Source organism: Endobacterium cereale (assembly GCF_009617585.1).
Taxonomy (GTDB): domain Bacteria; phylum Pseudomonadota; class Alphaproteobacteria; order Rhizobiales; family Rhizobiaceae; genus Neorhizobium; species Neorhizobium cereale.
On the sequence record NZ_WIXI01000022.1, the window covers coordinates 511,432 to 555,000 of the forward strand.

The following is a 43,569-nucleotide window of genomic DNA, read 5'->3' on the forward strand; positions in this document are numbered from 1 at the left end:
AGTCCACGCTTTTGCGTGTGATCGCGGGTCTCGAGGATGCGACCAGCGGCAGCGTGCAGATCGATGGCGACGAGGTTGCATCGGTACCGCCGGCCAAGCGCGGCATCGCCATGGTCTTCCAGTCCTACGCGCTTTATCCGCACCTGACGGTGAAGGACAATATGGGGCTGGGCCTCAAACAGGCCGGTGCGCCAAAGCAAGAGATCGAGACGCGGGTGACCGAGGCTTCGCGCATGCTGTCGCTCGCGCCGTATCTGACGCGGCGTCCGGCTGAACTTTCCGGTGGCCAGCGGCAGCGTGTCGCCATCGGCCGCGCGATTGTGCGCGAACCAAAACTGTTCCTGTTCGACGAGCCCCTCTCCAACCTCGACGCAGCTTTGCGTGTGCAGACACGGCTGGAGATCGCCCGCCTGCACCGGCAGCTGAAAGCGACGATGATCTATGTGACGCACGACCAGGTGGAGGCCATGACGCTGGCCGACAAGATCGTGGTGCTGAATGCCGGCGCGATAGAGCAGATCGGTTCACCGATGGAGCTTTACAACAGGCCAGCCAACACGTTTGTGGCCGGCTTCATCGGTTCACCGCAGATGAATTTTATCGAGGCTGAACGTCTGGGTGACACACAGGCAAAAACCATCGGCATCCGGCCTGAGCATATCGCACTGTCTCGTGAAAGCGGCGATTGGGAGGGCAAGGTCGTACATGCCGAACATCTCGGCGCCGATACTATTCTTTATCTCGAAACGGAGGCTACAGGACTTCTGACCGTGCGCCTGTTCGGAGAACATCGCTATGGTGCCGACGACATCGTGTTCGCCACACCGGATAAAAGCCGTCTGCACCGCTTCGATGCCGACGACAAGGCGATTGCCGCTTCCTGAACCTTACTCTGAGGCTTGCCGACATTTGCGAACAAGCCGATATCTTCACCGATGAAACGGTGAGACATGATGGATCTGCAGAAGTTTTTCGACCGGTCTTCGGTCGAGGTGGCGCGTGCGTTGATCGGTTCCGAACTAACCTTTGCCGGCGCGGGCGGGATAATTGTCGAGACGGAAGCCTACGAGCCGGATGACCCGGCCTCGCACAGTTTTCGCGGCGTGACTCCGCGTACACGAACCATGTTCGGTGCGCCGGCCCATGCCTATGTCTACCGCTCCTACGGCATTCACTGGTGCCTGAATTTCGTCTGCCGGCCAGGCAGCGCTGTGCTGATCCGGGCGCTGCAACCGACCGTAGGCCTGCAACAGATGGAGATACGGCGCGGCAAGACCGACCCTCTGCTTCTCTGTTCTGGGCCCGGGCGGCTGTGCCAGGCATTGGCGATCAGCATCGAGCACGACGGTCTGTTTTTATCGCAGCCGCCGTTCACTCTTACACCGCCGCCGATTTCACCGATCATCGACACCGGCATCCGGATCGGCATAACGAAGGCGGTGGAACTGCCGTGGCGTTTCGGACTGCATGGTTCCGCTCATGTCAGTCGTAAGTTTGCGTGACAACTTTCCCTGCGTCGCACCTCAACACCGATGTATTGCCATTCATTTGGCGGAGATATTGCCTATATAGGGTAATTTTTCGTGTTCATTACCGAATAAAGTAGAGTATTTAAATCAAACAACTACTGTATTTTCGCAAAACTTGATGCAATATACCACGCAAGACGCGTGGAGAATCCCTATGAACGACATGTCCGGAGCCAAGGGAGCGGCCCAAGATCCTTTGGCAGATCTCACCCTCTCCGAAGATGCACTGACCGCATTCGAGTGGTCATTATGGCGTATCTCCGCCGCCTTTCTGCGTTGGCAATCGGAATGCAGCACGGACCTCGCCGGCACCAGTATCAGCGGGCTTGAGACCGCCGTCCTGCATACAATCAGATATCGCCAGAAACCCAAGGGATTGAGCGAAATCTGCCGCCTGCTCGGCCGCGACGATACCGCCAATGTGCAATACGCCATCAAGAAACTGCAGGGCCTGAAGATGATCGAGCGCGTCAAGGGTCGCTCGCGCAAGGACACACTCTATATCCCGACCTCGACCGGCGAGCAGCTGACGAAGGATTATCGCGCGGTGCGCGAAAACCTGCTGGTGTCGATGATCCAGCGCATCGACCGCTCCGACAACAGTTTGCAATCGACCACGGAAATGCTGGAGTTGCTGACGAGCTTTTATGAAGCCGCGACGCGGCGCGTGGCAAGCAGTACACCGCCAATCAGCCATTCCGGCCAGGCCTGACCTTTTCCAACCGGTGATGCATGGCTACGATGATGGAAAACAAGCCATCACGACAGGTGCATTCAATGATTTTCCATGCGGTTTCGGACTGGGACGATGCTTATGCCAACGGGCCTAACATTCCCGACGGCGGCAAGTGGCCGCAGGCATGGGTAGAGCCGGCCAGAACCTACCGGGAAAAGCTGACGGCGCTCGGACGCGCCGAACTCGACATCGCTTATGGGCCGAAACCAAGGCACTTGCTGGATCTTTTCCTGCCGGAAGGTAAGCCAAAAGGCCTGGTTATCTACGTCCATGGCGGCTTCTGGCAAAATCTCGACAAATCCTACTGGTCGCATTTGGCCAATGGCGCGGCCCTGCATGGTTATGCCGTGGCGATGCCGCAATATACGCTCTGCCCCGATGCCAGCATTTCCGACATCACACACGAAATTTCCGCAGCCATCACAATGGTGGCGAACCGCCTTGATGGGCCATTACAGTTGACTGGACATTCCGCGGGAGGACATCTGGTTGCGCGCATGGTGTCGGCTACATCGCCGCTTGAACCACACATCCGCAAGCGCATCCGCAACACTGTTTCGATTTCCGGCGTGCATGATCTGCGCCCACTGCTGGCAACGCGACTGAACGACAAGCTGCAATTGACCCCAGGCGAAGCAGACAGGGAGAGCCCGGCGCTTCTGTCGCCGGGACCAGACACCCGGCTGTTCTGCTGGGTGGGCGCAAACGAGCGTACCGAATTCGTTCGCCAGAACGACCTTCTCGCCAATGTCTGGACCGGGCTTGGCGCCGCGACCGGCGTTTATCATGAGGCGGACCGCCACCATTTCAATGTGGTCGATGGATTAGCTGATCCAGAGCATCCGCTGACGAAAACCCTTTTATCTTGATATTCATCAAGACTTACATGCATCCACCGTTCATTCTCGCCTGATAAGCCCCCGGGGCAAAGGCCTGTCACGGAAAAGTTGCGATCATGACCATACAGAGACGACGCCGGATCGTAAGAACCAGACGAGCCAGTCTGGGGATTACGCTCGTGGCGGCGATTTCCTTTCTGGCAGGGCTGACCGACGCGATCGGATTGCAGCTCTCCGGTGATTTCGTCTCGTTTATGACCGGCAATACGACACGCGCTGCGATCTCCTTCGAGCAGGGAAATTATGGCCACGCGCTCGTGCTGGCCGGCGCGATCGTTACATTCGTGGCCGGCAATGCGCTCGGCATCATCGTGGCGCACCTGTTCGCAAGGCGCATCTTTGCGGTTTTGGTCACGGTTGGGATGCTTCTTACAGTCGCATCCGCACTGGCCGCCCCAGAACAGGCTGTCTGGCGTTTTAACGCCGTGGTACTGGCCATGGGGTTGGTGAATGCCGCCGTGGAACATATCGAAGGCCTGCCGATCGGTCTGACCTATGTCACCGGTGCACTGTCGCGGCTAGGTCGTGGCATCGGCCGCACCATCCTCGGTGAGCGCAATTTTGGCTGGACGGTGCAGATCGTGCCATGGCTCGGTATGGCGGCGGGCGCACTTTGCGGCGCGGCGCTGGCCATCGGACTTCCCGACCATGCGCTGCAGATGGCGGCATGGCTGACGCTGGGTTTTGCCGGCGTGACGCTATTTATTCCGCGTTCGCTCCAGCATCGCTACAATCAGCGACCCGCACGGTCACCGACCCAGAACGACGCGCGCCCTTGAACTTTCCGGACAGGATTTCGGGCTATAGTCATCTTTAGCGAAGCAAACCCGAAGGCACCCATCCCGGATGATATTCTATCTTTCCAAAATAGTCTGGCTACTGCTGCAACCATTGTCTCTGGCCTTTTTCCTGTGTTTTGCCGGTGTCCTTCTGGCCTTGTTCCGCTTCAGAAGAGTGGGAGGCGCGCTTTCGCTTTGTGCAGCACTCTTGCTGTTCGTGACGCTCTACACCACGGCGGGCAGCGTCGCGTTGCAGGTACTGGAAGACCATGTGCGAAAACCGCAGGTAGACCCGACCAGCCTGTCGTGCATCATCGTTCTCGGAGGCGCATTCGAAACTCCGGTAACGACCAGCCGCGGCGGCATCGAACTCAATCAGGCGGCCGACCGCTTTGTCGAAACGGCAAGGCTGGCGCTGAAGTATCCGCAATCGAAAATTCTGGTGTCGGGCGGCGACGGATCTATCAGCGGCGCCTATGAGGGCGAGGCTGGGGCTTCGGAACGGTTCTTCTCCGCATTCGGCATCCATGCTGACCGATTGATAAAGGAAAACACATCTCGCAACACGTTCGAAAACATGCTGAATACTGCGGCGCTGCTGAAAGACAACAAGCTTTCGGACTGCCTGCTGGTCACTTCGGCCTTTCACATGCCGCGCTCGCTCGGGCTGTTTCGCCATGCAGGGCTGACAGTGATGGCGTGGCCGGTGGACTATCGCACCACCGGCATCGAAACGCTCGGCCTTGATTTCACACAGCCTTCCGTCAACGCGCAACAGACCGCAACGGCCGCACGCGAATGGCTGGGTCTTGTCGGATATTATCTGGCCGGACGCACCGGGTCGCTGATGCCGAACTGATTATTTCTTCGAGATGGTGACGAACTTGGCGCCACGAACGCGCACCGTCATCTGGCAGGGATCACCGCCCGTGCGATCGCAATATTTCGGCGCCATCTTGAAGACGAAGACCATATTGCCGAAACGCTTGATGAAATCGTAGGAAAAGATGCGGGCGGTGGCGATCATAAAATAACCGCCCTCCTTCACCTGCAGGTAAAAGTTATAGGGGCAGCCTTCTTCCGAGCTGCAGGCCGGCCCCTTGGTGCCGTCACAGGTGTAAGCGCCGTGATTGGCGATCGCATCGATCAAGCCATCATTGTTGATATCCAGCCGGGTGATGTAGTCTGCCCCGAACTCGGCCGTTTTGCATTGTTTGCGGAAATGATCTTTTTCATAAATTTCCGGATCGCTCAGCAGCTTCTGCTGGGCGGAAACCGGCAATGCCGCCACTAAAAAAAGCAGCGCAAATGCAAAGGACAATAGCTTCATCGAAATAACCCCGGGAAACAGCAGGCATGAAAAAGTCATGCTCGCCGATCTGTCGACCGGCGGCTTTGGCCCATAATCCCAGATGGTGCTTGCGTGGCGCTTGCGGGAAGCGCGCTCCATTTGCGCGCGCTGACTGCGATCAGCTTTTCTTTTCGCGAAGACGGATGATCACGTCGACATGCGCGATTTCCATGCCCTCCGGCGGTGCCGGCAGGTTGTCGATCGCCAGATTGTTGATCGGGATATCCAGCACTTCATTCCTTCCTTCAACGAAGAAGTGATGATGATCCGACGTGTTCGTGTCGAAATAGGTCTTTGCGCTCTCGACCGCGAGAACACGGATCATGCCCGCTTCGGTGAACTGGTGCAGAGTGTTATAGACGGTGGCGAGCGAAACCGGCACGCCAGCGGACGTCGCCTCCTCGTGCAGTTCCTCCACCGTCAGATGGCGGTCACCCTTGGCAAAAAGGAGATCGGCCAGTGCGATACGTTGCCGCGTCGGACGCAGCCCGCATACCCGCAATCTCGTTTCCACGTCCATGCTGGCTTCAGCCATCATGCAGGCAAACTCCCGTCATCTTTGATAAAGTTCAACACTCGATATAACTTTAGCGACGACTGGTTTCAATAGCGCACGTGTTCGCGCCATCACTGCCACCCTATGCGTCATGGAAAAAACGCAGATTCGACGTTTACGCCTCTGGTTTGGCGGCTTCGCTTCCTATATGCCCTCGTGATCGTATGGGGCATTCCCGGTTGATCGCGCAAGCGAATTGGGCCGCTCTCTTAATTTTGTGCCGATCCTGCTCTATAGCTTCGGATGGCCGCGACAGACGGAGTAATGGATAATCCTGATGGCAACGAGACAGTCCAGCTACAGCTACGAAGAAATCATCTCCTGCGCACATGGTGACCTCTTCGGACCCGGTAATGCGCAATTGCCGCTGCCGCCCATGCTGATGGTCCACCGCATCACGGACATTTCCGAAACCGGCGGCGCCTTCGACAAGGGCTATCTACGCGCCGAATACGACGTGCGTCCGGACGACTGGTATTTCCCATGCCATTTTGAAGGCAACCCGATCATGCCGGGCTGCCTCGGCCTTGACGGCATGTGGCAGCTGACCGGCTTCTTCCTCGGCTGGCTGGGTGAAGAAGGCCGCGGCATGGCGCTTTCCACCGGCGAAGTGAAGTTCAAGGGCATGATCCGCCCGACTACAAAACTTCTCGAATTCGGCATCGACTTCAAGCGCGTCATGAAGGGCCGCCTCGTGCTCGGCACCGCCGACGGCTGGCTGAAGGCCGATGGCGAAACCATTTATCAGGCAACCGACCTGCGTGTCGGCCTTGCCAAAGACAAGACGGCCTGAACCGCTTTTTTAAGAGCGGTCGACGAAAACAACAAAGGTTTGATCACATGAGACGGGTAGTAGTCACGGGCCTCGGGATCGTGTCCTCGATCGGTAACGATGCTGGCGAAGTCACCGAATCCCTGCGTCAGGCAAAGTCCGGCATTTCCTTTTCCGAGGATTTTGCCGAGCACGGCTTCAAGTGCCAGGTCTGGGGCAAGCCGAACATCGATACGACGGATCTCGTCGATCGCCGCGCCATGCGCTTTCTCTCCCAAGGCGGAGCGTGGAACCACGTCGCCATGAAGCAGGCGCTGGCTGACAGCGGCCTCGAAGAGAAGGACTACGCTCAGAACGAGCGTGCCGGCATCATTATGGGTTCGGGCGGTCCGTCCACCCGCACGCTGATCGAAGCCGCCGACATCACCATCAAGAACAACAGCCCGAAGCGCATCGGCCCGTTTGCCGTGCCGAAGGCAATGTCCTCGACGGCATCGGCAACGCTTGCCACCTGGTTCAAGATCCACGGCGTCAACTACTCGATCTCGTCGGCCTGCTCGACATCTGCGCACTGCATCGGCAATGCCGCTGAAATGATCCAATGGGGCAAGCAGGACATCATGTTCGCCGGCGGCCATGAAGATCTCGACTGGACCATGTCGAACCTGTTCGACGCCATGGGCGCCATGTCTTCCAAATACAACGACAACGCGCCAAGCGCCTCGCGCGCCTATGACGTTGATCGCGACGGTTTCGTCATCGCTGGCGGCGCAGGCGTTCTGGTTCTCGAAGAACTGGAACATGCCAAGGCCCGTGGCGCCAAGATCTACGCGGAAATCACCGGTTACGGTGCGACTTCCGATGGTTACGACATGGTCGCTCCGTCGGGCGAAGGCGCGATCCGCTGCATGCGCCAGGCACTTTCCACCGTGAAGGGCGATGTCGATTACATCAACACCCACGGCACCTCGACGCCGGTGGGCGATTCGAAGGAAATCGGCGCCATCCGCGAAGTGTTCGGCGATAAGATCCCGCACATCCAGTCGACCAAGTCCTTGACCGGCCACTCACTGGGTGCTGCCGGCGTGCAGGAATCGATCTACGGCCTTTTGATGATGCAGGCCGGCTTTATCGGTGAAAGCGCTCACATCCAGAACCTGGACCCGGAATTCGACGGCGTGCCGATCGTGCGCAAGCGCATCGACAATGCCAAGATCGACACCGTTCTTTCCAATTCCTTCGGCTTCGGCGGCACCAACGCCACGCTGGTCTTCCAGCGTTACAACGGATAATCGCCCATGACCGGTATCATGCAGGGCAAGCGCGGGCTCATCATGGGCGTCGCCAACAATCACTCCATCGCCTGGGGCATTGCCAAGGCGCTGTCGGCGCAGGGCGCGGAACTGGCCTTCACCTATCAGGGTGATGCGCTGGGCAAGCGTGTGAAGCCGCTTGCGGCAGAGGTCGGATCCGACTTCGTCATCCCGTGCGACGTGGAAGACATCGCATCCGTCGATTCGACCTTCGACGCCATCAAGGAGCGCTGGGGTTCTTTCGATTTCATCGTTCATGCCATCGGCTTTTCCGACAAGAACGAGCTGAAAGGCCAGTACGCCGAGACCACGCGCGAAAACTTTTCGCGCACCATGGTCATCTCGTGCTTCTCGTTCACCGAGATCGCCAAGCGCGCAGCCCCACTAATGACCAATGGTGGTTCGATGCTGACGCTGACCTATAACGGCTCGCAGCGCGTCATCCCGAACTACAACGTCATGGGTGTCGCCAAGGCTGCCCTGGAAGCCTCCGTGCGTTATCTGGCAGCGGATTTTGGCCCGCAGGACATTCGCGTCAACACGATCTCGGCAGGCCCGGTGCGCACGCTTGCCGGCGCCGGCATTTCGGACGCCCGCGCTATCTATGCCTGGAATAAGGAAAACGCACCGCTGCGCCGTACGGCCACCATCGAGGACATCGGTGGCTCGGCTCTTTACCTGCTGTCCGACCTGTCGCGCGGCGTCACGGGCGAAGTACACTATGTGGATGCCGGCTACAGCATCACCTCGCTGCCGACGCTCGACAAGCTGCGCAAGGCCGACGTCGAGTAATCGACCACTTCGTTATTGCTTCAATTCAGCGGCCGCCTGGATATTCCCGGCGGCCGCTGCTTCTTTCAGCAGATTTTTGGCTCTTGCCGGATCTTCTTCCACCAGCAAATGGGCAAGCTTCCATTTTGCCCAATGATCTTTTGTCTTTGGTAGGCTGAGTTCGAGATAGCGCCTCGCCAACGCAACATCCTTTTTCACGCCGTCGCCATCTGCGAGCATGAATGCCAGCATGTGGTAGGCCCAGATATTCCCGTTTTCTGCTGAGACGCGGTACCAGATGGCCGCTATTTTCAGATCGGCCTGGACACCGATGCCCTTCTGATAACACCAGCCGACTTTCAGTTGACCGTGTTTGTCGTTCTTGGCGGCCGAGCGTATGTACCAGTTGAAGGCCTGGACGGGGTCTTCTGCAACGCCCGCACCGTGCTCATAAAGCTCGCCGAGTTTGAAGGCTGCGACAGCATTGCCTTTTTCCGCGGAGACCCTGAAATAGCGGGCGACCTTGACAGCATCCTGTGCGTTTCCGGAATCGCGAGCCTGATAAAATTCGGCGGCGTTGAACCATTCCCAGGAATTTCTGATCTGGTCCGATTGAGCGGTCGCGGCTGAAAATAGCAGCCCAACAAGACTGCAGGCTATCCTGTTCATGCCATCCCCCAACGCCACCGAATGCAACCTTAGAATGCATTCGACGGCCTTGGCAAGGAGATTGGCAAAGCGTGTTACTTCTTCGCCCAGAGAACCTTGAACTTCGAATTGCGGCAGGTCTCGCCGCTTTCACGGAAGGCCTCTGCCAGAACCGGCTCATAGGTCAAGCCACGATTGGCCACCATCAGCAGCTGGCCGCCGCTGCGCAGCGAACTGGCTGCCGTGCGGATCATCGTCTTGCCAAGCTCGGGATCGGCCGCCTGCGCCTCATGGAAAGGCGGGTTCATGATGACGAGGTCGTATTTTTCCTTCGGCGGCTCGGCACCGAGATCCTGCCAGAAAAAGCGGGTGGCGAGATCGGGGCAGTTGCCGGCGAGATTACGCTTGGCAAACTCCAGCGCCTTCCAGTCTGCCTCGAAAAGGTCGATACGGTTGGTGCGGCGCGATTTCTCGGCCAGCATGACGGAGAGATAACCCCAGCCTGCGCCGAAGTCTGCAGCATTGCCGTCGAAATCAGTCGGCAGGCGGCTTGCGAGCAGCTCTGAGCCCGGATCGACGTGGTCATGGGAAAAGATGCCGGGAATCGTCTCAAAGCGTCCCTCGACCATGCCTGCGGTCTTGCGCAGCGCCTTGATGCTGGGGGACGCATCTTCCGGGCGTCCGAACCAGATGGCGACGCCGTGATATTTCGGGGCATAGTCGAGAATGATGCCGAGTTTCAGCAGCATGGTACGGATCGGCTGGATGCCGTCTTCCTTGCCGCCGGCGATGACGATGACGCCCCCGACCTTGACGCGGGCCAGAACCTCGGCAATGCGGTTTTCATTTTCGCCGCGATGTTTGCCGCAGAGCACGAGACCGAAATCGTAATCTTCGCCTTCCACTTCCGGGAAAGCGTTATCGCCAAGCGCGCGAAACAGCGGGCGGAACGGCTGTACGGCGGTGATATCGCCCAAAAACTCCGACGGCTTGGCATGGCCGGCCTCGGCGCCAAGGAAGAGCACACGCTCGCCCTCGACCGGCATCGGCACCGCATCGGTGGCAAAGGGATGGAAAAGCGTCTTGAGGGCGTCTCTGCTCATGATGTCGGACCTTGGGAATTTAGGGGCGGTTTTGTTATTTAAACGGATAAAGAAAAGGCGCGGAAGATGAAACTCCCGCGCCTCGATCTCTCGATAGACGAAAGCTTATTCTGCTGCTTCGCCTTCGGCCTTCTTGATTTCCTCGCCGGTGGTCTGGTCAACGACCTTCATCGACAGGCGAACCTTGCCGCGCTCGTCGAAGCCCATCAGCTTGACCCAAACCTTGTCGCCTTCCTTGACGATGTCGGAGGTCTTGGCAACGCGCTCGGAAGCGAGCTGCGAGATGTGGACCAGACCATCGCGGGCGCCGAAGAAGTTGACGAAGGCGCCGAAATCGGCGGTCTTCACAACGGTGCCTTCGTAGACCACGCCAACTTCCGGCTCGGCAACGATCGAGTGGATCCACTTGCGGGCCGCTTCGATTTCCTTGCCCGACGAAGATGCGATCTTGACGGTGCCGTCGTCTTCGATGTTGATCTTGGCGCCGGTCTTTTCGACGATTTCGCGGATGACCTTGCCGCCCGAACCGATGACTTCACGGATCTTGTCGACCGGGATGTTCATGACTTCGATGCGCGGTGCGAATTCGCCGAGCTGCGAGCGACCTTCGGTGATGGCATTCGCCATTTCGCCAAGGATGTGCTTGCGACCGCCCTGTGCCTGACCGAGAGCGACCTTCATGATCTCTTCGGTGATACCGGCGATCTTGATGTCCATCTGCAGCGAGGTGATGCCATCGGCAGTACCGGCTACCTTGAAGTCCATGTCGCCGAGGTGGTCTTCGTCGCCGAGGATGTCGGAGAGAACGGCAAAACGGTCGCCTTCGAGGATCAGACCCATGGCGATACCAGCAACCGGCTTTGCGAGCGGAACGCCGGCATCCATCAGAGCAAGCGAGGTGCCGCAGACGGTTGCCATCGAGGACGAGCCGTTGGACTCAGTGATCTCGGAGACGACGCGCAGCGTGTAGGGGAACTGTTCAGCCGATGGCAGCATCGGACGGATAGCGCGCCATGCGAGCTTGCCGTGACCGATTTCGCGACGGCCCGGGGAACCCATGCGGCCGGTTTCGCCAACAGAGTAGGGAGGGAAGTTGTAATGGAGCAGGAATCGCTCCTTGTACATGCCGGTCAGGCTGTCGACATACTGTTCGTCTTCGCCGGTGCCGAGCGTGGCAACAACGATCGCCTGCGTTTCACCGCGGGTGAAGAGAGCAGAACCGTGAGTGCGCGGCAGAACGCCGACTTCAGACACGATAGCGCGAACGGTTTCGAGATCGCGGCCGTCGATACGGCTCTTGGTGTCGAGGATGTTCCAGCGAACGATCTTGGCCTGCAGGTGCTTGAAGGTCGCGCCGATGACTTCGGCGGTGTACTTCGGCTCAACACCTTCCGGGAAGAAGTGCGCCTTCACCTTTGCCTTGACGGCGTCGACGGCTGCGTAACGTTCAGCCTTCTGGGTGTTCTTGTAGGCGGTGCGCAGCTCGGCTTCGAAATGCTGGAGCATTTCGGCTTCGAGTTCGGAATGATCTTCCGGCTGGAAATCGCGCGGTTCCTTGGCGGCAACTTCGGCGAGCTTGATGATCGCGTCGATGACCGGCTGGAAACCCTTGTGGCCGAACATGACGGCGCCAAGCATGACGTCTTCGTTCAGTTCCTTGGCTTCCGATTCAACCATCAGGACGGCGTCCTGGGTGCCGGCGACAACGAGATCGAGAACCGACTCGTCCATCTCGTCGAGATGCGGGTTCAGAACGTATTCGCCGTTGATGTAGCCGACGCGGGCGCCGCCGACCGGGCCCATGAACGGTACGCCGGAAATCGTCAGTGCTGCGGAAGCGGCAACCATCGACAGCACGTCGGGATCGTTTTCAAGGTCGTGCTGGACGACGGTGACGACAACCTGGGTGTCGTTCTTGTAACCTTCCGGGAAGAGCGGGCGGATCGGACGGTCGATCAGGCGGGAAACCAGGGTTTCCTTTTCCGACGGGCGACCTTCGCGCTTGAAATAGCCACCCGGGATCTTGCCGGCGGCGTAGGTCTTTTCCTGGTAGTTGACGGTCAGGGGGAAGAAGTCCTGACCCGGCTTCGGCGACTTGGCCGAAACGACGGTGGCGAGAACGACGGTTTCGCCGTAGGTGGCGAGAACGGCGCCGTCAGCCTGGCGGGCAATCTTGCCCGTTTCCAGCTTCAGCGGGCGGCCTGCCCATTCGATTTCGACGGTGTGGGTATTGAACATATAGTTGTCCTTCATTGCGGGAATGGCGTGACACCCTTTCTCAAGGCGCCGGCACAATCGACCGCAGATGTGACACATCACGGGCAAGACAACGAGAAGCTCCGATCCCTATTGAAGGGAGACATTGGCCAAGATTATCGAAAATCTCGGCCAACAAAGCATCCGGCAATCCTGCCCCATGACAGGTCGGGGTTGATCTGGCAAACCGGCCATCCGGTTTCGCCGACAGTTTTCGCGCACATCATGAACGCGACAGGCAAAGATCGGGCAAAGCCCGGAAAGAAGTCCGGCGGACACCCTGCTAAGGAGCGCCCGCCGGAAAAGGTCTTAGCGACGGATACCGAGGCTGGTGATCAGCTTGGTGTAACGGGCTTCATCCTTCTTCTTGACGTAGTCAAGAAGCGAACGGCGCGTGGAAACCATGGTCAGAAGGCCACGACGGGAGTGGTTGTCCTTCTTGTGGCCCTTGAAGTGTTCGGTCAGGTTGGTGATGCGCTCGGTGAGGATCGCAACCTGGACTTCCGGCGAACCGGTGTCGCCTTCAACGGTTGCGTATTCCTTGATGAGTTCGGCCTTGCGCTCTGCAGTGATCGACATCGTCTGATCCTTTATATGAAGAGGAATGTGGTCGCCAAAGGCCGAGATGTCGGTCAGCCTTGGCCGTGAATGCCGGGAACATGCCAATTGGCGGCACCTAGCTGGCGCTGCCTATAGACCATTCGGCATGGAATGGGAAGAGGCCCGCATTTTGAAGAGGCTGACGGCCTATCAGCCGAACACCCGCTTCGGACGGAACTCACCCTGAGCGATATCGCCGATGGCAACCAGGCGTCCCTTGGCGGTCGCATAGACTTCCGGCGCTTCGAGCGGAGCATCACGTCCGCGCACGATAACCGGATTGCCCATCCGGATGCGATAGGCCTGGTCTTCGCTGAGCGGCAGATGCGGCAGATCGGACAGCGCCTCGACGGTGTCGAACAGAAGCGCATCGAGTGCTGCCAGTCGTTCGTCGCGATCTTCAACGCTTTCCAGCGCCACGAGATCGGCGAGCGGCACCATCTTTTCTTCTGCGAATGGAGCAACGAAGGTGCGACGCAGGTTGGAGATATGACCGAAACAGCCGAGATCGACCCCGAAATCGCGAGCGAGCGCACGCACATACGTGCCCTTGCCGCATTCGACTTCGAAATGCGCGCAGTTCTTTTCGGCACCGAGTAGCGTCAGGCGAAAGATCTCGACTTCACGCGACGGGATCTCGACAACCTCTCCGCCACGGGCAAGGTCATAAGCGCGTTCGCCAGCGATCTTGATCGCCGAAAACTGCGGCGGGATCTGGCTGATAACACCGGTATAGTTCGGCAGGATATCGCGGATGTCCTGCTCGGCCGGGCGCTTGTCGGAGCTTTCGATCACTTCGCCTTCGAGATCGTCGGTCGAACGCTGCTCACCCCAAGTGACTGTGAATTCGTAGATCTTGCGGCCATCCATGACGTAAGGCACGGTTTTGGTGGCATCGCCCAAAGCGATCGGCAGCATGCCGGAGGCAAGCGGATCGAGCGTGCCGGCGTGACCGGCCTTCTGGGCATTGAACAGCCACTTGATCTTGGAAACGGCTTCTGTCGAGCCGAAATCAACGGGCTTGTCGAGGATCAGCCAGCCGGAGACCGGCCGGCCCTTGGGTTTACGCGGTTTGGACATTCTTCTCTATTCTTGCTCGTCGTCCGAGGTCTTGGCCCCGAGATCGCGCTGCACTTCAGGCGATTTCAGGAGCTCATCGATCTTCTTGTAATTGTCGAAGCTTGTATCGTCGCGGAAACGCACTTCAGGCATGTATCGCATCTGCCGCAATTGATTGCCGAGGCGCCCGCGAATGTATTTCGCATTGCGGTTCAGGGCATCAATGACTTCTTGATGGTCGTTCAGTCCGAGCGGCGTGACATAGGCGGTCGCGACCCTCAGATCAGTAGACATGCGCACTTCCGAAACGGAAATCACGGTCTTTTCGATCAGATCGTCGCGCACTTCGCCGCGCTGCAGAACCTGCGTAATGGCGGCGCGTACCTGCTCGCCGACGCGCAGCATCCGCTGCGAGGGCGCGGAAGATGTTGCTTTGCTCATTTCTTGTTTTTCTTTCTTCTCGTGTCCGCTTCGATACTGATCCTATCATAAAGATCGTCGTTTGGCGCGGGCAGGCGTGCTCCATGCCTTTTTGGCGGGCAAAGGTCAAGATCGACTGGGTATCACAGGCTGGCGGCTCATCGACTGGCCGATCATCAAACATTAGGGATCATGACGGCCACCCTCTTGACGAAAATCCGAAAACAGCCAATTTTTATGGTGTCTTCGCGTGCACTTACCGAACCCGCGAAAGAAACCTGGTGCCGGGCCCCTCTGGCGAGAGTTTTAACGGCGCTCTCGCGATGTCGGTGCCGCCTGCAAAACAGCCGGCGGATTATAAACGTCATGACACAATCCCAAATCTTTGGGATGGATGCCGCGTGCGGCATGACCATCTCCACCATGCCTGTTCTCTCCACCAGGGAGGATTTCGCATGAGCCAGTCCACCACCACAACGCTCGGCTATTTCCGCTGGGCCTTCATCATCACCGCGCTTGGCCTGATCCTCGGCGGCGTGCTCGGCTGGCAATCGACCGGCACGATCAGCGGTACGGCAACAATCTTCTTCATCTGCGTGGTTCTCGCAGTTCTGGAAATCTCGCTGTCCTTCGACAATGCGATCGTCAATGCCAACAAGCTGAAGGACATGACGCCGGAATGGCAGCATCGCTTCCTGACTTGGGGCATTCTGATTGCCGTATTCGGCATGCGTATCGTCTTCCCGCTGCTGATCGTGGTGATTGCCGCCCAGATCGGACCGATCGACGCGATCGTTCTGGCGGCCAGCCAGCCGGAAGAATATTCGCGGATCATGAATGACGCGCATCTGCCGATCGCAGCCTTCGGCGGCACCTTCCTGATGATGGTAGGGCTTTCCTACTTCTTCAATCAGGAAAAGGACGTGCACTGGATCCCGTTCCTCGAAAGCCCAATGGCGCGTTTTGCCGGCATCAAGGGGATCGAGATCGCGGTCGTCCTGCTGCTGATCCTGCTGTTCTCCCGCCTGCTGGGTGGCGAAGACGCGGTAACCTTCGTGCATTCTGCCATTTACGGCCTCGTCACCTTCCTGATTGTCGAGGTTATCGGCGGCCTGCTCGACGCGCAGCAGAAAACCATGTCGGAAGCCGCCAAGGGCGGTCTCGGCGCCTTCATCTATCTGGAAGTGCTGGATGCCAGTTTCTCTTTCGACGGCGTCATCGGCGCGTTTGCGCTGACACACAACCTGTTCATCATCGCGATCGGCCTTGGCATCGGCGCCATGTATGTTCGCTCGATGACGATCATGCTGGTCGAAAAGGGTACGCTTACGCATTACCGCTATCTCGAGCATGGCGCCTTCTACGCCATCTTGATCCTGTCGGTGATCATGTATGTGCAGACCATGTTCCACATTCCCGAGGTCATTACCGGCCTTGGTGGTGCAACCCTGATCGGTATCTCGCTATGGTCCTCGATCCGCTATAATCGTCGACATGTTGCAGAGGACGAGCAGGCGGGAACGCTTGATCGACCGGTTAAGGCAGCGGTCAGCGAGGCCTGATCTCTTCCCTATCGCTTGAAATCGAAAACCGCCCGTCACCCCGGTGACGGGCGGTTTTCTTTTGCCGTCGAAGATCAGGCGGTTCGGTTGAGGCCGGTTCGTTGTGCCGCCAAACGTTCCGCAAACACCAGTGTGTCGTAAATCAGCACGGCCAATGCTGCGACCACCACGCCGCCCTGCAGGATGAAGGCAAGATTGTTGGACTGCAGGCCGGCGATGATGACTTCCCCCAGCGTGCGGGCCGCGACCGTAGAGCCGATCGTCGCGGTTGCCAGGCTGATGACGATCGACAGCCTGATGCCACCGAGAATGAGCGGGAATGCCAACGGCAGCTCTACCTTGATCAAGCGCTGCCAGCCAGTCATGCCGGTGCCTCGCGCCGCCTCCATAACCGGTCCCGGCAAGGTGGTGAGACCGGTGAGGGTATTTTCGAAAATCGGCAGAAGACCGTAGAGAAACAGCGCAATCAGTGTCGGCCAGGTACCAAATCCAAGCATGGGGACGGCCAGAGCGAGAACCGCCACGGGCGGAAAAGTCTGGCCGATATTCACCAGGCTGCGGGATAGAGGCAGGAATTCACGACCCGATTCACGTGTGACGAGAATGGCAAGGCCGACCGCGACGAGAGTTGAGGCAATGGTAGCCGCAAAAACCATCAGCAGATGCGATATCGTCAGCGACAGAAGGCTGGCCTGAACATAGACGGGAGGCGCGCCATTTTCGGTCAACGGTCTCAGCAGCGATGCAAACCATTCCGGCCGAGCAAGAAATGTCGCCAGAGCGAGAAGGACTGCAAGCCGGATCAGGAACGACAGTCCGACCCTCATGCCGGCCTCGCCTGTTTCAGGAGACTATCGACCGTAACACGCCCGGCCACGATGCCATCCTTGCCGGTCACCGGCAAAGCCGGACGACCTGACCAGAGCAGTTCCGCCAGAGCATCACGCTGACTGGCCTCCCCGGAAATCGGCTCTCCCTCCGCCACACCCGGCTCCATGGCCTTTTCGACAGGGTTAAGCGCCAGGAGGCGGAAGGGTCTTTCCGCGGTACCGATCAGCGACGCCACGAAATCCGTCGCAGGATTGGCGAGCATCTCGGTCGGCGTCGCATATTGCAGCAGGCGCCCCCCATCCATGACGGCGATCCTGTCGGCGAGGCCAAAGGCCTCCTCCATGTCATGGGTGACGAGAATGATGGTCGTGCCAAAATGTTTCTGGATGGCGAGGAGATCATCCTGCGCCTTGGCGCGAATGACCGGATCGAGGGCGCCAAATGGTTCGTCCATTAGGAGCAGGTTCGGTTCGGCGGCAAGCGCGCGGGCGACGCCAACACGCTGGCTCTGGCCACCCGAGAGCTCATGCGGGAAACGCGGGCCAAACGCCACGGGATCGAGCTGGAAGAGCTTGAGCAGTTCCTCTACACGCGCGTCGATTCGATCCTGCGGCCAGCCCAGCAGTTTTGGCACGGTGGCGATATTTTCGGCAACGGTGCGGTGGGGAAACAGGCCATGGCCCTGAATGGCGTAACCAATACGACGGCGCAGTTCGTGCGGGGCAATCGCCCCGTTATCTTCACCGTCGATGCGGATGGTGCCCCTGGTCGGTTCCACCAGCCGGTTGATCATCCGCAGCAATGTCGTCTTGCCCGAACCGGACGTGCCGACGATGACGGTGATCGACCCCGCATCGATCGTCATCGATACATTGTCGACCACGGTGACATCGCCATAGGCCTTGCTGATTGCGTCGATCTCGATCATGCGGTCGCTTCCTTCCTGCCGGTGCCACTGCCTGCGTTTGCGGGTGCCACAAGTTCAACAATGGCATCGAGAATGACGGCTGCGGCAAAAGCCATGGTAACGGTCGGAACGGCGCCTAGGAGAACAAGATCCATCGCGGTCTGGCCGAGCCCCTGGAACACGAAGACACCGAAACCGCCACCACCGATCAGGGCCGCAATGGTGGCAAGTCCGATATTCTGCACGAGCACGATGCGGATGCCGGTCAGGATGACCGGAAAGGCGAGCGGCAATTCGACCTGCGTCAAACGCTGACGATCCGTCATGCCGACGCCGCGAGCGGCATCATTGGCTTCGGCCGGCACGCCGGCAAGACCGCCGACCGTATTGGCCACCATTGGCAGCAGCGAATAAAGAAACAGCGCCAAGAATGCCGGCGCCATGCCGATGCCACGAATGCCAAGATCGGCCGCACCCGGCACATTGGCGGCCACCCATGACAAGGGTCCGATGAGAATGCCGAACAGCGCGATCGACGGAATGGTCTGGACGATGTTGAGCAGGTTGAGGATCGCAGAGCGCGCCGGCTCCACACGATGGCAAAGAATGCCAAGCGGAATGCCGACCACGGCCGCAACGGCAAGAGAACCAAGCGCGAGCGTCACATGTCGCCCGGCCTCGAGCCAGAAGGTGTCGGCACGCGAAGAATATTCCTTCAGGATCGACAGGCCATCCCATAGTCCGGAGGCCAGAACGAAGGCGATAGCTGCGATGATGGCCGTTAAAATGGCAATACGCATCCAGGGCGGCGGCCGCAGACGCGCCAGGCAATCCGTCGCCAGCAATGCGAACGCGGCACTCAGCAGCCAGAAACCGGAGCCGGGCGAGACGCGGGCGTAATTATTGCCTTCTGGCGTAAGAAACCCGGCAGCGTTGCCGATGGCGAATGCCAGCACCGCCAGCATCACAAGACTTGCCAGCAGCTTCAGGAATAGGGGCAAACGAAGGAGCGCCATCACGATGGCGATGGCGGAAAGCACCAGGAGAATGGCACCAAGCGAAGGCGGGAGGGCTGAGAATAGCGACCTTCCCTCCCCCTGCACGATACGATTGGCGCGAAACAGCGCAAAAGGCGCGACCAGCCCATAAGCAGCAATCAGGGCGACCACCACTCCAACCCGGTCAATCCGGTTCAGGCCAAACCGCATCCATTCCCCTGTTCTAAGCTTGCTCAAGGTTCAGGATTACTTCAGGAAACCATTCTTCTTGAGAAAGTCCTCGGCGACGGCCTTGGCGGGTTCACCACCGAGCTGGACGCGGCCATTCAGTTCCTGCAGCGTCACGCGATCGAGCTTTTCGAAGACGGGCTTGAGCAGGCTTTCGATTTGCGGATTTTCCTTCAAAACCTTTTCGCGGATGATCGGAGCAGGCTGGTAAACCGGCTGCACACCCTTGTCATCTTCCAAAACGACGAGGCCAGACGGGGCGATACCGCCATCGGTGCCATAGACCATGGCCGCATTGGCACCACTGGTCTGGTTGGCGGCAGCAGCAATCGTTGCCGCCGTGTCACCGCCGGAAAGCGTGATCAGCTGATCAGGCTTGAGGGTGAAACCATAGGCCTTCTGAAAGGCTGGCAGGGCTGCAGCCGAATTGACGAATTCCGACGAGGCCGCAAGCTTCACCGTGCCGCCGTCAGCGACATATTTGCCGAAATCGCTCAAGGTGACGAGCTTGCCGGCATCCGTCACATCCTTGCGCAGCGCGATCGCCCAGGTGTTGTTGGCCGGCGACGGTGTCAGCCAGACGATCTTGTTGGCATCGTAATCCAGCTTCTTGGCCTGCTCATACGCCTTGGCAGCATCGTTCCAGGCGGCGTCACCGCCCTTCTCGAAAAAGAAGGCCGCGTTGCCGGTATATTCCGGATAGATATCGATCTCGCCTGCGGTAATCGCTTTGCGCACAACAGGGGTCGCGCCAAGCTGGATGCGATCCGTGGTCTTGATGCCATTGGCACCCAGAACCGACAGGATGATATTGCCCAGCACGCCGCCTTCGGTATCGATTTTCGAGGAGACAACTACCTGTGCCTGTGCCTGACTGAAGGCGAAAGAGGCTGCAAAAACGGCCCCGGCAAGTTTCGTGATCATACGCATAACGATTGTCTCTCCCTGTGAGGCCATGTGTTGCAGTTGACCATTCAACGACGGCCGACCGGCTCTGTCGCGGTATGGTTTTGCAATTAGGTCTCGGCAGGAGAAAAAACAGGGCGCGCTGACGTACAGACCCGAAAAAGGATAACCGGGTCAACCATCCTCCGGCTTGTCATCGGACAAAATCCGCCACGCAGCGCCATCCAGATCCTCATACTGACCGGAGCGCAGCGACCAGAGGAAAGCCCCCAGCCCCAGCGCGCCCAGAAACAGTGCCACCGGAATGAGGTAGATCAGCATGTTCATGCGGTTCGAGCCTCCGGAGCCATGTCGAGATCGGCGCTTTCTGCCCTGATCACTTCCTTTTCGCCTGCGCGCATATGGTTGAGACGCAACGCATTGGCGACGACGATCAGCGACGAGGTGGACATGGCGACGGCCGCGATCAGAGGTGTTGCGTAACCGGCGAGCGCGATCGGCACGGCGATGACGTTGTAACCGATGGCGAGACCAAAATTCTGGCGGATCAGACTGCCGGCGCGCCGCGACATGTCGTGGGCAAAGGGCACGGCGGAGAGGCTTTCATGCATGAAAACGAAATCCGCAGCCTGCCGGCCGATATCGGCGGCCGTTGCCGGCGCCATGGAGACGTGGGCGGCCCGCAGTGCCGGTGCGTCGTTGATACCGTCACCGACCATCATCACCTTGCAGCCATCTGCGGCAAAGGCGGTCACTGCATCGGTCTTGTCGCGCGGCGACAGATCGGCCTGCCATGTATCCAGCGACAGACGCCGTGCCATACGCTCGACCACGGCAGCCCGGTCTCCCGACAGAATGGCGGTGGACAAGTGTCTTGAATGCAGATCGCGTATCGCAGCCTCAGAACCTGCACGCAACCTGTCCTCGAAACGGAAGGTTGCCAGTTCGGCGCCATCGACCGACAAGACGACTTCCGACGAGGCCGCTCCACCAATATGATCCGAGCCACAGGCGAAACGCCGGCTGCCAAGGCGATAGCAGCGGCCATCGACAAAACCCTGCAATCCTTCACCCGGTCGTTCCTCGACGTTTTCGAACGACGGCACCACGCCGGTGTGTCGAGTGTAAAGCGTCTGCGATAACGGGTGGCGCGAATGCGCGGCGAGCCCCGCCGCAAGTGTCATATTCTGCGCATTGACCTCACCGGCATTGAGCAGGCGCGGACGCCCGACGGTCAGCGTGCCTGTCTTGTCGAAAACCACCATATCGACATTGGCAAGTCGTTCCATGGCGGAACCATCCTTGACCATGATGCCGTTCTTGAACAGACGTCCAGCGGCAACGACTTGCACTACAGGGACCGCAAGGCCGAGGGCGCAGGGGCAGGTGATGATCAACACGGCGATGGCGATCAGCATCGCATGTTTCCAGTCGCCGCCGAAAATGCCCCAGGCCAGAAAGGCGGTAATGGCCAGCAGATGGACAGCCGGCGAATAAACCTGTGCAACGCGGTCCGCCAGTCGGCGATAACCGGCGCGACTGCCTTCTGCGGCTTCCATCAGCGTCATGATTTCCGACAGGAAGGAATCCCGCGCCGCCGCCGTCGCCCTCAACACCAACGAACCGGTGAGGCTGAGCATGCCGGCCTGCACGGCATCACCGGTCGATACCGGATGCGGCGCGCTTTCGCCGTTGACGATCGACACATCGAGATCGCTCGCCCCGCTTTCGACAACGCCATCCACCGGGATACGGTCACCGGCGGCAATGGCGATCCGGTCTCCCGGACGAATGTCGGAAACCGGGCGGTATTCGCGGCTATCATCGGCGCCAAGCACCATGGCGCCACGAGGCGACAGGCGCGCCAGACCGCTGATCGAGGCACGCGCACGTTCACGCATTAGATGGTCGAGCGTGCGACCGATCAGCAGGAAAAACAGCAGCGACACGGTCGCATCGAACCAGGCATGCTGGCCGTGGTTCATGGTTTCCCACAGGGACACGACATAGGAGAGCGTGATGGCGAGCGCGATCGGCACATCCATATTGGTGCGACCACGGCGCACCGCATTCCAGGCCGACTGATAATAGAACCGGCCACCATAGATCAGCGCCGGTGCGGCGATCATCGCCGAGATCCAGTGGAACATGTCGCGCGTCGAGGCATCGGCGCCGGACCAGACGGAAACCGACAGCAGCATGATATTGGCAGCGGCAAAACCGCAGACCGCCACGCCACGCAGCAATTTGGCTTTCATCGCATCCGATGCTTCCTCAGCATCGTTGAAGAGATGGGCCGAATACCCTGTCGAGGTGACGATGGTGCGGACGATCTCAACCGGATCCGTCACCTCGCCGTTTACCACATCGCGCCAGACCACAGACACACGCTTGGTCGACAGGTTGACGCGCGCCCGTTCGACGGAGGGAAGATCATGCAGGGCCTTTTCGATCGTAGCGATACAGGCGCCGCAATAGACCTCCGGCACGCCAAGATCGGTCTGCTTGCGACCGTCACCGAGATCGCGGGCAGATAACATCAGTTCCTCAGCAGACGGCAACGCACCCAGAAGTTCGAGCGCACCTTCCGTTCCTGGGGCGCAGCAACTCATGACCGTTCTCCATGAACCGCAATACGGCGTGTCTGATGCAGGATCGGCTTGCCATCGCGAGTGGCGATCGCTTCCACAATCCAGTGCCCCGCGCGGACTTCATGTTGTGTCGAAAAGATCCCGGGACCCTGCGGCGCAAGCGTCAGCGAAAAATCCTGGCGGTCACCGACCGGGCGGCGAAAAGCCAGCACCAATTCATCCGCGCTGACCGCGCCATCCGGACCGGTCACCTCATAACGAACAGCCGTACCCTCGACAGTCAGGTTTCCCGTCACGCCGGTTGCGGCCAGCGCTCTTTCGGCCGCGACCTTGGAGTTGAACTGCTGGCTGGCGACGTAGGTGTTTTTCACGACCAGCCCGCTCCAGCTGCTCACCGCCTGATAGGCCATGAAAAAATTGACCGAGATGACGACGCCGAAAAACGACAGCATGATCGCCAGCATGTGCCAGCCGGTAAGGGTAAAGGGCTTGTTTGCGGCGCGGATCATTTCTTTCCTCCCGGCAGATTGAATGTGGCTTTGTAGGTATCGCTTTCGTGGCTCGAGCGATCTTCGGCGACGAAGCGAAGTTCCGGTACCTGCTGCTGTTTTGCATCCCGGCTGGGCGGCAACGTCACAAACACGCGCAAGGCCATGGCCTTGTCCGGCTCAGCCGGTATGGCAACGATCTGGCCGGGCACATCGGTCACGCCGACGACACGCATTGTCGCCTGCGGCAGGCCATCCAGCGACAGCATGATGGTGCGCGGTTCCGGCACCATGTTGAGAAGCCGGACAGTGTAGCCGTTGCGGATCGAGCCGTCCGATTCCAGAACGAATTGCGGATTGCGGTCATGCACGACATTGAGCTGCAGCCGGTCACGCGCCAGAAGTGCGTAAACAAGCCCGAGGCCGATCAGCGACCAGATGCCGAAATAGACGAGCGTACGGGGGCGGAAAATCACCTGCCAGCGAAACTCACGAATACGGTCGACGAACGAGCCGTCGGCATTGCGAACGCGCGCAGGCTCGATAACCGTCCGTCCGCCATTGGTCGCCACAGCCATGTTGCTATCGTACTCGTCGAGCGTGGCATAGGCGATCAGCCCGCGCGGCTTGCCGAGCTTGTCCATGACATTGTCGCACGCATCGATACAGAGCGCGCAGGTGATGCAGGCCATCTGCTGGCCATCCCTGATGTCGATACCCATGGGACAGACGGCGACGCAGGCATCGCAATCGACACAATCGCCGACCGGCTGGGCGGCAGCGGCCGCCTTCTTGGCGTGGCGGCTGCGTGGTTCGCCACGCCAGTCGTTATAGGTGACGACCAGCGAATGTTCGTCCAGCATGGCGCCCTGGATGCGCGGCCAGGGACACATGTAGATACAGACCTGCTCGCGCATAAGCCCGCCGAGAATGTAGGTCGTTGCCGTCAGGATAGCGACGGTCCAATAAGCGACCATGGCCGCCTGCCCGGTGACGAAATCGAAAGCCAAGCCGGGCGCATCGGCAAAATAGAAAATCCAGGCGCCGCCGGTGAGAACTGCGATGAGGAGCCAGGTCGCATGTTTGCTGACGCGCTTGGAAAGCTTGGCAAAGGTCCAAGGGCTGGCATTGAGCTTGATCTGGGCGTTGCGATCTCCATCAATGAAACGTTCGACGGCCAGGAAGAGATCAACCCAGACCGTCTGGGGACAGGCATATCCACACCAGGCGCGCCCGACCGCCGAGGTGAGCAGGAAGAGACCAAGGCCGGCCATCAGCAGCAGGCCGGCCACGAAGAAGAATTCCTGCGGCCAGATTTCGATGAAGAAGAAATAGAAACGCCGGGCCGACAGATCGATCAGAACGGCCTGATCCGGCGCATGCGGGCCACGATCCCAGCGGATCCAGGGCGTCAGGTAATAAATCGCCAGAGCCAAGACCATGAACAGCCATTTGAAGCGGCGGAACCGCCCCTTGACGCTTTTCGGGAAGATTTTCTGGCGCTTTTCGTAGAGTGGCTCGGAGGGAGGAACCGAACCGGCACCACCTCCTGCACCGTTTCCGGATCTTCTCGCTCCGCCAGCGGGCTGGAGGTTGTCGGCCGTATAGAGATTCATGGAAGTTTCCACTTCTTGGTCAGGCTCTTTTTCCCACCCGGCGGCTCGGCAAACCTTGACCTAGGTCAAGTTTCAGGTGCGACAGAATTGACAAAAGAAAGGCCGTACCTCTTGCGAAGCCCGGCCCTGAGGATCGAGGAGATAGAATATCGGTATCGGCGCAGGCCTATTCGCCACCGCCCAGCGAGTGGATGTAAACGGTCAGCTGTTTGACTGTTTCTCCGCTCAGACGAGCCTGCCAGGCAGGCATGACGCCATGTTTCGGGGCACGCACCTGCTCGGCGATTTCCGCCTCGCCATTGACCTTGAGCCAGATCGCATCGGCGAGATTGGGCGCGCCAAGCTCGCGATTGCCCTTGGCATCCTCACCATGACAGGACGAGCAGTTGTCGAGAAAGATCTGCTTGCCCGGTTCGACCATGGCGGCATCCCGCGGCGTGCCGGTCAGGCTGACGACATAGGCCGCGACCTGACGGATTTCGTCCGGCTGCAACATCTCCCCAAAGGCCGGCATGTCGGCAATCCGGGTGTCCGGATCGACGGCATCACGGATGCCGTGCGCGATCGTCTGCTGGATGGTGTCGAGATCGCCACCCCATAGCCAGTCATTATCGTTGAGGTTCGGATAACCGATGCTGCCTTCGGCGCCGGAGCCATGGCAGTTGGAGCAGTTGACCTTGAAGGCGGATGCACCGCCGGCAATTGCAAACTGGTTCATCTGCGGATCGGCGACGATTTCCTGTAGCGAGGATTGCGAAATCTTAGCAAGGATATCGCCCTGAGCGATCTTGGCGGAGGTACTGTCAGCGGCGTATTCAGCGCGGCTGGAATACCCCAGAATGCCCGGTGTGGCTTCCGTCAGCATCGGCCAGGCCGGATAAAGAACGGTATATCCAAGCGCCCAGACGATACAGGCATAAAAGGTCCAAAGCCACCAACGCGGCAGCGGATTGTTCAGTTCGCGGATGCCGTCCCACTCATGGCCGGTGGTCTCGACGCCGCTGATTTCATCGACATGTTTTTCGGACATGGGTTAGTCCTCATCCTTCAGAGGGATATGCGCAGCCCTGTCCGCCGATGCCTTGCCGCCCGGACGCAGGGTGAAGAAGATGACGCCGACGAAGAACAGGGCCATTGCGAGCAAGCCCCAGCTATCGGCGAAGTGACGCATCATTGTGTAGGTTTCCATGAAAGCCCCTCCTCAGCGATAACCGGTGGCGTCGTCATAGGTCGAGAAATCGACCAGCGTGCCGAGCACCTGCAGGTAAGCGACAAGAGCGTCCATCTCGGTCAAGCGCGCCGGATCACCATCGAAATTGCCAACCTTGGCCTTGGGATAGCGCTCCAGGAGACCGGACGTATCCGCATCCGGATTGGCCTGCGCCTCGAGGTCCGCCTTGGCGTTTGCCAGCATGTCGTCCGTGTAGGGAACGCCGACATGTTTGTTGGCCGTCAGCTCCATGGTGGCGCTGGTGACCTTGAGCGTGGTTTCCTTGAGGAAGGAATAGCTCGGCATGATCGATTCCGGCACGACCGAGCGCGGATCACTGAGGTGCTGCACGTGCCATTCGTTGGAATAACGATCGCCGACACGGGCGAGATCCGGCCCGGTACGCTTGGAGCCCCACTGGAAGGGATGGTCGTACATGGATTCGGCCGCAAGGCTGTAATGACCATAACGCTCGACCTCGTCGCGGAACGGACGGATCATCTGGCTATGGCAGGCGTAACAGCCTTCGCGGATGTAGATGTTGCGACCGGCCAGTTCGAGCGGTGAATAGGGACGCATCCCCTCCACCTTCTCGATAGTATTTTCCAGGTAGAAGAGCGGCGCGATTTCCACGATGCCGCCGATCGACACGACGAGCAGCGAGCCGACCAGAAGCAGGGTCGCATTACGCTCGATGAACTGATGTTTATCCATCAAAGACATGAGTTTCGTCCTTATTCGGCGGGCTGCAGGTTGACTGTCACCTGACCGGGAAGCCGTTCTTCGCGTTCATGGCCGAGAATGGTCATGGTGACGTTGAAGGCCATGATGATGCCGCCGGCGAGATACATGACGCCGCCGAGCGCACGCAGCAGGTAATAGGGGAAGAGCGCCGAGACGGTTTCCGCGAACGAGTAAACCAAGAAACCCTGGTCATCATATTCGCGCCACATCAGGCCCTGCTGGATGCCGGCAACCCACATGACCGCCGCGTAGACAACGATGCCGAGCGTGGCGAGCCAGAAATGCCAGTTGACCATGGCAAGGCTGTAAAGCCGCTTGCGACCCCAGAGCTTCGGAACGAGGAAATAGACGGCACCGAAGGTGATCATGCCGACCCAACCGAGTGCGCCGGAGTGAACGTGACCGATGGTCCAGTCGGTATAGTGGCTGAGCGAGTTGACGGCTTTCACCGACATCATCGGACCTTCGAAAGTCGACATGCCGTAGAAGGCGATGGCCATGACCATCATGCGCATGATCGGATCGGTGCGGATCTTGTCCCAGGCGCCCGAGAGCGTCATCAGGCCATTGATCATGCCACCCCAGGACGGCATCCACAGCATGATGGAGAAGACCATGCCGAGCGTCTGCGCCCAGTCCGGCAGGGCCGTATAGTGCAGGTGGTGGGGACCTGCCCAGATATACATGAAGATCAGGGCCCAGAAGTGGATGATCGACAGGCGATAGGAATAGACCGGGCGTTCGGCCTGCTTGGGCACGAAGTAGTACATCATGCCGAGGAAGCCGGCCGTCAGGAAGAAGCCGACGGCATTATGGCCATACCACCATTGCGTCAGCGCATCCTGAACACCGGCGAAAGCCGAATAGCTCTTGATGCCGAGGAAGGAGACCGGCATCGCCAGATTGTTGACGATGTGCAGCATGGCGATGGTGACGATGAAGGCGAGATAGAACCAGTTGGCCACATAGATGTGGGGTTCCTTGCGCTTCAGGATCGTACCGAGGAAAACCACCAGATAGGCGACCCAGACGATGGTGAGCCAGATATCGACATACCATTCCGGCTCGGCATATTCCTTACCCTGGGTGATGCCCAACAGATAACCGGTTGCCGCCATGACGATGAAGAGCTGGTAACCCCAGAACACGAACCAGGCGAGATCACCGCCGAACAGGCGCGCGCGCGACGTGCGCTGGACGACGTAGAAGGAGGTCGCGATAAGTGCGTTACCGCCAAACGCGAAGACGACCGCCGATGTGTGCAGCGGCCGGACACGTCCAAAGGTCAGGAACGGTTCCAGGTTCAACGCCGGGAAGGCAAGTTGCAGCGCCACGAAAACGCCGACTAGAAAACCGACCACGCCCCAGAAGACGGTCGCGATCGTTCCGTAGCGGATGACCTCGTCGAAATAGCCGGACTGATCATCCCGGCTGCTTGCCCGGCCCGCACCGGAAAAATCAACACGGCGCACAACGACGACCGTGCTGATGGCAAGACAGAAAAAGAGCACCCACATATGGGCGGCAAAAAGATCATCATGGGCGAAACCGGCCCCCAGAAGCGCGAGAAACGCTCCGGCAACCAGCCCACCAATGGTAATGGTATTGTTCATCGCGAACATCCCCCTGAAGCATATGACGGACGGCCGAATCCGATGTTCGACCGCCGCTCTCAGGCAGAAATGTCATTTGATGTGTTTGGCGGCCTTGATTCAGATCAAGGTTGGATGCGCAGTTTAGAGAGGCTCTATTTTCGCTGAAGCGACAGGCGGCCGTCCGCATCTACATGCGTGGTGAGATCGCGGTAATCAGCAATCGTCAGATGGCTGGTTTCAAGCGGATGCGTGTGCGTGTGTGTGATGACGGCCACATCCGCACCGGCCGCTTCACCGGCCTTGACGCCGGCCATGACATCTTCGAACACAAGTGCCTGCGACGTGCTGATGCCGACCCGTTCGGCGCCAAGAATATAGCATTGCGGATTGGGCTTGCCGACCTTCACATCCTCCGCAGTCACGATGAAACGCGGCTCTGCAATGCCGGCTGCGGCAAGCCGGCGCTTGGCCAACGTGATCGGTGAGGAGGTGACGATCGCCCATTTTTCCGGCGGGATGGACGCCAGGAATTCGATGGCGCCGGGGATCGGAACAACGCCTTCAACGTCGTCGATCTCACCCTGCAGGATGAGCGCCGCCTCCGCAGCCGGATCGACACCCGGCAGGTTCAGTTCGGTGATGGTATCGATGCCGCGCTTGCCGTGCATGGTCGGCAGGAATTTTTCGACATCCAGTCCGTGACTTGCCGCCCAGCGCCCCCAGACCCGCTCGGCGGAAGCAAGTGAATTCAGAATGGTGCCGTCCATATCGAACAGGAAGGCGCCATAAGTTTTTTGCGGCAGGGGTTGGGACATGCGGAAATACCTCGGCGATACCATGTTGCGCTTCGTCGTGTCTCTGATTAGCGGCGTGGCAACCAAGATGCAAACGCCGGGGGCGTTACTTATCCGCGCAGTCTACGGCGGTCATCGGTGACAACCCCCCTCGTATCTGCCTGGACGATACCGATTTAGCAAGCGGTGTTTTTTTGACGTTTTCGGTTTAGAACGCCAGGGATGCGTCTTGCTTGGCTGGATTGAGGGTTGAGGCTCGAGATATTTTTCGAGAGATTTCGGGAGATTTTATTTTTTGGTTGCGGGGGCAGGATTTGAACCTGCGGCCTTCAGGTTATGAGCCTGACGAGGGCTGCACAGTATTGCGCAGGAACCAGTCGTCGTCCGTATCCGTCGATTGAGCTATACCGCCGCGATAAAGGTAGTATTCGAACGGTCCGGCAGCGACGGGGCCATTCAGACTGAACGCGCTTGCTGTCGTCGTCGCCGCGTTGATCGCATCGATGACGCGGATACCATCGCCGCTCGTCAGGGCGCCTTGTCCGTCGACGTTTGTGATCGAGATCCCGGTCGATCCACTGGCCTGACCTGAATCGATGATCAGTTGATCCGAGGGGGAGTTGTCCGTGCCCAGATACGTGTGCAGCCAGAGCGACCCGCCTTGTCCGACATAATTCCCTTTGACGCGAAATGTGTCATGTAACGTCGAACCATCGCCGGGAATATCATTTGTCAGATCGATGATACCGGCATTTTGCAGTGTGACCGATTGCACTGTATCAAACGGAACGATGCCGAAGCCATAGGAATTTCCAGCATTGATCCTGCTGGTAGAGTCGATCGAAATCGTGCCTGTCCCGGTCGCGGCATCTCCCAGTGTCAGCACGCCCGTTGTGTAGATGAAGGTCATCTGAGACCCGTCGAGAAGATTGATCTCTTCCCAATTGACAAAATTGGTCGGGTGATCGCCCCCACCGGACCCGCTATCGTTCGAGCTGCGGTGCCAGTTGAGTATATCGTTTCCGGAGCCGCCATCGACGATTTTTCCGGCAGTCAGATTGGACTGCGTCAGAAAATCGAGATTGGCAGTGTCGTTGCCTTCCCCCATTTGTACGGTGGCTGCGATATTTCCGACGACCCAGGTGAAGCGGTCATCACCGGCGCCCATGTCAACGGATGTCTGCACAGTTCCGGCAAGGAGCCCAAGCACATCATCACCACCGCCAAGGCTGATGGCCCCGGCAAAAAAGCCGTTGTTGATGACTGTATCGTCGGAACTGCCGGTGCCGTTCACGCCATTCTGGACCGTTCCATCTCCATAATTGATGATGAAATTGGTGCCGGCGCCACCAAGGGTGATATTGCCATCGATCAGGCCGTGATTGTTGAGGGTAAAGCGGTCATTGCTCGTGGCAATGAGACCATTGGTCAAGGTGCCATAGTTGTTCAGAACGCTTGTGCCTGGTCCCGTGACCGACACGTCGCTGGTGAAACTTGTTGTCCCATCAGCGTTGATCGTGACGGACTGCCCCAAAAAGCTCGGTCCCGGCCCCGATCCGGAGCAGTCGAACTGACCGGACCCCGGTGCGCTTTCGACGCAATCAGAATAGGCTGGACGGACGCTCAAACAGCCCAACAATGCGATTGAGGCGGCGGATGACAGGAGCAGCGACAGTCTGGGCTGGCACCACGTTTGCTGGAAATGCTGGCCGATGACAAAAGCCAAATTCCGCATTGTTGCGTGAGAGGGAGCTCGTCGCAAACGAGCGACGCTGACTGAAGAGCTAGCTCTGGGACGTGTCGGTTTCAAATGGCGTGGCCCCCGAAGTCTTGTTGGTTCGCAACATGATCGTCGATTATCGCCGCAGCCTGCTCAAATGCCTCGAGAAGCGGAAGTACGTTACTGTAAATGCCGATGTTGCACCTTGTTCAGGCGACAGGGCGTCAATGGCCGAGCGGGTTAGCCTGCGGATCCGTATCAAGGGTCTGCTTCACATCCTCCGGATCAGTAACGGCAGTTTTTTTCGCAATCTGTAAAGGCGCTGCCACGGCTCCGCCTGCAACCTTGCCAACGGTTTGCACTGTCCCTCCGACAACTGCCGCAACACCGTCTCCGAGCGTGATATTGTTGTCAGTGAGTGTCTGGCCGTTTATCAGTCGTGTGCCGATGAGCTTGACGATTTCGGGGCTTTCGGCAAACTTTCCATGGTTGAGGCGATCGTTCGTATTTACCTTCGTGAGGTCGATGGCGGTGATCCCGGCCTCCTCGAGGCGGGACCGATACGGTTCGCTTGTCGGGTCTATGCCGCCAAGGCGTGCGACCCGGCCTGTGATCAGGCTTGAGACGGCAAGCGCCCTGTCATCCTGGGAAACAAAGATTGTAAATTTCGGCGCGGGCTTTCCCATTTCAGCAAACTGCTTGGCGAACACCTGAATATCGATATCCGGCGAAGCGAGGATGACGTTTTTTACCTTGCTGGTGACGTGGCCGTTGCGGATTCCCATTTGCCGCAACGCTTCCATTGCAAGCCAGGTGCCCATTGAATGGGCAAGAACGGTTATTTCCCTGACATCCTTGTCATCCGCCAGCACGCGCAGTGTCTGCTCCAGCGAGGTGCGTGAATAGTTGGTGCTTTCCTTGTCGTATTCGTAGGCAGTCAACTGGGCACGCGAAGGCCAGGTAAATAGCACCGGCGTTGCGCGCATTCCGCTGTCGTGCACGATCTGGGCAAGGCGAAAGACTGAATCTTCGTAAGTGTTGTTGAAGCCATGAACGAAAACCAGCGCGTGGCCGGCCACCACGTGTCGACGGAACCATGCCCGCCCGTCCGCAATTGTTTGCACCTGCTGGACCCGCGTGACGGCAAAATCCGTTCTTGGATCCGGCGGCAAGCGTTTGGGCCACTGCACCGTTCCGGGCTCGCGTTTTGCTGGAATGGAAACAGAAATATCCGTGATGAACGGTTTGGGACTGCGTTCGCCGGAAAACAAGGTTGCGGGGCTTCCGGATGGCTGACGCGTTGTTGCAACCAGCATGTCGACATGACTGGTCTTCGCTGTTGATGAAGCAACCGCAACCGGGGTCATGACGCCGGTCGGATGACCGCAGGATGAAAGCAGAACACTTACGGACAAAAGGATGGCTTTGATCTTCATGTCGGCTCCATCAATCCTCGGGCCGGACGCGAACCGGACATGACGCGCCTCCGAACATCCCCGAACATCATCGTGATGTGAACAGACCAAGATTGAAAAGCTGCACGCGCCGGTTGTTTGCGGCATCAGCCCTGGAAGCTTCGATGGGAAAGCTCTCGCCCACACCGACGGCAAAAATCCTTTCGGGAGCAATGGCAAAAGTGGTCGCCAGAATTTCCTGAATTGCGGCCGCCCGCCGCTGGCTGAGATCGAGATTGTGCTCCGCGCTGCCTGTCGCGCTGGTATGGCCAACGATCAGGAATTTGTAGTCCCAGAGATTGGGATGATGAAGCGCGTCGGCGATCAGGCCAAGCGTGCGATAGGAGCCCGGTTCGATCATCACGGAATTGTTCTTGAAGTCGATTTCGACAACCATCTGAGGAAGTTTTGTGACCTTGCTCCAGTTCGGCAGAGACGCCATGGTTCCGCCGGCCATCGCCTCCTGTCGCAAGAGTTCGACATCAACGATGGGGGTGGCGCTGGTCAGCTTGCCGAGGCTGGTGACGATGCGTTGCTCCGAGACGGCTTGGGCCGCGGCAAGGCTTGCCGAAAGCCCAACGCCCAAACCAGCCAGCAGCGAGAGGCGGATAATTTTTCTCATAACCTTACCTCCAGCCGGCATCGATGATGGTCTGATTGCATTCTTTCCCAACCCGGCTATGGGCCTTGTTGAGGCATGCCAGAATGTATCCGTCTCCCTTCACGCCCTTGCAGCGCCGCGCCATATCGCCTCGACACACCTTTTCATACGCGCCTTGTGCCTGCTCGCGCTTCTCGACCGAAGTGAACACGGTCGTCAGCGATCCCGAACACGTCGGCGATATCCGCGCACTGTTCTTTTGCAGGCATTCGGCGATCCTGCCGCTGCCAAGATTGATACCGTCACAGTGTTTCTTGACATCGGAGCCGCAGTCTTGCGCCAGTTTTGTCATCGCCTCGCCATAGCTGAGGGTCTGTGCCTGAACGGCTGTCATGCCGGCGAATTGTAGCAACATGCCGACCACGGCGACATTCACCACTTTCATCGTGCGCCCCATGTTAAATTGCCTCATGCGTGCGTGCCGCGACGTTTTAATCATCGGTCACACTCCATCGATCATCCGGATTGAACTGGCTGATATTAGGCGCGATCTTGTCCGTTTCGTCGCCGAGATCGGCCTGGTAGACGATGCCGTTGCGATTGACGACAAAGGTTTTCACGCCGGTCTCGCCGTATTTCACCGGCCAGGCCACCAGCCCATAACCGGCAATCATGTTTCCGTTGATCACATAGTCATAGGCGCCACCGGCGATATTGCTGCCCTGGCGGGAGAGAACCTTGTAGCGGTAACCGAAATAGCCCTTCTCTTCCTTCGAATTGAATTGGACGAAATTGATAAAGGAGGAAGCAGGGCTGAATCCCAACCCTTGCCCCTCCGGCCAATACAGGCCATCGGCACGGCCGGCGCTACTCACGAGTTTTTGGGCGTATTCCAGCACACCGTCGCCATCGCGATCTTCGCTGGCATATTCCTCCTGCGCATCGATGTAACCGAGGACGGTTTCGATCGTCTCGATTTCGTTTTCGCCAACCCTGCGATTGACGATCTCCTCGACGCCGGTAACGGGGTCGAAGGCAAACTTTCCATTCTCCATTTTTTCGATGGGAAATGGGAAAGGCCACATGATGTCGCCGATATCGATGATGCTCTGGTCCTTGTTCGTCTCAAGGCCGATGCGTCGGGACACACCTTCCTTGACCAGCGCGACCACATCATTGATGCCTTCGGTCGATTTGAGACGGTCGGCGTTCAGTCCGATGATCGCGGCAAGCTTGTCGAGATCAGAAGCCGCAGCAGCCTCCTTGAAGGCAGACATGGCTTCATCTGCCGATGAAAACTCCTGCGAAGGCGCTTCGGAGATAAGTCCATCAAGGTTTGGTCCCTCTGCGGAATTCACTGTCACCGGCAGCATCAAGAGGCCGGCAGCAACCGTCATTGGGACGGAAGATTTTCTACCTACACGCATGACAAGATCCTTCTCTCTACCTATCTGCGACGCCCGCCATGGGGCATGCGGGCATGTCCGCCACCACCGCCCCGATGGGCCGCCATATGGGCGCCGCCGCGTGGACCGGCATGGTGACCGCCTCCCATCGACAGCCCACCTCGTTGAGAATGCATTCTGGCTTGACTGCGCGGCCTGACTTCCCCGAGCCCTGATGGTCGGCTTGGACGATGATCTCTCTTTGCCGCCATGGAGTGGCGAGCGCTGCCCCGCTGGGCCTGAGGGCGCGGATTGATCTGGGCGCGATGCGCCTCTGGCGAACGACTGGCATGATCGCGCACGCCTCCGGCCTGCTGGCGCACCTTGTTGGCCCGTACGTCCTTGATGGTCGAAGGAGAAATTTTTGCACGTTCGATATTGGCGGCGTGGGATCTTACGGATTTTGCCTTGGCACGGACTTCATTGTTGCCGCCGGCTTCAAGCCTGTTGCGGAAATTATTGCCGTCGATCTTTGAAAACTGATTGTGGTCGAACTTGATCTTGCTTCGGTCAATGTTCTTCCAGTCGGCATTGTTGAAATCGATCTTTCCATTGCGGTTGTTCATGCAATGATCGCAGTCGATATCGATATCGTTTCCATCGAACCGGCCACCCCAGACACCCCAGTCGTTCCAGTCGACAACGGCTCCGAACACGGCGCCGGTCACAAAGCCGGCAAAATAGGTCGCGGTCGGATAGACATAATTCGGATAGGGCTCGGGATAATAACCGATCGGTGCCGGGGCGTAGCTCTCGTCATAGAGCATCCGCGGCTCATATTGCGGAACATAGATCTTTTCGGGGTTCGCCGACTGGATGACCACATTGTCGTTCTGCTGAACGACACTGATCTTGTCATCATCCTTGATAAGCCCGTTGGCCACGGCCTTGTCGCGTAATGTCTGGATCGCGATCAGCATATCCTTCTGCTGATTGGCGACCACATCACCCAATTGCTGGGTCCATTCGAGATCGTCGCTCATCATCTTGACGACATCCGGATAGTTCAGCAGAGAAACGATGCTTCCATCCCAATCCTCTTTCGGCTTCAGTGAGGGGGTCGACTTGACCTGGTCGAGAAACCGCGCCGCTTCGACGATCTGCAGCGGAAAGAGCGATGCGGATGTCGTCAGAGCCACCAACGCATCCGGATACAAAGCTATGCGAGCGACAAGCACCTGCATTTGCTTGTCATCGAGTAGACCGGAAGAAGCTTCTTGCGCGGACTCAACGGGCGTTGCTGGCCTCGGGGAAGGCTGTTGCGCCCTCAGCCCTTGATCGCTGACAATGATCGATGCCGCTGCAGCCAAGGAGACTGCGAACTTCCATCGAAGCCCGCGGGAGGATTTATAAAGCATCGACACAACTCCTGTCTGACTGCGCAACCGACGGCAGCTTCAACGCAGCAGCATGGAGCTGGTGCTCACCGAAAGTCGGCATCCTGAATTCTCTTGAGCCTTCGGACAGCGCACCAAAAAAGTGGGAGGCGTGGAAGTACGTTACTGTAAATGACGATATTGCCTGCACAGGCCGGTGCTCAACGCCGTGATCCCGCAGCACTCGCCTGTAAGATGTACATCGAAGTATTTTCGCTGCTTCCAGCATCTTCGGCTGAGCCATCGGTGACATTCAACGGCCGTCTCACCGGCGACTTGACGAGACGCCTTGCTCATATGTCAAAAGCTCGCTTAGCGCCGAATACACAAGATAATTCGGCAGTTTTACTCTCAACGAACGCAGCGCTTTAGGCGCCTTTGGTCCACAGCGGACTCCATCGTTACATCAGGATTAACTGTAACGTACTTCTGCATTGACAGGTTAGCTGGCACTAAATTTCCGTCACTCTCAATGAGAGTTGCTGCTCGCTCTCATGAAATTCTGCCATCTGTAATCTGAGAACCACGGAGGCTTGACCGATGAGACTTTCTGGCAAACTTGCTGCGTTAGCAGTGCTGCTCCTCAGCAGCTCCAGCTTTGCACAACAGTCCCGAACCCCGCCCCCTAATAAGCCGAATATCCTTGTTATCTTTGGCGACGACATCGGCCAAGCCAACGTTTCGGCTTACACGATGGGGGTGATGGGCTATCGAACACCAAATATTGACCGCATCGCTAAAGAAGGCGCGATTTTCACCGACTATTATGCCGAGCAGAGTTGCACGGCAGGGCGGTCAACCTTCATCACGGGCCAAGCAACGTTGCGGACCGGTCTCTCCAAGGTTGGTTTACCTGGCGCCCCTATCGGCCTCCAGAGCAGCGATGCCACGATTGCGTCGGCGCTCAAGCAGGGAGGCTATGCCACCGGTCAGTTTGGCAAAAACCATCTTGGTGATCGTGACGAGTTTCTTCCGACAAACCACGGCTTCGACGAGTTCTTCGGCAATCTCTACCACCTAAACGCCGAGGAAGAGCCGGAAGACCGCAATTACCCGCAGGACCCAAGCTTCCGGAAGCAATACGGCCCTAGAGGCGTCATCAAGGCCTCTGCAGATGGTAGGATCGAGGACACCGGGGCGCTCACCCGCAAGCGCATGGAGACTATCGACAACGAGACGTCTGCCGCTGCTATCGATTTCATGAAGCGCCAACATGATCAAGGCAAGCCTTTCTTCACTTGGTTCAACACTACGCGCATGCATGCACGCACCCATGTCAGCGACGCCCACCGCAGTCCGCCGGGTCTAACCGCTCCAACCGAATATGCAGACGGGATGGTGGAGCACGACGGGATTGTCGGCGACGTGCTGAATTCGCTCGATGAGATGGGCATCGCAGACAATACGATCGTCGTCTATACGACCGACAACGGCCCACACGAGAATACGTGGCCGGACGCCGCGAATTCTCCGTATCGGAACGAGAAGACCTCCAATTGGGAAGGCGCATTTCGAGTTCCGGCGATGGTTCGTTGGCCTGGGCATATACAGCCAGCGACCCAATTGAATGGGATCGTGTCTGGCCTCGATTGGTTTCCAACGCTGCTTGCCGCGACGGGGGACATCGACATCAAAGATCGCCTGCTGAAGGGTACCTCACTCGGCGGCAAGAACTATAAAAACCACCTCGACGGCTTTAACCAGCTCGACTATCTGACTGGAAAAGCTCCGACCAGTGCCCGTCGGCAGTTCTTTTACTTCAATGACGACGGTGATCTTGTCAGCCTACGCTACGAAAACTGGAAGCTCGTTTTCGAGGAACAGCGGGTAAATGGCACAATGGCAATTTGGGCTGAGCCGTTTACCAAGCTACGCCTCCCGAAGATGTTCGATCTGCGTGCTGACCCTTACGAAAAGGCGGATATCACGTCGAACACATACTGGGATTGGCTCTTTCAGCATGCCTATCTCGTAGTTCCAGCCCAAGCGGAAGTGGCAAAATTCTTTGCTACCTTCAAGGACTACCCACCCGCGCAACGTCCTGCGAGCTTCTCTATAGATCAAATTCAGGAAAGGCTGAACGCGTCGTTCAATACAATGGGTGGCGGACGGTAAATAGGCATCAACAATGGGCCCGGACGTTTCGTCCGGGCGGAATTTTCGCTTCATGTGAAGCATGAATAGGACCCATCGGGATCCGACGCTCTTGTTTCGATTGCTGTTACCATACGACCGACTGCGCGAAGACTGCTGATGGCCCATTCCCGCCATTTCCCGCTTAGTAGTGGTGCTTGAAACGAGCCAAAACTTTGGCCAAGCTGCGACCAATAACAGCGTGTGGGCGTTTCTTGGGAACGTTCAAGGACTGCCGATCAGCCCAGGGAGGCGCAAGCTTCTGGATCAACCAGATCCAAGAACCACTGAGGAAGTCGTTTGACGCAATAGCCCAATTTCGGCGGGCAAGACCGGCTCACGGCACCCGTGAGCCAGCGCCTTCCCGTCTACCTTCGGGAACTCCAATGGAAAACCAATCGTATATCCAAATGGACGTGCGAGACAGCGGCAGCAAACGCAGCCGTTCGTCAGTCGATCTCGTCGTAGACGCTTTCATCTTGGCCGCTTCAAGCGTTCCCATGACAAAGACTGTTTGCAAAGAAGGCCCTCTCCTTTTCAATTTCGCCAATGACGCGTCTCGCTACGATCACGATGAGATCACGCAGGTTTTGAAGAAACAAGACAAAGGCGGCCGGCAGACCCGCCGTTACGACGAGCATCTGTTTCGGCAATTGCTGGACAGCGTGGTTGGCAAACCGCACGCCATTACCGCTTGCTTGATTGATACCCACCCTTCTTCGGGAAAACCGTCACAAAAGCTTCTGCAATGGAGGGAGTTCGTCGATCCCGCCCGCGACGGCGCTGTACTGCCAATCGTCAGGATCAGAGCGAGCATGTGCGCGGCATACCGTGGAGGCGTCGTCAAACTTGAAAACGCACTCACCGACAACGGCTACCTACCATTCCTCATCAAAAATGAGGGAAACACGGACCTGAATGAGAAATTGCGTGCCAAGATTGGCGCTGCATTCGAGCTTATAGGCGCTTATCAAAAGAATGCGCGTCGTGTCGGCAGTGCTTTTACAGTCCCACAATGGCCCGCGATAGTTCTGATGAGTTAAAATAGGAAACCATCGAGCACAGGTATCCCGGGCCTAATCAGGTTCCGATCCGCATTCCATCGCGGAGAAGAAGCCGTCAGCCAGGCCCGCGAAACGTCAGTTTACAGTAACATACTTTCGTTGAGCCGAAACTCCTGTCCTTGTAGGGGACGACATGAGCGAACAACCAATCAATGTTCCTCCCGAGAAGGGCCCGCCAGGCGTTGCACCACGCAGACCGCTTGCGTTGCGCCTCGCCCATGGCGGGCCCTTTTTTCACATTCAACGAAAGCTTGGACTTGTTCATGAAACGGATTTGCGGGCGTGGCCACGAGCCGCCCTTTATGTAAGCCTGGCGTGGGCTGTGCCGCTATTTCTGACGCTTCCGATTCTATCCGGATCTTCAAGCGCAATGTCGGATTACCTTTCTGATCCTGCTCCCCTCAGCCGATTTCTGATCGGTGTCGGCTGCTTCATCCTCGCGGAGAAAAGGATCGAGGCTACTGTGGACGAAAAATTGAGCCAATTCGATCACACCGCGCTCGTCGCCACAGGTTCACAAGCCCTGCAGGGCAAGGCGGCTTCCTTGGCGGAAAGAAGAAAAAACGCAGGTTTTGCAGAGGTCATTTGCCTTCTCCTCGCGGTCGCGGCCAGCGCTTTTGCCTTCGATAGCCATCGAGATGGGTCCGTCTTGACGTGGGCAGCAACGCAGGAGGTCGACGAAACCGTCATTACGCTTGCTGGCTGGTGGTGTTTATTCGTTAGTATCCCACTCTTCTTCTTTCTATTCCTGCGTTGCCTGTGGCGTCATGTCGTCCTGGTCGGTTTTCTACATCGTCTTGCCTGCTTTAATTTGCGCCTGGTAGCAACGCATCCCGATGGCAAAGCTGGTCTGTCATTTTTTGGAAACTATCCAAATGCTTACTGGCCGTTCGTCTTCGGAGCCAGTTGTGCGATCGCGGCAGCTCTTTGGAAGCACGCAGGTCAGTCCGCACTCTCCGCAACCACCTTCGCCACGGTCATGGGGGCATGGCTGCTCATCGTGCTCGTGTTTTTCGCGGCAGGTCTGTTGGCGTTTTCCCAACCTATCCGCGCCGTCAAGGAGGCGTCTCTCCAGAAAATCTCGGCTCAAGCCACCATCTTCCAGCGATCGTCGGAACGGCACGCTTTAGGAGAAAATGTCGCTGCGAATGACCCGAGCGAAAAAGAGGATTTGGCAGGCCCCGACATGACGAAGCAATATGAACAGGTAGGCAAGGTTTCAAGCTTGCTGGTTGACAGAAGCATGCTCCTGCCCTTGGCTGCGGCCGCGCTTCTGCCCTTTTCTGTTGCTGGAGCCACCCACATTCCGGCAAAGGAGGTCTTGTCTGTTTTCAAGAAACTCCTTCTTTTGTGAGGAGTGAGGCCGATATGAAAAGTCGCTGCAAGATGTCGATCGAACACGTTTCCCAACAGCAATAACGTTGAGCCGCCCTAAGAGCCGCCAGAGAATTTAAAGCGAAAATTGACAGGCTGAAAACACAGTTCGATCCGACCCAAACCGCGATCGCCATTTTCAAGCTAATCTTGCTAGCGCGAAACTATGCCGACGAACAGTCCAAGCGTCGTTTGATGCCGACATTGGAGGCTTATAACGTCACTTTAGAACGTCCAGGATGCGTCTTGCTTGGCTGGATTGAGGGTTGAGGCTCGAGATATTTTTCGAGAGATTTCGGGAGATTTTATTTTTTGNGACGAGCACAAACCTTTTGGTTTGTGCGAGACGCCAACGCGAAGGCGTTGGCGCACTGTGCCGGAGCAAAACCCTTTGGGTTTTGTCTCCTGTAAGGGGCGCACCGGCTAGAGCCTGTGAACCATCCTTATTCATTTTGTTCTACAAACGACGAAGGGCCGCTTTCGGCGACCCTTGGGTATTGGCCAGGGGCCGTTTGTTTTCGTGCTGAGAAGATTTGTTTTTCCACTATCGCGACAAATCCTTTGGATTTGCGCTTATGGCATTGCCTTTAAAAGACCTGGCAGCGACCTACTCTCCCGCGTCTTAAGACGGAGTACCATTGGCGCTGGGGCGTTTCACGGCCGTGTTCGGAATGGGAACGGGTGCGGCCGCCCCGCCATGACCACCAGGTCATTTAAGGGCAATGTGAAGAGAAGCTGGTTCACTCTGCGAGTGATTTTGAACACGTCTTATGCGTCATGCCTTTTGGGCGATGAGCATTGATCAATGAGAACAATTAAGCCAATCGGGCTATTAGTAAGGCTAAGCTTCATGCATTGCTGCACTTCCACACGCCTCCTATCAACGTGGTCGTCTTCCACGGCCCTGATAGGGAATACTCGTTTTCAGGTTGGTTTCCCGCTTAGATGCCTTCAGCGGTTATCCATTCCATATATAGCTACCCTGCTATGCCGTTGGCACGACAACAGGTCCACCAGAGATATGTCCATCCCGGTCCTCTCGTACTAGGGACAGATCCTGTCAATATTCCTACACCCACGGCAGATAGGGACCGAACTGTCTCACGACGTTCTGAACCCAGCTCACGTACCGCTTTAATTGGCGAACAGCCAAACCCTTGGGACCTGCTCCAGCCCCAGGATGCGATGAGCCGACATCGAGGTGCCAAACAACCCCGTCGATATGGACTCTTGGGGGTCATCAGCCTGTTATCCCCGGCGTACCTTTTATCCGTTGAGCGATGGCCCTTCCACGCGGGACCACCGGATCACTATGACCGACTTTCGTCTCTGCTCGACTTGTCAGTCTCGCAGTCAGGCGGGCTTATGCCATTGCACTCGACGACCGATTTCCGACCGGTCTGAGCCCACCATCGCGCGCCTCCGTTACTCTTTCGGAGGCGACCGCCCCAGTCAAACTACCCACCATACACTGTCCCGGATCCGGATAACGGACCGCGGTTAGACATCCATGACGATAAGGGTGGTATTTCAAGGATGGCTCCACAGAAACTGGCGTCCCTGCTTCAAAGCCTACCACCTATCCTACACATGCCGACACGAATGCCAGTGTAAAGCTATAGTAAAGGTGCACGGGGTCTTTCCGTCTAACCGCAGGAACCCCGCATCTTCACGGGGAATTCAATTTCACTGAGTCTATGCTGGAGACAGCGGGGAAGTCGTTACGCCATTCGTGCAGGTCGGAACTTACCCGACAAGGAATTTCGCTACCTTAGGACCGTTATAGTTACGGCCGCCGTTTACTGGGGCTTCAATTCAAAGCTTGCACCTCTCCTTTTAACCTTCCAGCACCGGGCAGGCGTCAGACCCTATACGTCGTCTTTCGACTTCGCAGAGCCCTGTGTTTTTGATAAACAGTCGCTACCCCCTGGTCTGTGCCACCCTCTTCCACTTGCGTAAAAGAGGGTCACGCTTCTTCCGAAGTTACGCGTGCAATTTGCCGAGTTCCTTCAGCATAGTTCTCTCAAGCGCCTTGGTATACTCTACCTGACCACCTGTGTCGGTTTCGGGTACGGTCTATAATGGTGGAGCTATTTCCTGGAACCGCCCCGCCGCACTTCCAATCCAATAAGAAAGTACGACTTACGCGATCCGTCACTACCACCAGGCCCACGAATATTAACGTGGTTTCCATCACCTACGCATTTCTGCCTCGGCTTAGGGGCCGGCTAACCCTGCTCAGATTAACTTTAAGCAGGAACCCTTGGTCTTTCGGCGAGGGGGTCTCTCACCCCCTTTATCGTTACTCATGTCAACATTCGCACTTCCGATATCTCCAGGGGTCCTCACGGATCCCCCTTCACAGACTTACGGAACGCTCCGCTACCACGTACACTTACGTGCACATCCTCAGCTTCGGTGCATGGCTTTAGCCCCGTTACATTTTCGGCGCAAAGACCCTTATTTAGACCAGTGAGCTGTTACGCTTTCTTTAAATGATGGCTGCTTCTAAGCCAACATCCTGGTTGTTTTGGGATCCTCACATCCTTTCCCACTTAGCCATGACTTGGGGACCTTAGCTGGAGGTCAGGGTTGTTGCCCTTTTCACGACGGACGTTAGCACCCGCCGTGTGTCTGCCGACTAGTACTCCTCGGTATTCGGAGTTTGGTTAGGATCAGTAAGACGGTGAGTCCCCATAGCCCATCCAGTGCTCTACCCCCGAGGGTATTCGGTCGACGCTCTACCTAAATAGATTTCGCGGAGAACCAGCTATCTCCGAGTTTGATTGGCCTTTCACCCCTAGCCACAAGTCATCCCAATCTATTGCAACAGATGCGGGTTCGGCCCTCCAGTTGGTGTTACCCAACCTTCAGCCTGCTCATGGCTAGATCACTCGGTTTCGGGTCTAATGCAACTAACTAAATCGCCCTGTTCAGACTCGCTTTCGCTGCGCCTACACCTACCGGCTTAAGCTTGCTAGTTACACTAAGTCGTTGACCCATTATACAAAAGGTACGCCGTCAGGCTTGCGCCCTCCGACTGCTTGTAGGCATCCGGTTTCAGGTTCTATTTCACTCCCCTTGTCGGGGTGCTTTTCACCTTTCCCTCACGGTACTTGTTCGCTATCGGTCATGCACGA

General features: G+C 57.8%; 40 protein-coding genes and 2 rRNA genes (2 of these 42 cut by a window edge). 13 read left to right on the forward strand and 29 right to left on the reverse strand.

Features of this window, described 5'->3' with window-relative positions; all coding sequences use genetic code 11:
• The 6 genes from GAO09_RS02735 to GAO09_RS02760 form a co-directional block, all read left to right on the forward strand.
• Positions 1-884, forward strand: partial view of an ABC transporter ATP-binding protein gene (locus GAO09_RS02735; RefSeq protein ID WP_153352497.1) — the 3' portion only. It extends 124 nt beyond the left edge of the window; the window shows 884 of its 1,008 coding nt (coding positions 125-1,008); its start codon lies beyond the left edge, outside the window; its stop codon occupies positions 882-884.
• Between the two features lie 66 nt (positions 885-950).
• Entirely contained in the window at positions 951-1,502 is a 552-nt protein-coding gene (locus GAO09_RS02740) for a DNA-3-methyladenine glycosylase (protein WP_410768061.1), read from the forward strand.
• Positions 1,503-1,683: 181 nt separating this feature from the next.
• Positions 1,684-2,241 carry a winged helix DNA-binding protein gene (locus GAO09_RS02745; RefSeq protein WP_209018577.1) on the forward strand — a complete coding sequence of 186 codons (558 nt, stop codon included), beginning with the start codon at positions 1,684-1,686 and terminating at the stop codon, positions 2,239-2,241.
• Between the two features lie 65 nt (positions 2,242-2,306).
• Positions 2,307-3,134 carry an alpha/beta hydrolase gene (locus tag GAO09_RS02750; RefSeq protein ID WP_153352499.1) on the forward strand — a complete coding sequence of 276 codons (828 nt, stop codon included), beginning with the start codon at positions 2,307-2,309 and terminating at the stop codon, positions 3,132-3,134.
• 86 nt (positions 3,135-3,220) lie between these two features.
• Positions 3,221-3,943 (forward strand): YoaK family protein, encoded by a 723-nt coding sequence (locus GAO09_RS02755; RefSeq protein WP_153352500.1) that lies wholly within the window; start codon positions 3,221-3,223, stop codon positions 3,941-3,943.
• A gap of 70 nt (positions 3,944-4,013) precedes the next feature.
• Positions 4,014-4,802: a YdcF family protein gene (locus GAO09_RS02760; RefSeq protein ID WP_324185001.1), complete on the forward strand. Its 789-nt coding sequence runs from the start codon at positions 4,014-4,016 to the stop codon at positions 4,800-4,802.
• Here GAO09_RS02760 and GAO09_RS02765 read toward each other — a convergent pair whose 3' ends face one another.
• Together GAO09_RS02765 and irrA are read right to left on the reverse strand one after the other, a co-directional pair.
• Positions 4,803-5,273, reverse strand: coding sequence for a hypothetical protein (locus GAO09_RS02765; protein ID WP_153352502.1), 471 nt, complete (start codon positions 5,271-5,273; stop codon positions 4,803-4,805). It abuts the gene before it with no gap.
• 139 nt (positions 5,274-5,412) lie between these two features.
• Positions 5,413-5,829 carry an iron response transcriptional regulator IrrA gene (gene irrA / locus GAO09_RS02770; protein WP_373458488.1) on the reverse strand — a complete coding sequence of 139 codons (417 nt, stop codon included), beginning with the start codon at positions 5,827-5,829 and terminating at the stop codon, positions 5,413-5,415.
• Between the two features lie 298 nt (positions 5,830-6,127).
• Here irrA and fabA point away from each other — a divergent pair, with 298 nt between their 5' ends.
• The 3 genes from fabA to fabI are packed head-to-tail and all read left to right on the forward strand — an operon-like array spanning position 6,128 to position 8,727.
• Entirely contained in the window at positions 6,128-6,643 is a 516-nt protein-coding gene (gene fabA, locus GAO09_RS02775; protein ID WP_153352503.1) for a 3-hydroxyacyl-[acyl-carrier-protein] dehydratase FabA, read from the forward strand.
• A 47-nt stretch (positions 6,644-6,690) separates the two neighbouring features.
• Positions 6,691-7,914, forward strand: coding sequence for a beta-ketoacyl-ACP synthase I (fabB, locus tag GAO09_RS02780; RefSeq protein ID WP_153352504.1), 1,224 nt, complete (start codon positions 6,691-6,693; stop codon positions 7,912-7,914).
• Positions 7,915-7,920: 6 nt separating this feature from the next.
• Positions 7,921-8,727: an enoyl-ACP reductase FabI gene (gene fabI, locus GAO09_RS02785; RefSeq protein WP_153352505.1), complete on the forward strand. Its 807-nt coding sequence runs from the start codon at positions 7,921-7,923 to the stop codon at positions 8,725-8,727.
• 12 nt (positions 8,728-8,739) lie between these two features.
• Here the strand turns inward: fabI and GAO09_RS02790 are convergent, their stop codons facing one another.
• The 6 genes from GAO09_RS02790 to rbfA all read right to left on the reverse strand — a co-directional run bounded on the left by GAO09_RS02790 (position 8,740) and on the right by rbfA (position 14,813).
• The gene (locus tag GAO09_RS02790; protein WP_338015042.1) at positions 8,740-9,393 is read right to left on the reverse strand and encodes a tetratricopeptide repeat protein; all 654 of its coding nucleotides are present in this window, start codon (positions 9,391-9,393) and stop codon (positions 8,740-8,742) included.
• Positions 9,394-9,449: 56 nt separating this feature from the next.
• The gene (locus GAO09_RS02795; protein ID WP_153352507.1) at positions 9,450-10,457 is read right to left on the reverse strand and encodes a class I SAM-dependent methyltransferase; all 1,008 of its coding nucleotides are present in this window, start codon (positions 10,455-10,457) and stop codon (positions 9,450-9,452) included.
• A gap of 105 nt (positions 10,458-10,562) precedes the next feature.
• Positions 10,563-12,695, reverse strand: coding sequence for a polyribonucleotide nucleotidyltransferase (pnp, locus tag GAO09_RS02800; protein ID WP_153352508.1), 2,133 nt, complete (start codon positions 12,693-12,695; stop codon positions 10,563-10,565).
• 327 nt (positions 12,696-13,022) lie between these two features.
• The gene (rpsO, locus tag GAO09_RS02805) at positions 13,023-13,292 is read right to left on the reverse strand and encodes a 30S ribosomal protein S15 (RefSeq protein WP_112729456.1); all 270 of its coding nucleotides are present in this window, start codon (positions 13,290-13,292) and stop codon (positions 13,023-13,025) included.
• A gap of 171 nt (positions 13,293-13,463) precedes the next feature.
• Positions 13,464-14,393, reverse strand: a complete 930-nt coding sequence (gene truB / locus GAO09_RS02810; RefSeq protein ID WP_153352509.1) for a tRNA pseudouridine(55) synthase TruB — start codon at positions 14,391-14,393, stop codon at positions 13,464-13,466.
• 6 nt (positions 14,394-14,399) lie between these two features.
• Positions 14,400-14,813 carry a 30S ribosome-binding factor RbfA gene (rbfA, locus tag GAO09_RS02815; protein WP_153352510.1) on the reverse strand — a complete coding sequence of 138 codons (414 nt, stop codon included), beginning with the start codon at positions 14,811-14,813 and terminating at the stop codon, positions 14,400-14,402.
• A 434-nt stretch (positions 14,814-15,247) separates the two neighbouring features.
• Between rbfA and GAO09_RS02820 the strand changes: the two genes are divergently transcribed.
• Complete coding sequence (locus GAO09_RS02820; RefSeq protein ID WP_153352511.1) at positions 15,248-16,354, forward strand: DUF475 domain-containing protein; 1,107 nt, start codon at positions 15,248-15,250, stop codon at positions 16,352-16,354.
• Between the two features lie 74 nt (positions 16,355-16,428).
• Here the strand turns inward: GAO09_RS02820 and GAO09_RS02825 are convergent, their stop codons facing one another.
• The 19 genes from GAO09_RS02825 to GAO09_RS02915 all read right to left on the reverse strand — a co-directional run bounded on the left by GAO09_RS02825 (position 16,429) and on the right by GAO09_RS02915 (position 35,840).
• Positions 16,429-17,181 (reverse strand): ABC transporter permease, encoded by a 753-nt coding sequence (locus tag GAO09_RS02825; RefSeq protein WP_153352512.1) that lies wholly within the window; start codon positions 17,179-17,181, stop codon positions 16,429-16,431.
• Positions 17,178-18,113: an ABC transporter ATP-binding protein gene (locus GAO09_RS02830; protein ID WP_153352513.1), complete on the reverse strand. Its 936-nt coding sequence runs from the start codon at positions 18,111-18,113 to the stop codon at positions 17,178-17,180. Before GAO09_RS02830 ends, GAO09_RS02825 begins: the two co-directional genes overlap by 4 nt.
• Positions 18,110-19,300, reverse strand: coding sequence for an ABC transporter permease (locus GAO09_RS02835; RefSeq protein WP_153352514.1), 1,191 nt, complete (start codon positions 19,298-19,300; stop codon positions 18,110-18,112). The genes GAO09_RS02830 and GAO09_RS02835 overlap by 4 nt, the downstream gene beginning before the upstream one ends.
• Positions 19,301-19,336: 36 nt before the next feature.
• The gene (osmF, locus tag GAO09_RS02840; protein WP_153352515.1) at positions 19,337-20,248 is read right to left on the reverse strand and encodes a glycine betaine ABC transporter substrate-binding protein OsmF; all 912 of its coding nucleotides are present in this window, start codon (positions 20,246-20,248) and stop codon (positions 19,337-19,339) included.
• Between the two features lie 150 nt (positions 20,249-20,398).
• Positions 20,399-20,551: a cbb3-type cytochrome oxidase assembly protein CcoS gene (ccoS, locus tag GAO09_RS02845; RefSeq protein ID WP_153352516.1), complete on the reverse strand. Its 153-nt coding sequence runs from the start codon at positions 20,549-20,551 to the stop codon at positions 20,399-20,401.
• Positions 20,548-22,836, reverse strand: coding sequence for a cation-translocating P-type ATPase (locus GAO09_RS02850; protein ID WP_153352517.1), 2,289 nt, complete (start codon positions 22,834-22,836; stop codon positions 20,548-20,550). The genes ccoS and GAO09_RS02850 overlap by 4 nt, the downstream gene beginning before the upstream one ends.
• Positions 22,833-23,324 (reverse strand): FixH family protein, encoded by a 492-nt coding sequence (locus tag GAO09_RS02855; RefSeq protein ID WP_153352518.1) that lies wholly within the window; start codon positions 23,322-23,324, stop codon positions 22,833-22,835. The genes GAO09_RS02850 and GAO09_RS02855 overlap by 4 nt, the downstream gene beginning before the upstream one ends.
• Positions 23,321-24,919 carry a cytochrome c oxidase accessory protein CcoG gene (gene ccoG, locus GAO09_RS02860; protein ID WP_153352519.1) on the reverse strand — a complete coding sequence of 533 codons (1,599 nt, stop codon included), beginning with the start codon at positions 24,917-24,919 and terminating at the stop codon, positions 23,321-23,323. The genes GAO09_RS02855 and ccoG overlap by 4 nt, the downstream gene beginning before the upstream one ends.
• Positions 24,920-25,085: 166 nt before the next feature.
• Positions 25,086-25,949: a cytochrome-c oxidase, cbb3-type subunit III gene (gene ccoP, locus GAO09_RS02865; RefSeq protein WP_153352520.1), complete on the reverse strand. Its 864-nt coding sequence runs from the start codon at positions 25,947-25,949 to the stop codon at positions 25,086-25,088.
• 3 nt (positions 25,950-25,952) lie between these two features.
• Positions 25,953-26,108: a cbb3-type cytochrome c oxidase subunit 3 gene (locus GAO09_RS02870; protein WP_153352521.1), complete on the reverse strand. Its 156-nt coding sequence runs from the start codon at positions 26,106-26,108 to the stop codon at positions 25,953-25,955.
• A gap of 12 nt (positions 26,109-26,120) precedes the next feature.
• Entirely contained in the window at positions 26,121-26,852 is a 732-nt protein-coding gene (ccoO, locus tag GAO09_RS02875; protein ID WP_153352522.1) for a cytochrome-c oxidase, cbb3-type subunit II, read from the reverse strand.
• Between the two features lie 11 nt (positions 26,853-26,863).
• A complete protein-coding gene (gene ccoN / locus GAO09_RS02880) occupies positions 26,864-28,486 on the reverse strand; it encodes a cytochrome-c oxidase, cbb3-type subunit I (protein WP_153352523.1) in 1,623 nt (540 codons plus the stop codon).
• 134 nt (positions 28,487-28,620) lie between these two features.
• Positions 28,621-29,283 (reverse strand): HAD-IA family hydrolase, encoded by a 663-nt coding sequence (locus tag GAO09_RS02885; protein ID WP_235937885.1) that lies wholly within the window; start codon positions 29,281-29,283, stop codon positions 28,621-28,623.
• Between the two features lie 313 nt (positions 29,284-29,596).
• The gene (locus GAO09_RS02890) at positions 29,597-30,796 is read right to left on the reverse strand and encodes a hypothetical protein (RefSeq protein WP_153352525.1); all 1,200 of its coding nucleotides are present in this window, start codon (positions 30,794-30,796) and stop codon (positions 29,597-29,599) included.
• A 410-nt stretch (positions 30,797-31,206) separates the two neighbouring features.
• Positions 31,207-32,418 carry an alpha/beta hydrolase gene (locus tag GAO09_RS02895; RefSeq protein ID WP_153352526.1) on the reverse strand — a complete coding sequence of 404 codons (1,212 nt, stop codon included), beginning with the start codon at positions 32,416-32,418 and terminating at the stop codon, positions 31,207-31,209.
• A gap of 67 nt (positions 32,419-32,485) precedes the next feature.
• Entirely contained in the window at positions 32,486-33,058 is a 573-nt protein-coding gene (locus tag GAO09_RS02900) for an OmpA family protein (protein ID WP_153352527.1), read from the reverse strand.
• 4 nt (positions 33,059-33,062) lie between these two features.
• Positions 33,063-33,494 (reverse strand): cysteine rich repeat-containing protein, encoded by a 432-nt coding sequence (locus GAO09_RS02905; RefSeq protein ID WP_153352713.1) that lies wholly within the window; start codon positions 33,492-33,494, stop codon positions 33,063-33,065.
• 34 nt (positions 33,495-33,528) lie between these two features.
• Complete coding sequence (locus tag GAO09_RS02910) at positions 33,529-34,464, reverse strand: DUF2950 family protein (protein WP_153352528.1); 936 nt, start codon at positions 34,462-34,464, stop codon at positions 33,529-33,531.
• A 20-nt stretch (positions 34,465-34,484) separates the two neighbouring features.
• A complete protein-coding gene (locus GAO09_RS02915) occupies positions 34,485-35,840 on the reverse strand; it encodes a DUF3300 domain-containing protein (protein ID WP_153352529.1) in 1,356 nt (451 codons plus the stop codon).
• Positions 35,841-36,398: 558 nt separating this feature from the next.
• On the opposite strand from GAO09_RS02915, the gene GAO09_RS02920 reads away from it, so the two are divergent.
• The 3 genes from GAO09_RS02920 (at position 36,399) to GAO09_RS02930 (ending at position 40,409) form a co-directional block, all read left to right on the forward strand.
• The gene (locus tag GAO09_RS02920; RefSeq protein WP_153352530.1) at positions 36,399-37,973 is read left to right on the forward strand and encodes an arylsulfatase; all 1,575 of its coding nucleotides are present in this window, start codon (positions 36,399-36,401) and stop codon (positions 37,971-37,973) included.
• A gap of 404 nt (positions 37,974-38,377) precedes the next feature.
• Positions 38,378-39,034 (forward strand): phosphoketolase family protein, encoded by a 657-nt coding sequence (locus tag GAO09_RS02925; protein WP_153352531.1) that lies wholly within the window; start codon positions 38,378-38,380, stop codon positions 39,032-39,034.
• Between the two features lie 154 nt (positions 39,035-39,188).
• Positions 39,189-40,409 (forward strand): hypothetical protein, encoded by a 1,221-nt coding sequence (locus tag GAO09_RS02930; protein ID WP_153352532.1) that lies wholly within the window; start codon positions 39,189-39,191, stop codon positions 40,407-40,409.
• A gap of 614 nt (positions 40,410-41,023) precedes the next feature.
• On the opposite strand, the gene rrf is transcribed toward GAO09_RS02930, so the two are convergent.
• Together rrf and GAO09_RS02940 are read right to left on the reverse strand one after the other, a co-directional pair.
• Positions 41,024-41,138: ribosomal RNA gene (gene rrf / locus GAO09_RS02935) — 5S ribosomal RNA — on the reverse strand.
• A 102-nt stretch (positions 41,139-41,240) separates the two neighbouring features.
• Positions 41,241-43,569, reverse strand: a 23S ribosomal RNA gene (locus tag GAO09_RS02940); it runs 473 nt beyond the window's last position.

What these genes read in the sequence shown, in the direction of transcription:
- rpsO (WP_112729456.1), bottom strand. Translation starts at nt 13,292, where the DNA reads ATGTCGATCACTGCAGAGCGCAAGGCCGAACTCATCAAGGAATACGCA.
- ccoN (WP_153352523.1), bottom strand. Translation starts at nt 28,486, where the DNA reads ATGAACAATACCATTACCATTGGTGGGCTGGTTGCCGGAGCGTTTCTC.
- GAO09_RS02820 (WP_153352511.1), top strand. Translation starts at nt 15,248, where the DNA reads ATGAGCCAGTCCACCACCACAACGCTCGGCTATTTCCGCTGGGCCTTC.
- GAO09_RS02930 (WP_153352532.1), top strand. Translation starts at nt 39,189, where the DNA reads ATGAGCGAACAACCAATCAATGTTCCTCCCGAGAAGGGCCCGCCAGGC.
- GAO09_RS02740 (WP_410768061.1), top strand. Translation starts at nt 951, where the DNA reads ATGATGGATCTGCAGAAGTTTTTCGACCGGTCTTCGGTCGAGGTGGCG.
- GAO09_RS02910 (WP_153352528.1), bottom strand. Translation starts at nt 34,464, where the DNA reads ATGCGTGTAGGTAGAAAATCTTCCGTCCCAATGACGGTTGCTGCCGGC.
- truB (WP_153352509.1), bottom strand. Translation starts at nt 14,393, where the DNA reads ATGTCCAAACCGCGTAAACCCAAGGGCCGGCCGGTCTCCGGCTGGCTG.
- pnp (WP_153352508.1), bottom strand. Translation starts at nt 12,695, where the DNA reads ATGTTCAATACCCACACCGTCGAAATCGAATGGGCAGGCCGCCCGCTG.
- ccoS (WP_153352516.1), bottom strand. Translation starts at nt 20,551, where the DNA reads ATGAACATGCTGATCTACCTCATTCCGGTGGCACTGTTTCTGGGCGCG.
- GAO09_RS02895 (WP_153352526.1), bottom strand. Translation starts at nt 32,418, where the DNA reads ATGAAGATCAAAGCCATCCTTTTGTCCGTAAGTGTTCTGCTTTCATCC.
- GAO09_RS02850 (WP_153352517.1), bottom strand. Translation starts at nt 22,836, where the DNA reads ATGAGTTGCTGCGCCCCAGGAACGGAAGGTGCGCTCGAACTTCTGGGT.
- GAO09_RS02905 (WP_153352713.1), bottom strand. Translation starts at nt 33,494, where the DNA reads ATGGGGCGCACGATGAAAGTGGTGAATGTCGCCGTGGTCGGCATGTTG.
- GAO09_RS02755 (WP_153352500.1), top strand. Translation starts at nt 3,221, where the DNA reads ATGACCATACAGAGACGACGCCGGATCGTAAGAACCAGACGAGCCAGT.
- GAO09_RS02750 (WP_153352499.1), top strand. Translation starts at nt 2,307, where the DNA reads ATGATTTTCCATGCGGTTTCGGACTGGGACGATGCTTATGCCAACGGG.
- ccoP (WP_153352520.1), bottom strand. Translation starts at nt 25,949, where the DNA reads ATGTCCGAAAAACATGTCGATGAAATCAGCGGCGTCGAGACCACCGGC.
- fabB (WP_153352504.1), top strand. Translation starts at nt 6,691, where the DNA reads ATGAGACGGGTAGTAGTCACGGGCCTCGGGATCGTGTCCTCGATCGGT.
- GAO09_RS02915 (WP_153352529.1), bottom strand. Translation starts at nt 35,840, where the DNA reads ATGCTTTATAAATCCTCCCGCGGGCTTCGATGGAAGTTCGCAGTCTCC.
- osmF (WP_153352515.1), bottom strand. Translation starts at nt 20,248, where the DNA reads ATGCGTATGATCACGAAACTTGCCGGGGCCGTTTTTGCAGCCTCTTTC.
- GAO09_RS02765 (WP_153352502.1), bottom strand. Translation starts at nt 5,273, where the DNA reads ATGAAGCTATTGTCCTTTGCATTTGCGCTGCTTTTTTTAGTGGCGGCA.
- GAO09_RS02830 (WP_153352513.1), bottom strand. Translation starts at nt 18,113, where the DNA reads ATGATCGAGATCGACGCAATCAGCAAGGCCTATGGCGATGTCACCGTG.
- GAO09_RS02825 (WP_153352512.1), bottom strand. Translation starts at nt 17,181, where the DNA reads ATGAGGGTCGGACTGTCGTTCCTGATCCGGCTTGCAGTCCTTCTCGCT.
- fabI (WP_153352505.1), top strand. Translation starts at nt 7,921, where the DNA reads ATGACCGGTATCATGCAGGGCAAGCGCGGGCTCATCATGGGCGTCGCC.
- GAO09_RS02900 (WP_153352527.1), bottom strand. Translation starts at nt 33,058, where the DNA reads ATGAGAAAAATTATCCGCCTCTCGCTGCTGGCTGGTTTGGGCGTTGGG.
- GAO09_RS02795 (WP_153352507.1), bottom strand. Translation starts at nt 10,457, where the DNA reads ATGAGCAGAGACGCCCTCAAGACGCTTTTCCATCCCTTTGCCACCGAT.
- rbfA (WP_153352510.1), bottom strand. Translation starts at nt 14,813, where the DNA reads ATGAGCAAAGCAACATCTTCCGCGCCCTCGCAGCGGATGCTGCGCGTC.
- GAO09_RS02745 (WP_209018577.1), top strand. Translation starts at nt 1,684, where the DNA reads ATGAACGACATGTCCGGAGCCAAGGGAGCGGCCCAAGATCCTTTGGCA.
- GAO09_RS02920 (WP_153352530.1), top strand. Translation starts at nt 36,399, where the DNA reads ATGAGACTTTCTGGCAAACTTGCTGCGTTAGCAGTGCTGCTCCTCAGC.
- GAO09_RS02925 (WP_153352531.1), top strand. Translation starts at nt 38,378, where the DNA reads ATGGAAAACCAATCGTATATCCAAATGGACGTGCGAGACAGCGGCAGC.
- GAO09_RS02885 (WP_235937885.1), bottom strand. Translation starts at nt 29,283, where the DNA reads ATGTCCCAACCCCTGCCGCAAAAAACTTATGGCGCCTTCCTGTTCGAT.
- ccoG (WP_153352519.1), bottom strand. Translation starts at nt 24,919, where the DNA reads ATGAATCTCTATACGGCCGACAACCTCCAGCCCGCTGGCGGAGCGAGA.
- irrA (WP_373458488.1), bottom strand. Translation starts at nt 5,829, where the DNA reads ATGGCTGAAGCCAGCATGGACGTGGAAACGAGATTGCGGGTATGCGGG.
- GAO09_RS02835 (WP_153352514.1), bottom strand. Translation starts at nt 19,300, where the DNA reads ATGCGGTTTGGCCTGAACCGGATTGACCGGGTTGGAGTGGTGGTCGCC.
- ccoO (WP_153352522.1), bottom strand. Translation starts at nt 26,852, where the DNA reads ATGTCTTTGATGGATAAACATCAGTTCATCGAGCGTAATGCGACCCTG.
- GAO09_RS02870 (WP_153352521.1), bottom strand. Translation starts at nt 26,108, where the DNA reads ATGGAAACCTACACAATGATGCGTCACTTCGCCGATAGCTGGGGCTTG.
- fabA (WP_153352503.1), top strand. Translation starts at nt 6,128, where the DNA reads ATGGCAACGAGACAGTCCAGCTACAGCTACGAAGAAATCATCTCCTGC.
- GAO09_RS02855 (WP_153352518.1), bottom strand. Translation starts at nt 23,324, where the DNA reads ATGATCCGCGCCGCAAACAAGCCCTTTACCCTTACCGGCTGGCACATG.